Below are 55,343 nucleotides of genomic sequence, written 5' to 3' on the forward strand. Positions count from 1 at the left end.
GATGCAGAACGCACCGAACAACAACCGCACTGTCTGGTCCACCACCGACTACCTCGCGTGGACGCCCCACGAGATGAACCTGGGCCTGGTCGCACCAACCGTCGTGCAGCTCGGCGACAAGTTCTACATGGCCGGCAACAACACGCCGGTCTATCAAGCGAACTCGCCCACCGGGCCGTGGACCAGCATGGGAAGTTTCCTGCGCCCGAGCGGCCAGACCCTGAGCGTTGGCGACGTGCAGTTCTTCCCGGACACGGACGGCCGGCTGTACCTGACGTACAACATCGGCTCGCCGATCATGGGCGCCGAACTCGACCCGAACAATCCCCGGCAGCTCATCAGCGACCCGGTGGTGCTCTGGACCTTCGACCCGCGCCAGGAGTGGCAGCACATCGGTGACAACAAGGCGACCTACACGCATGGGTACGTGGAGGGTTCGCAGCTGTTCAAGGTGCGGGACACGTACTACCTCTCGGTCGCATCCGGTGGCACGGAGTTCACCACGTACGCGACCGGCGTGATGACGTCGAAGAAACCGCTGTCCGGGTTCAAGGTCACCCAGCAGAACCCGATCGGCTACGGAAACAACCATCCGAGTGCGGTATATCCGAACGCCGGGCACGGCAGTTTCGTACTCGACAAGGCCGGTAACCTGGTGTTCTTCTACACCTATGTCATCGCGTACGAGGAGTTCTTCGAGCGGCGACTGGGGATGGACATCTGCAACGTGATCTCGGCCGGTCCGAAACGGGGAGCAATCGATTGCGAATTGTCCAACACGCCGCAACTGGCCCCGGGGAAGAAGATCTCGGGCAGGGACGACACCGGACTCTATAATGTGGCCACCAACAGCCAGGCGTACTGGGCAAGCAGCTATGCGTCCGGGCGCAACCCGTACTACGGAGGGGACCGCTCCCTGTCCACTTGGTGGGAGCCGGCTGACGGCGATACCGCGCCCACGTACATCAGGGGCTTCGGGACCGTTTTCCACATTTCCGCCGCGCAGATCCAGTGGAAGGAACTCGGACGCACGTTCACCAAGGACAACGCGGTGCAGTACACGCTGGAGTACAAGGACATCCCCACCAACACGTGGCGGCCCCTGGTCGACAGGAGTACGAACTCCACCGCGTACACGGCTGACTACGTCACCTTCGACCGGGTGCTGACGAACGCAGTCAGGCTGAAGGTCCTGGGTACGACCGAGACCGTCAAGGTCGGAGTCCACGAACTGAACGTCTTCGGGGAGAACTACAACCTGGCCGTCGAGAAGGGCATGCTCACTCGATAGTCCGGTCGCTGGGCGGTGCAGTAGGAGGGGGCGAGATCAACAGATCTCGCCCCCTCCTACTGGTGCCGCCTCTCGGTACGCCTAGGGGTGCCGATGCGGCTTCCGCACCGTCAACTTCTGGTAATCGGCGGTGTGGGGCTGGTAGATCGGGTTGCCGGAGTAGGCAACGTGGACCCGGTACTCCCCAGGCTGCAGGTCGGCGGTCGGCAGTTCGACGACGGCCTTACCGTCCGCCAGTGGCACGACGTGCACGGTGCCGCCGAAGGTGACGGTGACCTCGCCTGTCGGGGTCGGAGCGTGGTGCTTGCGCCCGCCCGCCGGCCCGACAGTCACGTTCAATCTGAACGTGTCCCCGCGGACAACCGACGCTGGCGCGGCTTTCGCCTGGACCTTGACGGCGGCCGGGCCGGAGGGCACCCCGAACGATGCCGTACCCGCCGACGCCTTCAGGTAGTCGAAGCCGAGGTACTCGGCCTTGACCGTCCGGGCACCCGCCGGCAGATCGGTCGGCAGTGTGACCGTGGCTGCACCGTCGCTCAGGTGGGCGAGCTTCGACCACGAGCCGATGCTGAGCCGCACCTGACCGCCGGTCTCGAACCCGTCAGCCGCTGTGACTGTCACGGTGGCCGTGGTCGTCCGGGCACCGCTCGCGTACGGCTTGACCGCCACCTCGGTGGTGGTCGTGACGTCGCTGTTCGGGATTCCGCGGATATCGTTCCACTCGCGAACGGTCAGCGGGATCACGGTGCCGTGACGCGGGCGGACGACACCCGCGTTGGTCATCGTGATCGCCTTGGCGTTCCAGGTCGGGGCCTCGACGTTCTCGTGACACGCGGCCTGGTACCCCCCACCGTTCGTGTACCGGTCGCCCCAGAGGTAGAACTGGCCGGGGCAGGAGGTGTCACCGGGGTTCGCCTTGAAGATGACCGGTCCCTCGTACCCCTGGTTGGCGACCCAGGTCGTGCGCCCCAGAGCCGGCGCGACCAGTGTCCAGTTGTCGATGTTGCTGTCCAGGAAGTCGGTGTGCTTCTCCGAGAAGATGTCCGAGCCCTGGTTGCCAGCCTCGTTCTTGGTCACCCGGTAGTAGTGGTCACCGACCTTGATCGCGGTCGTGTCGATCCGCGACAGCGGGGCCGGATCCTGCCAGACCCGGGGAGCGGAAAACGTCTGGAAGTCTCGCGTCGTGGCATACCACATCTGCGCGTTCCCCTGACCGGTGCGGTTCACGGGGTCGCTCCACAGCGACTGCGCCCAGAACACGACGTAGGCGCCGATCTCCTCGACCCACAGCGACTCTGGTGCGAAGGCGTTGCCCGCGTTGTCGGGCGCGACCTTCACGTGCCGCTGAGGGGTCCAGTTCACCAGATCGTGCGACTCGAACACCTCGATGTGCTGGGTGTCGTTGATGGCGTATCCACCCTGGTCGTACCAGTTCAGGTCGGTGGCGATCATGTAGAACGTGTCGCCGTCGGGTGAGCGGACGATGTGCGGGTCACGAAGCCCCTGGTCGCCCAGTTGGGAGATGAGTGACGGCCGGCCGCCGGTCAGACCGGTCCAGTCCAGGGCGGTGTTTCCATTGGATGTGGCGAACATGATCTGCTCGCCGTCGGCAATTCCCTCGCCCTTGAAATACCCCATGAAGTACCGCTCGTACTCCTCGGAACGCGGCATGGCGGCGATGGTCACCGGGAACGACTTCTTCTGCGAGGCCGTACCCTTGCTGATGGTCGCCGTCAGGGTGGCGGCAACATCCTCATGGCCGAAGGCAGGGCGACTGACCGCACCCGTCGGGGTGACAAGGCCGGTGGTCGACTTCCAGGTGATAGTCGATCCGAACTCGCCCTTGGCAGCGAGGTCGAGGTTTCCGCGTACCTCGTCGGTGGCGTCCAGGGCCAGGTCGAAGGCGTCACGGTCGACCGCCTGCGCGTCGTCGAACTCGGCCTTCACCACGACGGGGATCTCCCGTGTGGTGACCTCCTGGGCGCCCTTGCGGACAGTCGCCGTGAGCGTGGCTGTCGCGTCGGGCTGTCCCTGCGCGGGTCGGGTGATCCTGCCGGTCGCCGCGACCTTGCGGGCGCTGGCGACAGCGGGCGGGGTGTAGACCTCGACGACCGAGGGGTCCGAACTCGTCCAGGTGATGGCCGAGCCCGACACGGAGCCCACCTTGGGCAGAACGATGTCGTGTACGACCGCGCTGGTCAGGCCGAGGTCGATGGCCGCGGCGTCGGCGCGAACGCCATCGGAGACAGTCTTCTCCGCCAGGACGAGTGTCTCGTCGAGCCCCACTGCCCGGTCGTACACGCGGAAGTCCCGGATCGTTCCGCGGAACGAGTAGTGGCCCGACGTCTGCGAGCGACCGAGGAAGTTGCAGTTGGTTCCCGCGGCGTTCACCGACGGCGCCGTGGTCAGGTCGGTCGACGTCGCGTGGAGCACGCCGTCGAGGTAGAGCCTGCCGGTCCAGCTCGTTCCGTTCGAGTTCAGTGACTGGGTGTAGGTGACATGAGTCCACGCTCCCTCGAGCATGCGGACCCGGTTCTGTTGGAGGTTCGTCGGACCCACCGCGACGCGGAACCGCTGCGTGTTCGACGCAAAGATGGAGCCCTCGGCGCCGGTGTCGACGTCGCACGAGCCGGACTTGCGGCCAAAACCCCACATCTGGTGCTCGCCGACGTTCGCCGGGTCGACCCACACGTCATAGTCGACGGTGAGGTTGGACATGCCGGCGGTAATGTCCTTCGGTAGCGCCACGTATGCGCCGTCGAGGGCGCTCTCGTAGGAGTCGGGGTTGAACCTGACTCCTTCGCCGGTCAGGGCCGCCTTCTCGGGATTCACGAGCGTGGCGTTCGCCGCCGCGCCGGCGCTACCCGAGTTGACCAACGTCGTCCCACTGGTCTCGTCGAGGGCGAAGTGGTGCACAAGACCCTCGTCCAGCTGCTTCTCGGCAGCGTGCGAGGGCGTCGCCGCGAACGAGACCGAGAGAAGCGCACCCAGTGCCAGGACCGCGACACCTCTGCCCTTGCGACTCAGTCCGAGACGTGGCCTTCGTTGTCGCAGTCTCAACTGATCCTCCTTGATCGGGGTGGCGTTCTCTCTGAGGTGGACAGGACCTGTTGACGCTAACTACGGGGTGCTGGCAGGTCAACGCAGTGCGTTGCGGCCTGAGGCCACGGAGCACTCTGGTTGATGTGCCCACCGGTCGGCCTGTCGGGGCTCAGATGGTGATGCGGTACCAGGTCGAGCTCTCGTCGAGTCTTCTCACCGGAAGCCGCAGTGTCTGCGGCGCTTCGGCGGGCCGTACCCGCCCCAGCGTCGTTGCTCGGGGCGCGGAGGACTATTCGTACGGGTCCTTGGGGGCGGTCACCTGTCGCCAGGATTCGACGTCGATATAGGGGATCTCTTCGTCGTTGATGGAGTCGCGGGTGACGCGGTCGGTGTAGCGGCCGGTGACCTGGATCCAGGTGTCGTTGGCCAGACCGGTGGGCGCGTTGCCAGCCATGCCGAGTTTGACGGGTCGGCCATCGGCGGCGCAGCAGGACAGGATCATGCGGGCGAGGATCGGTTGCCCGTCGGGCCCCGGGGTGGTGAAGCCGGTGAGCTGGACCCGCCGGGTGCCGATCGACTGGCCCTTGTCGAACAGGGCTCGGGAGGCGTAGTCGAACACGGTGGTCGTTGCCGGATCGCCGGCGGGCAGGGGAGGGTAGTCGTAGTCGTAGTCCTGCTCAGCCGTGAGTGCGGTGCCTGCCTGGCCGGCGGCGTACGAGCCGAGCGCGGGTGGGGTTACGAGCAGCAGACCAAGCGCGGGTAGGAGAAGCAGCCAGGCGACTCGTGGTTCGTGGTGCGCGTGTTCGTCGGGGTTGTTCCGATCCTCGTGCGCGTCGGTGTGGGGAAGCAGTTCGTACCAGAGGGTCATCACCGCGACGGCGATCAGCAGCAGGCTGGCGGCAATGAGGAACGGTCGCAGCCCTTCCTTGACGTAGCGCAGGTAGAGGTCCGTGACGCTGGCCCGCAGGACCGCGGCTCCGAAGAAGGTCATGACACATGCCTGGGCTATCCGGTTCACAGCAGCACCATCCCGGTGATGACGGCGACCGCGACGGCGACCGTGAAGGTGGCCGGCGCGAATCGAGCGGCGAAGCGACGGCCGAAGATGCCGGCCTGCATGGAGATCAGTTTCAAATCGACCATCGGGCCGACCACCAGGAAGGCCAGCCGGGCGGTGAGGGAGAACTGCGACAGCGAGGCGGCGACGAACGCGTCCGCCTCGGAGCAGATCGACAGCAGCACCGCGAGCACGGCCAGGGCGAGCACGGACAGCACCGGCTGCTCGGCGAGGGTCTGCAGCCACCGCTCGGGGACGACAACGTTGATGGTGGCCGCGGCCATCGCGCCGATGACGAGGAAACCGCCGGCGTGGACCACATCGTGCCGTACCGCGGACCAGAACGCTTCCCCGCGTCGGAGCCCGTCCAGGTCGGGGCGACGGGGGAGTCGGATCCAGTCGGCGCGGCCCAGTCGCAGCCAGAGCCAGCCCATGATCATGGCGACGATGAGGCTGGCGACCGCGCGGGCGAGGACCATCTCCGGGTTGTTGGGAAAGGCCACGGCCGTGGCGACGAGGACGATCGGGTTGATCGCCGGCGCGGCGAGCAGGAATGCCAGTGCCGCCGCTGGTGTGACGCCGCGGCGGATCAGGGAGCCCGCGATCGGCACGGCCCCGCACTCGCAGCCGGGCAGGATCACCCCGGCGGCGCTGGCGACCGGCACGGCGAGGACGGGATGCTTGGGCAGGGCCCGGGCCCAGAACGAGCGGGGTACGAAGACCGCGATCACGGCGGAGAGCAGCACCCCGAAGACGAGGAATGGCACGGCCTGCACCATCACCGAGACGAACACCGTCGTCCAGGTCGCCAGCGACGGCGCGGACAGCAGTCTCGCCAGGGGGGCGCGCAGGAAGATGAGCAGCACCAGCACGGCGGCGAGGATCTCGACCGAACCGATCCGGCCGGCCAAGGGAAACCGGGGCCGGTGACCCTGGTCGTGCCGAGCAGCATCGAGGCCGGGCGGCGTGCCATGTGCGTCCACGGGCGCGTCGGGGGCGGTGCTGGTGATCGGCTCGGATGCGGCCACGCCGCCCCCTTCTCTGCTCTGGGCTGTGGACACGACGTCAGCGCCGGGTCGCGGTGCGCGGGAGCCCAGCCCAGCAGATCGGGGATGGGCTCCCACGCGGTGCGGATGGATCAGTTGACGGTGCCGATGGAGACGGCGCCGCGTCCGACGACCGCGCCATCGTTGGTGACGACGGCCAGTTCGCCGTACAGCTCACGCCCGGCGCTCGGGGCGGATTGCGCGGTCACCGTCCCGGTGAGGGTGGCGGTGGCGCCGTTGGGCAGGGCGAGCGGGGTCGGCGGAGTGTCCAGCGTGCCCAGCGACGACGCCGAGAACGAGTCCCGGTAGTCGTAGGCGGTGCTGGTGTTCGGTCCGTCGACCGCGTACCCGTCGACGACGACCCGGTAGGTGCCCGCCGGCGGGTTGGCGATGCTGACCGCTTCCTCGGAGTCACCGTCGGCGGACTGGCCGACCTGCGCGTCGCCGCGGAACACCGTCAGGTCCAGATCCGCACCCAGGTTGGCGGTGTTGCCGATCCGGGCCGTGAAGCTGGTGGCGCCGGCCGGAACGTCCACCAGGTACTCCTGCTGATCGCCCTCGGCGATGGTCGGCCGCTCGGCGTGCACGCTGGACAGCGGGCCACCCTGACCGGTCACTGCGACCGGGCCGAAGGTGTTGGTCAGCGTCCAGGTCGCCGGGGTTGGCTGGCCGGCGGTGAGCGCCGGCAGTTCGATCACGGCCGGCTCGACCTGTACGCCCTGCACCCGGGCCTGCAACTGGAACGGGTTGTTCGACGCCGGGGAGGTCCGCCGTGCCTCCACCTCGATCTCCCAGACCCCGGCGATCGGGTTCTGGTAGTCGCGCTCCTGCGGCTTGCAGGCGGCGGCGTCGGAGAAGTTGGTGTAGCAGGCGGTGCTCACCGTGCTGTCCACCGGCACGCCGTACGGGTTGATGGCGATGAACCGGGTCTGCGACCCGGTGGCGATGCCGGACAGGTTCACCTGCAACGCCCCAGCGCCAGCCGGCACGCTGACGAAGTACGAGGTGAAACTGTTGCGCGCCACCGAGCCCTCAGCGGAGAACGAGTAGCCGGGCCTGGTGACGTCGTTGGCGGCCACCACGACGGCGGAGACCTCGAAGTCGAGCACCGAGGTCTTCGGGTCGTCCACGGTCAGGATCGTGCCGTGTGCGCCGAGGGACTTCGGCTTGGCGGTGACCGGGATCGTGACGGTCTTGTTCAACGGCAGCGCGACCGTCTTGGGTGCGGTGAAGGTGCCGTCGTTGCCGCGCAGGGCCAGCTTGTGGCTGATGGTGCCGGCCGGGCCGCTGGTCCGGGTGACCCTGACCGGGTAGGTGCGGCTCTGGCCGGCCTTCTGCCCGCCCTCGGCGGCGGTGCAGCGGTTGTAGACGCCGGCGCCGCGGTTCGGGTTCGGGACGAACCGGCTCAGGTCGCGGTCGTAGCGGGTGAGGTTCTCCGACAGTTCGGTGCAGACCGGGGCGTCGGAGACGTACGAGCGGGTCTCGACGGGCTTGGCGAGCAGCTTCCACGCGCCGGGAACGTTGAACATGCCGTAGCCCTGCGCGTACGTCGCCACACCCGCGATGGGCTCGGCGGAGGTGTAGATGGCCCGGCGCAGCGCGGCCGGGGTGACACCCTTGTCGGTGGCCTTGGCGGCAGAGAGCAGCAGGGCGGCTGCGCCGGCGGCCTGCGGCGAGGCCATCGACGTGCCGTTGAGCATCTGGTAGCCCGGCGGCAGCGGGTAACCGGCCTCGGCAACCGGGCCGCCCGGCTGCCAGGTCGGCGCGGTGGAGATCGCCGATCCGGGGGCGGTGATGTTCGGCTTGAAGCCACCGTCCTCGCGCGGGCCGCGGGAGGAGAAGTTGAACAGCGCGTTCTTCTTGGCACGCCGAGCGGCGCGCGGAGCTGAAGCGGCTGGTCACCCATCCGGACACCGACCCGGAGGTACGCGCCGAGGCGGTGCGCCGGCTCAGCCGGCTGCCCCGGGACTCCAGCCTGGTGCGGCTGCGCTCGCGCGACCAGATCGACGGCCGCCCACGCGGGGTGCTGACCCGCTTCGGGTTGTCCCGGGTGCGCTTCCGCGAGCTGGCTCTTCGCGGCGAGCTGCCCGGGGTGCGCAAGGCGTCCTGGTGATGTCAGCACATGTACCACCGCGCGCAGGTCGTCCGACGTGGCCCGGCCGACCTGCTACACGCCGCTGGTGACATCGAAGTGGTGGGCGAGTCAGGGTCGGTCAGGGAAGCCACGGCGCGCATACCTGCACTGCGGCCGGATGTGGCGGTCCTCGACGTGTTTCTCGCCGAGAAGACGGTCAAGAACTACGTGTCGAGCCTGCTGGCGAAACTGGGGCTGGAACGGCGTACCCAGGCCGCCGTACTGGCCACCCGGTTGCTCGGCCAGTGCTCCTGAACCTCAGTCACCCAACGGATCGCTCCAGCGCGGACGCATGCCGCGCGGTTCGGCTGGCTCCACAGCGCCTTCACCACTCAGCCTCAGGGCGCGCTCCCGCAGGTTCACCAGGCCACCAATGGCCGCGTCGGGCCCATGCCCACCCCGATGTCGTCGACGGTGCGCAACCTGACAGCGGTCTCCACGGCGTTGTTGATCTCGGTCCGCAGGGTCGCGGCCATCGGGGTCCGTAGCTCGACGATGGCACGCCGGACGTCCCCGATCGTGGAACCGAGTTCGTCGACTGCGGCGTTGATCCGACAGCCGACCTCCGGGTAGGGCGATCAGCGGCGGGCCGCTCCGCACTGCTGGTGCTCCGGGCACGACCATGCCCGACCGGTACACCGGCCGGGCATCTGCGATCGCTTCGGTCAGATCAGCCAGCGGTTCTTCTGCACGAAGGGCAGCTTGGCCCACTGCCGGCCCAGGCCCCAGGTGTGCCCGGCGTAGGTCAGGGCGAGCACGACGGCACCGATCGCGTAGACGACGTGGTAGTCGGTGACCGGGTTGGTCGAGCCGCTCGGCTTGCCCGCGCTGGTGTGCTGGGCGAGCGGCCATTCGGCCGCCCACATCATGGCCATCATGAGGCCGGCTGCCGCCGCGGCCAGGCGCATACCGATGCCGAGGATGAGCGCGAGGCCGATACCGAGCAGGCCGAGCATGAACGCCCAGTTGGCCCAGGCGTCGCCGGCGATGCTGTGGAAAAAGCCCTGCAACGGTCCCACCTCGACATTGGCCAGGAAACCCTTGGTCGGTGATCCGCCGTTGAGCCACGACTTCGCCGCAGGCGTCGCGTAGCCGAAGCCGAAGGTCTTGTCCAAGAACGCCCACAGAAAGACGAACCCGGTGGCGATTCGCAGCACGGCGAGGGCCCGGGCGGCGGTCTTGGTGAGCATGGCCCCGGGCGCCTCGACGTGTTCGAGGTGCGCCTCGCGGATCCGGTCGATGGTGGTCATCGTTCCTCCTCAATCGTTCTTCCGCCCCTGACTCTGCTCCGGTCGACGCTTCGCCGCCCGGGCCGAACCACCCGACCCGCACGGGACCAAAGTCCTGATCGCTCGGCCGATGGGGCCGGCAGGCCGGTCTCGTCGAGCGGATCGTCCACGAGCACACGGTTCATCAAGGCCTCGCTCGGAGCGCTGGGGTCATCGAACGTGAGGCCACGATTCGTAGGCCACTGCCCGGCGGAGCCACAGCGGGCCGGCGAACTGGCGGCTGGCCCGGCCGACGAGACGGCGTCTGCTGCGCTCCGCCCTCAGGCGAGCGCCCGGATGGGGCAACCGTCCTCAGCCGCCGGTCGGGACCCGCCAGGTCAATGTTGTCCCGGTACCTTCGCGTGCGGCGCCGATCTCGAAGCTGCCGCCCAGATCCTGGGCGCGTTCACCCATGTTGACGACACCGCCGCGGGCGAGGGTCGGGTCGAATCCTTTGCCGTCGTCCTCGACGCACATGACGACTTCGCCGTCGGCGGCCCGCAGCGAAACCCGGGCACTGGTGGCTTCGGCGTGCCGGGCGATGTTCGACAGGGCCTCGCGAAGCACGGCGATCAGTTCGGGCTTGATGTCGTCGGGGATGGCGCTGTCCACTGGTCCGGAGGTGTCCAGGACGGGCCGGAACCCGAGGGTCTCGGCCGCCTGCGCCACCGTCTCGTTCAATTCGGCGCGTAGGGACGGGCCGGTCGGGGTCCGTAGTTCGAAGATCGATCGGCGGATGTCGCGGATGGTGGCGTCGAGGTCGTCGACGGCGGCGTTGATGCGCTTGGCTACCTCCGGTCTCCCGGCCTGGTGCACAGCGCCCTGCAGTTGCATGCCGGTGGCGAACAGCCGCTGAATGACCACGTCGTGCAGGTCCCGGGCGATGCGTTCCCGGTCTTCGAGTAACACGAGCTGCTGGCGTTCCTCCTGAGCCCGGGCCCGTTCGAGGGCCAGGGCCGCCTGCCCGGCGAAGGTCGACAGCTGCGCGGCGTCCTCGTCGCCGGATGATTGCCCGGGTGGTTGAGTCACGATGAGCACGCCGTGCAGGGTGTCCGGGCCGGCGAGCGGGACGGCCATCGCCGGACCGTCCGGCACCGGCCACGGCCACTCGATGGCGGCGCGAAGGTTTTCGACGGCGCGGAACTTCTCCTTCCCGAAGGCCGCGGCGGCGGCCGGCTCCACGGGAACGAGCTTGCCGGCAAGTTCGCCGTACGACGGATCGGTGCCGTCGGCCACCTCGATCGAGTATCTGGCGTTCACCTCGTCGTACAGCATGACCAGGACGAGCTCGGAGCCGGACACCTCACGGGCACGCCGGGCGATCAGCCGCAGCGCCTCGGTGCGCTGGACGGTGCCGAGGAGCACGCTGGTGATCTCAGCGGTGGCGGCGAGCCAGCGTTCGCGGCGCTGGGCCAGTTCGTAGAGCCGCGCGTTGTCGATGGCCACTCCGGCCGCGGCGGCCAGTGCGACGACGATCTCCTCGTCGTCCTGGCCGAATTCGTCGGCACCCTGCTTCTCGGCGAGGTAGAGGTTGCCGAAGATCTGGTCGCGGGTGCGAACCGGCACGCCGAGGAAGCTGTGCATCGGGGGGTGGTGCGGCGGGAAGCCGTACGAGTCGGGGTGCTCGGTGATGTAGGGCAGCCGCACCGGGCGTGGGTCGGTGATCAGCAGACCGAGGATTCCGCGGCCGTGCGGCAGGTCGCCGATCCTGGCGTGCACGGCCGGGTCGATGCCGTGGGTGATGAAGTCGCTCAGGTCGGTGCGATCGGCGCCGAGTACGCCGAGCGCGCCGTAACGGGCGCCGGCGAGCGCGCACGCCGCCCCCACGATGCGTTGCAGGGTGCTGCGCAGGTCCAGATCCGTGCCGATGCCCACGACGGCGTCGAGCAGCGATCGCAGGCGCTCCCGGCTCGCCATCACCTCGCCGACCCGGTCGAGCATCTCCTGCAGGAGTTCGTCGAGCCGGACACGGGAGAGCGGGCTGAGCCCGAGCGACGGCCGTTCGATCCGGTCGTCCGCCGATGGATGGTCCACCATGACGGTCAGACTAACGCGGACCACGGATTACGGACCGACGCCGGCCTGCCATTGGCGGAAGGCCGCCGGTGGCGGCCCCGCAGATATCGAGAGCCGTCCGCCGCTCCGCTCAGTTCACGTGGTCGGGGTCATGGACGACGTCGGCGACGTCCCGCCGCGGGGTGGGTCGTCCGGGCGTGCCGTAGCCGATGCGGATTGCCAGCTGCGGATATCCGGTCCGGCCGAGGGAGCGCCGCAGCTGGTCACGGGCAGCCGGTACCTCGATCGGTTGCGAGATCATCGAGGTGACCAGGCCGGCGTCGGTTGCGGTCAGCAGAACCTTCTGCAGGGCCTGGCCGGCGTTGATCTGGTCCACCGGCCGGTCGCCGGCCACGCCGAGGACGCCGACCAGCGGTTCGGGATCGTGCGCACGGGCGGGTGTGCGGCGTCGGTTGCCGAAAGCCCGCTGTGGCAGCAGGTTCCGCGGTTCGGGCAGGGGCGCGCCGGCGCCCACCGGAACGCCGTCGGGCGCGTCGTCGGCGTGGATCCAGCTGATCAGCTCGGCTTGGTAGCGGGCGTCGCGGCGCAGCACCCGGTCGGCGCTGCCGGCGATCTCCGCGAAGCCAGCCAGGGCGGTCATGCCGACCAGCAGGTCGAGCCACGCGGATTCGCTGCGCGCCGCGTCGATGAGGCGGATGCGAACGTCAGCCGGCACCGGTTCGGGCCAGAACGGCCCCCGGTTGCTGTGCCGGCGGTCGATGGCGGCGTGCAGGTCCTGCTCGACGTAGGTCGGTGCCCTTTCCGGGCCGGGGACGAGCCGGGCGATCACGGCGGGTTCGGCGGAGCGGGGGCGCGGGTACACCTCGGCGGGCCGGCTGCGCAGAGCGAGGGCGAGGCGGGCGTTGTAGGTGGCGGCGCCGCATGCCAGGCGGATCGCCCAACCGGACCGGTCTGCGACGGCGAGCTGCCGGGCCGGGTCGGCGACGACCTCGATGGCGCCCTCACGCAGTCGGAACAGCCACGGCTGGCTGTTGTGCATCGACGGCGCGCGGATGCCGGCCTCCGCTGCCGCTTGCAGGTCCGCGTCGCGGTAGCCGTTCACGGCGGGTCTCCTTAGCGCTGGTCGAGGGGAACGACGACAACCGGACACGTCGCTTCGGTTGCCACGGTCAGGGGTACGTCGTCGGTGCGGGCCCGGTCGGTACTCCCAAGCGCCGGAAGTACCGCCGGGACGTCCGGCCAGCCGATCGCGACGGGACGGCATGCGTGTCGCAGCACCCGGCGTGCGTCCGGCCGCCTGCGTCGGCGTCGATGCCGACCGCGGTCGAGCCGCCCATGGTGGTCGCCTACTTCCCGCGGGTGATGACGTCGCGGGGATCGCGGCGCGGTGCGGCGGGCACGGGTGCGCGGTCGGGCTGGTAACCGAGCCGGACCGCCAGGTACGGCTCTCCGATGTGGGAGACCAGGCGTCGCAGCAGATGGCGGGGCCACTCAGGCTCGACAGCGTCGCTCAGCGGAGCGGTGGCCAGGCCGTCGGCGGTGGCCAGCAGGAGCAGCGCGGACAGCGCCTCACCGCCGCGGAGCAGGTTGACGCGCTCCTCGCCGTTGCCGAACAGGACGACGTAGGCCGCACCCTGGTCGTGCACCGCGCCGGCGGTGAGTTTCGCCGTGGCGTCGGGGAAGAAGTCGCGCACGGGTACGCGCCGCAACTCCGGCTTGACCGCGGTGGTCGGCGGCACGCCGTCCCCAGCGTGTTCCGGCCGGTGCGTCCAGCGGTGCAGGTCGGCGCGATAGGCCGGGTCGTCCAGCTCGACGGCGCCGGCGATCTCGGCCGAAACGGCGAGCATGGCCACCTGGTCCGGCCGCAGCGCGTGCAGATAGGTGCCTTCCGCCTCGACGAAGCGGCGCAGCTTGGTCAACTCGACGTCGGCCACCGGTCGGTCGCCGAAGGCCCGCCGGTCGGTGCGGCGGTGGGGGATGGCTGCGGCCATGCGCACCGTCTCCGGATCGGGTGGCACCGGCCGACCGAGGGTGATCCGGGCCAGCAGGTCGGGCCGCGCCGGGTCGGGCAGGCGTTCGACCGTCACGGACCAACCGGCCGCGGCCAGGTAGGTGCGGGCATGGTGCAGGGCGGCGCCGCAGCTGAGCAGCAACAGCCGGTCGTCGGGGTCGATGCTGTCGACGCGGCGGTCCTCCTCGGCGAACAACAGCATTGCCTCGCCGCTGATCCGCCAGCTCCAGGGCTGGGTGTTGAAGATCGACGGCGCGTGCTGTGCGGCGCGGGCGGCCTGTTCGAGCGGTGTCATGGGGAAACCTCCGTATCTGTCACCACCACCTTGCCGTTTGCCCGCCCCGGCCGTTCAGGGCCGAAGGTCCCGTTCCACCGGCCGGCCGGTACCCGCGAGAGCTGGTCCACCGGTGCGTGCACGTGCGCTGTGTCGCGCATTGGTTCCGCCGGGCTCGGCCATGCCGGTGGGCGGCACCCGCGCCAGGCTTCGTGGGATGTGGTGGCCATTGCCCCTCCTTCGTCTCCTCCCGGCCCCGCCGAGTGACGACCCGCGGTTAAGGGCCGGAGGTCCGGACGGGTCCCGACCCGTCCGGACCTCCGACCTCAGCCGCGTGCGGCCCAGTCGCCGAGGGCCCAGTCGCGGACCTCGGGCATGTCCTCCAGGTGCTCCACCACGTACGTCTCGTGGCGGTCGAGCTGACTCTGGCACCAGGCTTTGAGGTCGGTGGCGCCGCGGGGGAGGCGCTTGGCGTTGTTGATGGCGTCCATCACGAGGTGGTACCGCGACGCCTTGTTGCGCACCGTCATGTCGAACGGGGTGGTGGTAGTGCCCTGCTCGATGAAGCCGCGGACGCGGAACCGGTCCGCGTCGGGGCGGCCGTGCACGAGTTGGTGGATCGCGCCGGGGTAGCCGTGGAAGGAGAACACCACGTCGACGGTGTCGGTGAACAGCTCGGTGAACAGGGTCTCGCTCATGCCGTGTGGGTGGTCCTTGGGTCGGGCCAGGGTCATCAGATCGACCACGTTGACGACGCGGACCTTGAGGCCGGGCAGCTTGTCGCGCAGGATCTGTGCCGCCGCGACGGTCTCCATGGTGACCACGTCGCCGGCGCAGGCGAGGACGATGTCGGGGTCGCTGGTGCCGTCGTCGGTGCCGGCCCAGTCCCAGACGCCCGCACCGCGGGCGCAGTGTTCGATCGCCTCGTCCATGGAGAGGTACTGCAACTGCGGCTGCTTGTCGATCACGATCAGGTTGATGTACGACCGCGACCGGAAACAGTGGTCGGCCACCGACAGCAGGGTGTTGGCGTCCGGCGGCAGGTAGACCCGGGCGACGTCGCCGCGCTGGGTGAGCACCACCTGGATCAGGCCCGGCCCCTGGTGGGAGAAGCCGTTGTGGTCGTTGCGCCACGCCGTCGAGGTGAGCAGCACGTTGAGGCTGGGCACCCTCTCGCGCCACGGCAGGTTCTTGGCCTCCTGCAACCACTTGCCGTGCTGCACGGTCTGCGAGGCACTGACCATGGCGAACGCCTCGTACGTGGCGAACAGGCCGTGCCGACCGGTCAGGTTGTAGCCCTCCAGCCAACCGTGGCAGTTGTGCTCGCTGAGCACCTCCATGACCCGGCCGTGGCGGCTGGTGGCCACATCCTGCGGCGTCACCCGCTCCATGAAGGCGCGGTCAGAGACCTCGAAGACGGAACCGAGCCGGTTGCTGTTGGTCTCGTCGGGGCAGAACAACCGGAACCGGTCGGCGTTGCGGAGGTAGATGTCGCGCATCATCTCGCCCAGCCTGCGCGTCGACTCGGTCCGCTGGTGCGCGGGCCGGGGCACGTCGACCGCGTAGGCACGGAAGTCTGGCAGGTCCAGATCCCGGGTCAGCACGCCGCCGTTGGCATGCGGGCTGGCGCTCATCCGCAGGTCACCGTCGGGAGCCAGGTCCCGGACCAACGCCACGGGCGCGCCGGCGGCATCGAACAGCTCCTCCGGACGGTACGACCTGAGCCAGCGCTCCAGCAGCGCGAGGTGCTCCGGGTTGTCCTTGACGCCGGACAGCGGCACCTGGTGTGACCGCCAGGTCCCGGTGACGGTGATCCCGTCGACGGAATCCGGACCGGTCCAGCCTTTCGGTGACCGCAGGATGATCAGCGGCCAGGTCGGGCGGGTGCCGTCCCAGGAGCCGTCACGGGCGGCGGTCTGGATGTCGCGGATCCTCGTCCAGGCGGTGGCGAGGGCGGCGGCGAAGCGGTGGTGCATGCCGGGCAGGTCGGAGCCCTCGACCTCGATGACGTCGTAGCCGTGGCCACGCAGCAGGTTGCGTACCTCCTCGGGATTCTTTCGCCCCAGCACGGTGGGACCGGAGATCTTGGCATCGTTGAGGTGCAGGATCGGCAGGACCGCGCCGTCGCGCTCGGGGTTGAGGAAGGACACCCCCTTCCAGGAGCCCTCCAGGGGCCCGGTCTCGGCCTCACCATCGCCCACCACCGCGACGGCCAGCAGGTCCGGGTTGTCCATGACCGCGCCGAACGCGTGGACCAGGACGTAGCCCAGCTCGCCGCCCTCGTGGATGGAGCCGGGGGTGGTCACCGACACGTGCGACGGGATACCGCCCGGACTGGAGAACTGCCGGAACAGGCGCAGCATCCCGGCCACGTCCTGGCTGACGTCCGGGTAGATCTCGCTGTAGGTGCCTTCCAGATACCCGGCGGCCACCAGCGCCGGGCCGCCGTGCCCCGGACCGGCCAGGTAGATCGCCTGTTGACCGGTGTGCCGGATCAGCCGGGACACGTGCGCGTAGATCAGCGACAGGCCGGGGCTGGTTCCCCAGTGACCGAGCAGACGCGGCTTGATGTGCTCAGCCGACAGGGAATCGCGCAGCAACGGATTGCCCTGAAGGTAGATCTGACCGATGGTCAGGTAGTTGGCGGCGCGCCACCACGCGTCCAAACGGGCGAGTTCGGTGTCGTCGAGCTCGGCGAGCGTACGGGACTCGGATACGACCGCGGTCACGGTGGCTCCTTTCACAGATCTCGGCTGGTCAGGAGTCACGCTAGGCCCAGCCGGGGTCGGCGACCCAGGGCCGGAAGCCGTCCGCCCAAGGACCTTTGGCCCCCCGCTCCGCGCCCTCAGGGCGCTGCCGCTCCGATCGGCCACGGCCAGCTCCCCGACCGCGTCGGCGGCTGTGGTCCGGTTACACCCGCGCTTCCCGGCCGGTGACCCGGAAAGGCATGGCTGGCTCCTGTGCAGCGAAGGGGCGAGCGTCGCCACCGCCACGCACCGGGCGAGCACGTTCACGACGCCCATTCCGCGCGCTGCTTGATGCCCAGCAGCATCCGGCGCTCCATGACCAGACTCCCGGCTCCATGGGTTCAGACCTGCGGAATCTCGCGGACCACCGCCACCGTGCACGGCGACCGGTGCAGCAGGTGCTGGCTGACCGAGCCCAGCAACATCCCGCGCAGAGCGCCGCGCCCGCGGCTGCCGACCACGACCAGTTGCGCTCCGGCGGCCGCCTCGGTGAGCGCGTCGGCGGGGTGCTCGGCCAGGTACGTCGCGGTTGCCTGCACGTCCGGGTACTTCTGGTGCCATTCGGTCAGTAGCTCGCGGACGGCGTCGCTCTGCTGCTCGATGATCCGCTCCGCCACGCTCGGGCGTTCCCCGACCAGGCCGGCCGTGGGCCGACAGGCACCGGCCGGTGCCAGCACGTGGCCTCGCTCTCCGCCTGGGGTCTGTTTCACAAGGGCGGCCAGTCCTTGTGAAACAGGCCCTGAACGGAAGGGGGTGCCGCCGCTGGTGTCGAGCCGCACGGCAGGGTAGGAAGGACGCATGATCCGTGTCTTCCTGCTCGACGACCACGAGGTCGTCCGTCGCGGCCTGGTTGACCTGTTGCAGGCGGCCGGCGACATCCAGGTGGTCGGCGAGTCCGGTCTGGCGCAGGAGGCGACCCGGCGGATACCGGCGCTGCGGCCCGACGTCGCGGTGCTCGACGCCCGGCTGCCGGACGGCAACGGCATCGACGTGTGTCGCGACGTGCGGGCTGTTGATTCGACGATCAAAGGGCTGATCCTGACGTCGTACGAGGACGACGAGGCGTTGTTCGCGGCGATCATGGCCGGCGCCGCAGGATACGTGCTCAAGCAGATCAAGGGCACCGACCTGGTCGACGCGGTACGACGGGTGGCGGCCGGGCAGTCACTGCTCGACCCCGCGGTCACCCAGCGCGTCCTGGAGCGCATTCGCAACGGCGTCGAGCAGCCTCGTGAACTCGCCAGCCTGACCGACCAGGAACGCCGGATCCTGCAGTTCGTGGCCGAGGGCCTGACCAACCGGGAAATCGCTGGCCGAATGTTCCTCGCCGAGAAGACCGTCAAGAACTACGTGTCCAGTCTGCTCGCCAAACTCGGCCTGGAACGCCGTACCCAGGCTGCGGTGCTGGCCACCAAGCTGCTCGGCGAGCGCCCGCACAGGGCCGGTGGACCTATCTAGTTGCGCTGCCCACGGAGGTTGGTCGAGGTTGTGTGACGACACGATCTGATGTCGTAGGTAGGTGAAGGCGTCCTGCATGAGGTGGGCACGCAACAAACGCAGCGACGACGCCACCGCCGTCTACGCCTCCTGAATGCAGCCAATTGTGGTCGTAGGGCCGCCGGCTGCCGGCGATGTCGGATCTCAGGACGAGAGGTGCAGGGGGATGGATGAGCACGCCGGTAGCCAATTGTCTTGGGACAATGAGTTGCGGATAGTGTGGGGACAATCTGACCGAGAGTCAAGGATTGTCGTGGGGCAATCGACGTAGGGGTGACACGTGCCAGTGCACTCGCGTTACCTGGACATCGCGTCCAAGATCCGAGAGCGGATCGAAGCCGGGGAGTGGGAGCCAGGCTCGCGGCTTCCGACCCTCAACGAACTAGCCACCGAGTACGACGCCAACCGCGATACCATCGGCCGCGCCATCGCCCTACTTGAGGCCGAGGGCTATCTCTGGGCCGTTCAGGGACGCGGTATCGCCGTTCGATACGGCACCATGCGTCCACGCCGGCCGCGTGGCGACTTGGTCAAGCGCAACGAGCAAGCAACCGGGTACTCGTTTCCCTCAGCAAGCAGCCAGGAGGTTTGGGTTCGCCACGGCAAGGCCGTCAACGCTGTGGCTCGCCTGGACGACCCGCGCATCGCCAAGCTTCTCGGTGTCGAGCCTGGCACCGAAGTGCTCCGCCGATTCCGGGTTACCGGACCAGCCTCGGAAGCTCCATTTCAGATCAACATCTCCTGGATTCATCCCCGCGTTGCCAACATCGTTGCTGACCTGGACGCGAACCCCGCGGCGGGTGAGTGGCTGTACCACATCGAGAGAGCGGGCCACTGGCCGATCAATTGGATGGAACTTCACCGCGCCCGGATGCCCAGCAAGGACGAAGCTGCCCTGCTGGAGATTCCAACCAACCTCCCCGTACTGGAAATCGTACGAGTTGGCACCTCCGGGGCTGACAAGAAGCCGGTCGAGGTGACCGAGTACGTGGTCGCGAGCGACCGGGTTGAGACAGTCCACGTCTTGCACCGGGACGGAAGCGCCCGCGAGCCCTGGCCCGACGGCGAGCAAGGGGGTGGGAGTGACTCATGACCATGACCGTCAAAGTCGCCAGCCGAACTCACCAAGGCTATGTCCGGAAGAGGAACGAAGACTCCTACCGTCAAGGGGAATGGCTCTATGCCGTTGCAGACGGTCTCGGCGGCCACGTCGCCGGGGACATCGCCAGCAGTACAGCGATCGATGCCATCAAGCCGTACGACCGCCCCATGCAGGCAGAGGAACTGGCCAGTTCCTTGGGGCGGGCAATCAACGAAGCAAGCGAGGCTTTACGCCGGAAGGTCCGTGAAGATCGGAAGCTCGCGGGCATGGGAACCACGCTGGTCGCTTTGCTGCGTTCCGGCGGCAACGCAGTCGTGGCGAATGTGGGGGATTCCCGCGCCTACGTGATCCGACGGCGAGGCTCCAGCGTCAACACGCTGCTTCAGATAAGCGAGGATCACACCTATGAGCACCTTGTCGCCAACGCCGAGATAGTGCCGAACCTTCGCGAGAAGCTGTCCAGGTTTCTCGACGGACGGAACGACGGCCGCTCTCCCGACCTGACCCCTATCCAGCTTCATCCCGGCGATCGGATCCTGTTGTGCTCGGACGGACTGAGTTCGTATGTGCCTCATGAGCAGGTGCGAGCAACCCTCGACTCGGATCGCAGTCCGGGAGAAATCGCCGACGAGCTTGTCGCCCTAGCGCTCAACCAGGGCGGGCAGGACAACGTCACCGTAATCGTCATTGACGTGACCTAGCGACAGGGCACTCCCCCCGTGCAGGACGGATGGCACACCGGCTGCCGTGTCGGGTCGCAGGACCTGCGTGACAGATCACTCTCGGGACGTGGGTGACACGTCCGACTAGACGATCTTCAGGTCAGGGTAACCGCTCGGGGGTCGAGCGGCTGGCTCGTAGCGCCCCAGGATCGGCGGTGCTGGCTGATCAGGCAGGTTTTCCGCGCGGGTTCCATATCACCCAGACCCAGTGGCGACGGGCTCGGTCGTGGCCGCCGAGGTGGTGTGTGCGTGGCCGTGCCGCCGGTCAACAGGTGGACCCATTCGCTGGGTCTGGTCCCCAAAGCGGGTGAATGTCATCGCCGGAGTAGGAACGACAACGTGGTCAGGGCGAGCGCCATGGTCGCGGCGAAGGCTGCGGCTGCGGTGATCACCGCACGGGCCACGCCGTCGCCTGCGAGATGCGCCAGGACGCCGCCGCCGACTGCGACGAGAATGCTGATCAGCAACGCGAACGCCAGGCAGACCGCGCGCAGGTGGATGGCCTTCATGATCCGTCCTTTCGGAACTGTCGTCGGGTACGGATCAAGGACAGGTGTCCAACCGTCCACGCGACAGCGCGCTGGGCACCCTGGACGGATTGGCCGTCGACTACCCTCAGTTGGGGGGTGGTGGCGTGGGGGACAGCTGGCCGGATCCGACCGGCGCACGAACCTGGGAGCGATACGGCCGCCACCTGCGGGAGCTGTACAACCATGCGGGTCGACCGTCCTACCGCAACGTTGAGCGGCGCAGTAAGCGGGCCGGTCACCCGATCTCGAAAGGCAGCGCGCAGAGCCTCGCGACGATGACCGTTCGACGCGAGCGGCGAACGGTTCTCGGCTTCCTGTACGGCTGTGGGCTCCCCGCAAACCGGCACGCCGCCTGGCTGGCCGCCTGGGACGCGGTGAACAGTCCGGAGAGCCCGGCGCTGCCGATCGCCCCCGGGGACCCAGTCAAGGCGGTGGAGGCCGCGGTCCGGCAGGCTCTGGTGGACGCGGCGGTGAGCTTCGGCGCCTCCCCGGCCCTGGTCGCCAGCTACCCGATAACACTGGGCGACGTTGTCGGTTATGCCCTGATCGCCCAGGCCGAGCTGAACAACACCGAGGTGGACGCCCTCCTGACGTTCCTGGGTTCGGCCGACTTCCGCCATCTCGTGCCGCAGATCGCGGTGCTGTGGTCGCCCACGTCGTACGTCGAAGGCATGTCGGCCGCCCTCCGGGATCAGCTGATCCACGGGATGCGGCACGCGACTGGCATTCGGGTGGTCCGCCTTGAACGGGTCGCCGACGGTCTGCTCACCGCCCTGGGTGACCCCGCTGTGCGCGGGATCTTCGATTCGGTGCCCCGCTCGGTCGTCGTGCCGGACCTCGCCCGGGTGACGGCGACCGCCAACGCTCGGCTGCTCGCATCCGCCACCGATCTGGGGGCCTTCCGGGATGTGGCGAGCCGGCTCCGGTCGCTCGTCGCCCTCATGCATGCGGAGATCCGCCTCCCACACACCGGCCAGAACCGGTCGGTGCCGTGGGCTTCCCTCTACGTGCCTCCGGCCCTCACGGTGGAGGCCAAGGTGAAGGACCCGGGGGACCAGGACTTCTGGCTGCCCGCACGGCACACCGTGATCCTTGGCGACCCTGGGGCAGGCAAGTCGAGCCTGGCCACCAAGCTGGCGTACGACGTCGCGACCAGCACCGACGACGGACGTCGCGACCTCGTGCCGTTCATGGTCGTGCTGCGGGACCTCTCTGCGGCCCTCAACGAGGGCGAGCGCTCACTCGTCGAGCATCTAGTCTCGGTGTGCCGTGTGCCCTACCACGTCACCACTGGCGCCGCGGCCGTCGAATATCTGCTGCTCAACGGCCGCGCGCTGATCATCCTCGACGGCCTCGACGAGCTGGCCGACGTGGGTCTGCGGGCCCGCGTCGTCCGGCAGATCGAGGGGTTCGTCGCGGCGTTCCCGGCGACTCCGGTGGTGGTGACCTCGCGACGGATCGGCTACTTCGATGCGCCGCTGTCGCCCTCGGTCTTCACGACGTACCTCATCGAGGGTTTCACTGCTGAGCAGGTCAGGTCCTACGCGAGTCGGTGGTTCGCGCTCGATGACGGCAGCCCGCCGCACGACCGCGAAACCCTCGCGACGACGTTCCTCAACGAGAGTGCGTCGATCGACGACCTGCGGAGCAACCCGCTGCTCCTGTCGCTCCTGTGTGCCATGTACGCCGCAGAGCACTTCATTCCCACCAACCGCGCCCAAGTGTACGAACGGTGTGCGCTCCTGATCTTCGAGCGGTGGGACCGGATGCGGCAGGTGGTTCGCCCGCAGAAGTTCGAGGGCGAGGTCAGGACGGCGGTGCAGCGGCTCGCGTGGCGTCTGCTCAGCGGCGGAGGCCCGACAGAGATGCCCCGGCCGCAGATTCTGCGCCTCCTCGTGCACCATCTCCTCGCGAAGGGCTACGACGAGGACGAGGCCGCACCGATGGCCGAGGAGTTCCTCGACTTCTGCGCGGGCCGCGCCTGGGTGCTCGAAGAACTGGGGATGGCCGGGCCAGAACCGGTCTATGGCTTCGCGCACCGCACCTTCCTCGAGTTTTTTGCCGCCGAGTTTCTGGTACGCAACCACTCCACTCCGGAGCAGGTGTGGGCGCAGCTGACAGATCGAGTGGGCGAGGCCAGCTGGGAGATGGTCGGGCAGGTTGCCGTCCAGCTGCTCGAACGCAACCTCGACCGTGGCGCTGACCGGCTGGTCAGCGCGGCACTGGAGATGGTGCGCGATCCTGGGGTCGCGACAGCCGACGCCATCCTGAGGTTCGTCACGCGGGTCTTCAACCATGCCGAGTTGTCACCGCCGGTCGTCACCCGGGCCGTGAACATCGCGCTCGACCGGGTGCTGACGCTCGGGCTGACCGACCGCATCGTCGACTGTTCGGCCGCCAAGAAGGCCGCGACGGTGAATGTCGTCGACACACCGTTGCAGACCATGATGGTCCGCTCGCTGGACACCAACCTTCGCTCGGTGCGACGCGCCCTCGTCGACCGACTGGCGGCCGAGACTGCAGCGGACCTCGACTCGGCGCTGCTCCTGACCGAGCACCTCGACCACGAGCTGTATTCGCACAGCGAGGTGGGTTCCGAGGTGGTTCGCCGTAGCGCTGAGGCGTTCGAACGATGGAATGAGCGGCAGCCCTGGCGCATCCTCAGCGAGCGGGGCAGCGATCCGGCCGTACTTGCCGATGTTCTCGAACGGTTCGGACCTGAACCGCTCTACCTGCAACAGCTCGTCCTCGGAGTCGGGCATCCACCGGCGTGGACCGCTCCGTTCTGCGTGGCGGGGCCGACTCTGCCCGGTGTCGAGCGGCTTGGCGCGCTGTTGATCGACCGCACCCGCCCATGGCTGCCCTGGCCGGCCGCGCCCCCAGCGGGACAGTTGCTGTTCAATCCGACGGGCGCCTTGTGGCAGCCGGACGGTTCAGCTCTCGCCACGGTTGCTCTTCTCGCGTTGCCCTATCTGGAATCTGATGCGCGAATCTTCCGATCCGCACCGCACGGTCGTGAACTTCTTTTGGCACTGGCCGACACGCGCGCGACGACGATCGTCGCCGCGCAGGCCCGGGCGCAGAGGGAGTCCGCGACGGTGGCCGGCGTTTCCCCCAACGACCTGTCCGATGCAATTGATTTTGAGGTCCGGGCGAACAGGGCCGCCAGCGAGGCCGCTGATCAGTGTCAAGCGTCTCTCGACGATGCGGGCGTGCGAGCGGCCGCGCGCCTCTTTCTGGAGAGCTGGGCACGCAACGAAATCCGGGTGACCGGGTAGCCCGCAGAGGCGGTGCCGCTGGCGACAACGCCGCCATGGAATTTTTTTTCGGTCTGCCGCAGACCAACGTCCTCGACCGCCGAACGCAAACGACCCGGCAACAGCTCAGGACCGCGATCGTGACCTGGCTCGAACGGACCTACCGCCGCCGCCGACGATCCCTGTCCCGGTTGACCCCTATGGAGTACGAGACCATCACGACCCCGCCGGCCAGTCAGGTCGCCTGACTGAACCTGTCGCCTGTCGGTGCGGCCGACCATTCGACAAAACCTGGCTGAGCTCGCGGCGGCAACAGACCCACAGGCCGGCAAGGGTGAGGCGATGGCCCGCTATGCGATCCTCCTGCGCGGTATCAACCTCGGCAGGGCAAGGCGGGTGGCCATGGCCGATTTTCGCACGGTGCTCACGCAGAGCGGGTACGAGAACGTCGCCACGCTGCTCCGGTGGGCGTCCGCACCGGTCCGTTCCGGCGCGGACGCCCACCGGGGCGGGCTCAGGCGTACGACGCACGCAGTCGCAGTTGCTCGTCCCGCTCCGCCAGGTCCCGGCCGCGCACGTACGCGTGTGCCAGCGAGACCAGGGTGAGGTGATGGTGCCAGCCGCGGAAGGACCGCCCCTCGAAGTGGCACAGCCCGAGTTCCTGGCGCAGATCGCTCAGCTCGGCCCGCGTGCGCCGTGGTGTGCGGGCCAGGTCGATCAACTGGGGCAGCCTGACCGAGGTCAGGTTGGTCAGCCAGATCCCGTTCGGCCGCTGCTGCCCGGGCAGCCACTCGGCGAGCAGGTGCCGGGGCCGGTGTCTGCCGTGCCCGCCGCGGTGCAGTGGTTGCACGACGAACCGGGATGCGGTGCAGTCGTCGTTGCGCCAGCTCAGGGAGGTGCTGCCGTTGCGGTTGACCAGTGTGGCCAACTCGCTGGCGGTGATCGTGTCGGTCCGGCAGGCCGTCGTGCCCAGGGACATCGGGGTGCCCGAGGCGATCCGGACCAGGTAACGGTGGCCGCGTTCCTCCAGGGCGCGCAGTAGGGGCTCGACCGAGGTGTCGTGGCGGGAGTCGACCACGATCGGCATCGGGGGTAGTTCCCACTCGAAGGTCATCTCGTCCAGCGCGTCGATCAGGTACTGCCATCGCGTCCGGTACCGCTCGTTGTCCGGGACGTGGGCCCGGTTGCGACGGGCGGCGTCGCCGTCCCAGCTCGGCGGCAGCATGAGGCGCCAGTTGACCGGGCTGGTCAGCTCGTCACTGCTGAGGAAGATGCCCAGGCCCAGTTGGCAGTTGAGCACCCGGCCCGCGGAGGGGGCGTACTGTCTGGCCACCCCGACGGAGTTGGTGCCGTTCTTGGGGATGACCACCTCGTCGACCACCCATGCGTCCGGCTTCGACAGTGACAGCACGTGGTTGGCGAGGCTGCGCCGGACCGGGGCCCACTCCCAGGGGCTCTGGTTGACGAACTGTTGGATGCCCTGGTCGGCGCGCCCGCCGACGATGTAGTCGGACATGCGCCGGATCGACTTGCGGCCAGGCACGGAAACCAGACCCCGGATGTAGATCTCACCCCATCGGCGTTGGTCCGACCGCGGGAGGTGCATGAGCATCTCCTGGCAGAACTCAGACAGAAGATCGTCGCTGGCACTGCCGCGATATTGATTACGGCCAATGCTTATCATCAAATACCCCCGTCGGAGTCACGGCTTCAGCGGTATCGCCATGCTTTCAGGGCGTCCACGGATTTGGATATCGGGATCGCACGCAGTGTGTGCGGGATCTGCTCGCCTCTCGGAATCTGACGCTTTTCGGTGCGGATGGGCGGGATATTGGCGAGGTAAATCGCTGTTTGTTCCATCCATACCGCGCCGCGCGGTGGTGCGCCATTCAGAAGCGGAAACCGTCGATACTTGGCAAGGTTCCGGCCGACAGCGCCGTCAGTCGGAGAATCGGGGTCGGATACCCGCGCCCGGCGGTCGTCAGGGCGTCGGGCGGTGGCGTTCCATTCGGTGCACGCAGGCTGGCTGGGTCGGACGCGGGCCGCGTCGGGGGTGCGATCACGCCGCACCGCTCACGGCGCCGGGCGCCTCGTCACGGTCGTCGGCGTCCCCGGGGCGCGGCCGGTGGCAGACGGTCGGACCCGAACTCCGCGCGGAGATCGGGTCCGGGGTGCCACTGTTCAGTTGTCCGCGACCGGACCATGGGTCGCGCCAGCGACCATCCGGCGGCAGGGCCCTGCTCCGCGCGGGGACGGGGCGTGGCCGACACGGTCGAGCGCAGTGGTGACACCGGTCCTGCCCTCGACATCGTCTGCGCCGCTCGGATGGACCGGATGGGCGTCCGGGTCGGTCGCCGGGGAGGTGTCGCCGGTCCGCCGGCGCCGCCGCTCCCGGCCGGCCGGGGTCTGGACCGCCGCCCGGCACCCGCCGTCGGTGGTGCGTCCCCGTACCGGCGCCTGTGTCCCGGCCCGCATCGGCGGCACCGCCGTCCGGGCGGTGGCGTCGCCGGTCCGCCGCCGTCCGCACCGTGCCGACCTGGGCGCGCCGGCAGGCCCTGACCCGTCCGGCTGGCTTCGATCTTGAGGATCACGTACGCCTCCCTGGGTGGTGTTACGCACGCCTGGCTGCCTGCTCAAAGAAGTATCGATTCCTTCAAATGAGCGATACAGAATGCAGTGGTGTCGGCACTTTGAGTACCAGCATCCAGTCCGGTGTGCTGGCGGGGTACCCCGTGACGTTCGATCCGGTCGGCCGAGACTCGCCGACGGTGATCGACCGCCATCGTTACCCTCTGTGTCCGTAATGCGGGCCGGGACTGCCTCGGCGATCAATACCTGGACATCGCACAAAATGGTGGGACTCTGTTAGCTGTTCTTTGGCAGACGATTCCAGATGAGAAATCATTGGTTGAGCGACAGTGCGTCGCGTCTGGTGCGTGCCCTGTGCTGGATCGACAGCGTCCGTCGACGTCGTGCAAAAGTGGAGGTATGAAATGTTCTGGCCGTTCATCGGGAGAACGGAACAGTTGGACCACATCGACGACGTGCTGCGCCGGGACCGTCCAGGGCCCCTGATCGTCACCGGCGAGTCCGGTATCGGTCGTACGGCACTGCTCCTACGGGCCCTCGATCTGATGGACCACCGACGCGACCACGTGATCGTGGTCGACGTGGGTGCCCCCCGGCCCTCACTGGCCACCATGCTGACCGAACGTCAGATGGCGGAGACGACTGTCGTGCCCGCCTCGATCGCGGCGGTCGCGCAGGCCACCGCGGCGGACAGTGGGGAACTCGGTGCCCGGCGACCCGTCTTCGTCGTCGACGACGCTCACCTGGCCCACCACGCCGTGATCGAGGCCCTGCGCGACCTGCACCGCGGCACGGGAGCGGTCATGCTGCTCAGCCGACCGAGCGATCCACCCCCGCCGACCCCTGACCCGCTCGACTGCCTCCGCTACGAGCCGGGTGTGCGGTCGCTGGTCCTGCCCCCGCTGTCGGAGGGCCACACCCGCGCCCTGCTCACCGGGGTGCTCGGCGATGAGGTGGCCGCCGCCACCGCCGAGGCCCTGCACGCGGCCACCGCCGGCAACCCCGGCCTGCTGCACGATCTGCTGATCGGCAACGGGCTGGCCGAGACCATGGTGCGGACCCGAGGGCTCTGGCAGTTGCCCCCGGAACTCGGGAGGCGGCTCGACCTGACCGTTCGGGGCCGGGAGCGGTTGCTGTCCGCGATGCGGGCAACCTGGGCGGCACTGTCCTTCGAGCGGCTCAGTGAGCTGTGCAAACTCGCGCTGCGGGTCGGGGCGACCGAGGAGACCGCAGCCGTGTGGGCCTTCGTGCTGTTGCTGCGGGGCCAGGCGGCCGAGGGGCTCCGGCTGCTCGACGGACTCGACCTGCCCCCGGTCGAGGAGGCCCGATCGGTGCGGCTGGTCATGTCCCGGGCGCTGCTGCTCGCCCTCGGCCTGGGCCAGGTCGACCAGGCCGCCGAGCGGCTGGCCGAAGCCGCCCGGCTCAATCCCGGCCGGGCGGCGCTGCTACTCGCCGTACGGGCGTGGGTGTTGGCCGCCCTGGGCCACATCGGCGCCCCGGTCGCCGCGCTGAACGTTCTCGGACCGGACGAGGACCCGGAGGCGGCGGTCTTTGTCCGGAGCGCCCAGGCACTGGCCGAGTTCGCCGCCGACCGGCCGAGGCAGGCGATCACCCACCTGCGCCGGGCGATCATCGGCGCCGACGCGTTGCGCGCCGAGCTGCCCTGGTTCGCGCCCTATCTGACCGGCGCGCTGATCGACGCCCTGCTGCTGGCCGGTCGGATCAGCGAGGCCACCGTCGCCGCCGCCGACTTCCACGCGGCCCAGGAGGGATGTGGCTGGGACGTGGCGGTGTCCCTGTCGGCGCTGATCAACTCGGTGGTCGGTGTACCGGAGCCGGCCCATCGAGACCGCTGAGCGTCTCCGGCGCCGTCCGTCCCGATCTGCCATCCACATTGGACGATGGACGGCGCCGGACCGCGTCGTGCCACGCCGGCCGGGGGTGCGGTCACCCGCCGATCGGCGGGCGCGGCGTGGGGAAGTCCGACGGCACCCACGTACTAGGTTGGGTGCTGCCGAGGGGCCTTTGTCGGCGTGGTTCGGGGGAACCGTACGGGGGGATACCGTCTTGACTGTCAGTCGCAACAAGTTTGACCTCGCCGAGTTCCTGCGAAGCCGGCGGGAGCGCATCATGCCGGCACACGTCGGTCTTCCGGTCGGTCCTCGGCGACGCACCCCGGGGCTTCGTCGGGAGGAGATCGCCGTCCTCGCCGGGCTGAGCCCGACCTGGTACACGTATCTCGAACAGGGCCGCGACATCCGCCCCTCACCCGAGGTGCTCGACAGCCTCGCCCGGGTGCTGCAACTCAGCGAGGACGAACGCCGCTATCTCTACCTGCTGGCCAACGGCCAGGCACCCCCGGCGAGTCCCGACCTGTCCGAGGCGGCCGACGAGGGCCTCGTACGGCAGATCGTCGCGCTGATCGGCGAGACCGACTACCCGGTCTACGCCGGCAACATCTACGCCGGGGTGACCGCGTGGAACGCCGCGGCGGCCCGGTGGTACACCGACTTCGGCCGACTGCCACCGGGCCGGCGCAACATGCTGTGGTGGATGCTCACCGACCCGCAGGCCCGCGAACGGATCGTCAACTGGGCCGAGGACACCCGGGACGTGATCGCCCGGTTCCGGATCGCCTCCGCCGCCCGCCCCTGGGACCAGCACTTCAACGAGCTCATCGAGGCCATGCGGAAGGCCAGCCCCGAGTTCCGCACCTGGTGGTCCGACCACGACGTGCGGGACCCGCACACCCGACTGCGCCACCTGCGGCTGCCCGGTGGACAGACCCTGACCGTCCAGCTCGTCGTGCTGCGGATGACCGACGCCTTCAACTCGGTCGTACTCCACGTGCCCACCGGTGCGGAGGGCGACCGGCTGCGCCGCGTCGCCGAGGGTGATGTGCTGCGCGGGCAGGGAACCGCCGTCAACGGTGGCTGAGCCCGGCCACGCCGGGGCCCGGCCCGTGGAGCGGCCGGGCCCCGGCGGTCAGAGTCGCCGACGCAGCGCCAGCATGGTGATGTCGTCCGCCTGATCCGCCGTCCCCACGTACCGGTCCAGCCGACCCTCCACCGCCACCAGTAGCGACTCGGCGGAGTCGACCGGCTGGTCGAGCACCTCGAGCAGGCGTGGCATGCCGAACATGCCGCCGGTGTGGGAACGGGCCTCGACCACACCGTCGGTGTAGACGAACAGGGTGTCACCCGGCTCCATCCGGACGTTGCCCAACGAGTACACGCTGTTGGCCAGCATCCCGATCGCGGGCCCGGTCGGCGGCAGCAGTGTGTAACCGCCGTTGGCCCGCAGCAGCACGGGCGGGTTGTGCCCGCCGTTGACGAACAGCAGCGCCCCGGAGACCGGGTCGAGGACCCCGAAGAACAGCGTCACGAAGTAGCCCTGGCCGAGGTGGTTGCGGGCCAGGTACCGGTTGGTGGCGTTGACCGACTCCAGCAGCGGTCCGGCACCGACGGACAGGATCGGCGCCAGCGACGTGCCGGCGATCGACCCGCCGGCGAGGGCGATGGGTGGGGTCCCACCCATCAGGTTCCACGACCCGGCATGCTCGGCGGTGTGTCGCAGCAGGGTGCGGATCAGTGCCATGAACAGTGCCGCGCTCAACCCCTTGTCGCAGACGTCGGCCACCAGGAACCCCAACCGCAGCCCGTTGACCAACTCGAAGCAGTCGTAGAAGTCGCCGGCCACCTGCCGCGCCGGCCGGTAGCGTACGCCCACCTCCCAGCCGTCCGGGGTGGGCAGGCAGTCCGGCAGGAATCCTGCCTGGACCTCCCGGGCGTTGTTCAGGTCCTGCTCGTACGCCCGAAGGCTCGCCTCGGTGGCCATCTCCTCGACGGTGTCGAGCAGATCCCCGCGTTCCGAGGCGGTGGACAGCCGACTGCGCAGCAACCCGGGCAGGAACGGCTCGGTGATGTAGTCGAATCCGCCCCGCGCGCACGCTTCCAGGGCCCACAGGTCGCCCTGCGGAAAGACCAGCACCGTCGGGCGCTGCGGCAGACCGGCCAGCCGTTGACTCAGCAGCGCGACCCGCTGCAGGCCCAGCGACGCCGACACCAGCACCACCGTCGCGCCGTCGGCCAGTCCCGGGTGGTACTCCAGCTCCGCTGGGTCGAACCGGCGTGCCTCCAGCCCGGTCTCCACCAGTGCGGTGGTCAGCTCGGGCACCCGGAGGGCCGAGTCAGCGACGATGATCGCGGTCGGCCTGTTCATGGTGTCCCCCGTCCGTCGGGCCCTGGTCGGTTCCGCCGACGGCCTGGCGTACCCCCAGGATGCTGTGGTTGCAACCGTCGACGTACTCGTAGCCGAACTCGTCGAGGCTGCGGATCGCCAGCAGCAGCCCGCACCCGCCGGGCGGGCGCAGCATCGGGTCGGCGTGGACCTGCGCGGTCAGGTCCCGGCCGCGCGGGTCGAACGGCGGCGCGGAGTCGCTGATCCGCACCCACACCAGGCCGTCGTGCCGGCCACCGTGGAGGCTGATCCGACCGGGCTGCCAGCGGTAGCCGTGCTCGACGATGTTTGTGGTGATCTCGTCGGAGGCCAACCGCAGCCGGTACGCATCCCGCACGGCCAGGCCCAGCCCGGCGGCGAGCCGGGCGACGAAGTCGGCGACCTCCCGGGAGGGCGCCCTCCCGGTGTGCAGGCGCAGACTCCACCCCGTCACGGGCCGACCTCGGGCCGCAGTTCGATGCTGCGGTCGAATCCGGTCAGCCGGATCGTCTCGGCCACCACGTCGTTGGCACCGACCAGCACGATCCGTACCCCGCGGCCGAGCCGCTGGTGGGCGTAGACCAGGCAGCGCAGGCCCGCCGACGACAGGTAGGTCAGTCCGGTGACGTCCAGCGTGAGCTGGCGCAGCGGCGACCGGGTCGCGTCGGTGACCAACCGGTGCAGGTCAGGGGCCGACTCCGCGTCGGCCTCACCGACCAGCACCAGGGTCGCGACGTCGGCCTCGACGATCATTCGGGTGTCCAGACTCATGATGCACCTCGGTTCTGGGATGGATCGGCCAGCGCGGTCAGCACCACGACCGAGCGGGCGCCGATCGTTATTCGGGACTGTTCGGCCAGGGGCGGTTCGAGCCCCGGCGGGTACGCGTCGTGCGGCGCGGGCGCCGAGGTGTCGGCGAACCGGCCCCAGACCAGGCCGGGTGGCAGCTCGGGCAGGTGGACCGTGCAGGACTCCCAGTGCGCGTTCGCCGCCAGGAACACCACGTCCTCACCGCCGTCGTCGGGCTCGTCGGCCCGCAGCATCGCCGCCACCAGCAGCCGGTCGGTCGACCAGTCCGGGGTCCACGCCCGCTCGCCGTGCCAGCTGACGTCGGGCAGGGCCGAGCCGGGGCTGGTGCCGGTGACGTGCGTGACGCGGCGCAGCGCCGGGTGCGCCCGGCGGAACGCGATCGCCCGTCGGGTGAACTCCACCAGGTCGGCGTTGCGCTCCTGCAGCCCCCAATCCAGCCAGGAGAGCTCGTTGTCCTGACAGTAGGCGTTGTTGTTGCCCTGCTGGGTCCGGCCCATCTCGTCGCCGGCCACCAGCATCGGCACGCCGTGGCTGGTCAACAGCAGCAGCATCGCGTTGCGGACCTGCCGGGCGCGCAGCCTGAGCACCTCGGGGTTGTCGGTCGGGCCCTCGTGACCGCAGTTCCACGAGTAGTTGTCGTCGGCGCCGTCCCGGTTGTCCTCGCCGTTGGCCGCGTTGTGTTTGACGTTGTAGGCGAACAGGTCGTGCAGGGTGAACCCGTCGTGCGAGCAGACGAAGTTGACCGAGGCCAGCGGGCCGCGCCCGCGGTACAGGTCGGGCGACCCGACCAGTCGGGTGGCCAGCTCACCACTCGTACCGGCCTCACCGCGCAGGAACCGGCGAACCAGGTCGCGGAACCGCCCGTTCCACTCCGACCAACGGCCGTAGTCCGGGAAACTGCCCACCTGGTAGAGCCCGCCGGCGTCCCACGCCTCGGCGACGAGCTTGGTGTCGCGCAACACCGGATCGGCGGCGATCGCCTCCAGCAGCGGCGGGTTGGCCAGCGGGGTACCGTCCGGACCACGGGTGAGGATCGAGGCCAGGTCGAAGCGGAAACCGTCGATGTGGAACTCCGTCACCCAGTAGCGCAGGCAGTCCAGCAGAAAGGCGCGGGCCACCGGGTCGTTGGCGTTGATCGTGTTGCCGGTGCCGCTCAGGTTCAGGTATTCCCCGTTGCCGGTCAACATGTAGTAGGCGCGGTCGTCCAGCCCGCGCAACGAGATGGTCGGGCCCAGTTCGTTGCCCTCCGCGGTGTGGTTGAGCACCACGTCGAGCATCACCTCGATGCCGGCGCGGTGCAGCTGCCGTACCAGGTACTTGAACTCGGTGATCTGCCCGCCGACCCGCGCGGAGGCGGCGTACGAGGCCTTCGGGGCGAAGAAGCCGAGGGTGTGGTACCCCCAGTAGTTGCGCAGCCGCCGCCCGGTCGACGGGTCGACGCGGTCCAGGTCGGTCTCGTCGAACTCGAACACCGGCAGCAGCTCGACGCAGTTGACCCCCAGCGAGGTCAGGTACGGGATCTTCTCCACCAGCCCGGCGAACGTGCCGGGCCGCCGTACCCCGGAGGAGGGGTGCCGGGTGAAGCCCCGCACGTGTGCCTCGTAGATCACCAGGTCCCGCATGGGCAGGCGGAGCTGCTGGTCGCCGGCCCAGTCGAAGTCGTCGTCGACCACCCGGGCCCGGTAGCGGTAGCCGTCCAGCGGGTGCGGCGTGCTGCCCCACCGCTCCAGGCCGCCGAACGCCCGGGCGTACGGGTCGGTCAGGACCCGCCGGGGGGCGAACCGGTACCCGGCCTCGGGTCGGTACGGCCCGTCGGCGCGGTAGCCGTACTCGACGGTGGTCGGGTCCAGACCCAGTACCGTCATCGAGTACACACCGCCGGTCCGGAACTCCTCCGGGAACGGCAGCTCGGCGAAGGGTTCCGCGTCGCCGCGCCGGAACAGCACAAGCGTCATGGCCGTGGCCGCGTTGGAGTGGATGGAGAAGGTGATCCCGTCCGGGCCGGGGGTGGCGCCGAAGGGCAGCGGGTCGCCGGCGCGGACCGTGAAGCCGCTGATCCGGCGGGTGCCCCCGGCGCGCACGGCGGGCGGCAGGCTGGTGGCGGTCATCGGCTCAGCGCCTCCACGCCCGTGTCCACCGTGTCGGCCACCAGGAACGCCTCGATGAAGCCGGTGGCCGACAGCACCGCGTGCACGTCGTCGGGGATGCTGGCCAGCCCCAGCCGGAGCCCCTTCTGCCGGGCCTGCCGGTAGACCAGCAGCAGCACCCGCAGGCCCGCGCTGGACAGGTAGGACATCCGGCTGAGGTCCAGCAGCAGTTGGCCCTCGTCCGGGATCAGCTGACCGAGATCGTTGTGCACCTGCGAGGCCGTGGCACTGTCCAGGTCTCCGATGAGCGCGATGACCGTGACGTTCTCACGCATCGATTTTTCGACTCGCATATCCGTCCTTATGAGACTCGCGTCGGTCGGTGGTGGATGCGCCTGCCGACCGCCGGATACCGTGTTCAGACGACCGGTGACAGCCGCACCCGTACCGTCAGGTCGGACCTGCTGTCGGGCAGGGCGACCGACATCCGGTCGGGATCGAAGGCCCGGTAGGGGCTGCCGTCGATCTCGACCTGGTCGAGCCGGACCCGACCGGTCGGCAGCGCGTCCGGCGCCACCCGCAGGACCCGGTCGGCGAAGCCGTTCGGCTTCGGCTTGAACCACAGGTCCAACGGCTCGCGCCGGATCAGCAACCGCTGGTACACCGTCGACAGCAGGCACAACTCGGAGGCGTGGTACATGCTCATCGAGTGGCTGCCCTTGAGCCGTTCGGTGCCCAGCAGGTACGGCAGGCCGTTGGCCAGCACGTTGAAGTAGACCCCGCCCTCGTCGTGGTCGAGGAAGAACGCGTTGTAGAAAGCCGCCGCCTCCCGGCCGTGCCGCAGGAACTCCTCGTCACCGGTGTTGCCGGCCAGGATCAGGTACGCCAGGATCGCCTGCTCCTGCTGCCACCACGCCTTACGGTCGTGCCAGGTGAGTCGGTGGGCCGTGGCACCAGGGGCGAGAGTGCGGTCCATCACGTCGTACCAGCCGCCGCGCTGGGTGTCGCTGGCCAGCGCGGGCATCCGGTGGCCGATCTCCTCGGCCAGCCTCCGGTAGGCGTTGCGCGGCCGGATGGCGTTCATCCGCATCATGTTCCAGGCGATCTTGAGGTTGTGCCCGACCACCGCCCGGTCCTGCTGCCAGCCCCAGGACCGGTCCGGGGTCCAGTCGCCGTGGAACCGCTCCTGCACGAACGGGCTGCCGCTCTCCGGGAAGTACTCCAGGATCAGGTCGAAGCACTCCTGGAGCATGTCGGCGTACCGCTGCTCACCGGTCGCCAGCCACAGGTTGATCAGGTACGCCGGGGCGTGGTCGCCGATGGAGTTCCAGTTCTTGCGGGCCCGGTTGGGCCCCAGGCTCTCCTCGTGCGGGCTGAGCCGGATCGGGTCGACGTGCGACCACCAGCCGCCGTTGCGGTCGTCGTGGAAGAACCTGTCGAACAGCCGCATGGTGCCGTCGATGTCGGCGGCGATCGCCGGGTCGCCGGTGATCCGGTACGTCTGCGTCGGCCCGACCAGCGCGTAGATCTGCTCGTACGCCGGGATGGCCGCGTAGTCGTCGCCGAACTCGGAGGTGAACAGCTTCGACTCTACCCCGTCGCGCACGTCCACGCCGTGGTACCAGTACACGACGTCGTTGTCCCGGTCGACGAAGCGCATGTGCTCGCGCATGTACTCGGTACCCCGCTCGGCGACCCGCAGGTAGGTCTCGTCCCCGGTCAGCAGGTACGTCGAGGCCATGCCGTACACCAGGCGGGACAGGGTGTCGGTCTCCTGCACGTGGTTGGCGCTCTTGTCGCCGCCCAGTCGCACGACCGTCCGGTAGTCGGTGAAGTCGGGCATCTCCGTGTCGCCGAACTGGGCCCGCCGGTAGAACCGGGCCAGTTCGGTGAGCTGCTCGGTCCACCAGCCCGGCTCCTCGAAGGCGTGCTCGCCGACCCGCCGCCCGGGCAGCACCACCCGGTGCGCCTCGAACGCGTAGCCGTCCGCGCCGGGGGTGAAGACCCCGTAGGCGAACAGGTGCCGGCCCGGGGTGAGCAGTTCGGGCAGTTCGCCGGTCACGTCCTGCGGCGGCTGTCCGAGGTTGTTGACCACGGTGGCGTACACGGTGGGGGAGTAGGTGGCCCGTAGCGCGCGGCCGTCGCTGGTGCGCAGGTCGACCTGGCGCCGCTGTGGGTCGTGCCCGGTCACGTATCCGGCGACCAGGTCGGAGAAGGTGAAGTCGGGGCGGTAGTCAGTTGCCATGGCGCACCCTCCGCGCGTTCGGCACCGCCGAGCGCCACCAGCGGGTGTCCCGCGTGGCGACCCGGGCGGCGATCAGGTCGATCATCGTGCGGGCGAACAGGTGGCAGTGGTCGGCGCTGCGGGCGGTCACCAGGTCGCCGTTGACCACCACGTCCTGGTCGGTGTAGACGGCGCCCATGTTCCGCACATCGGCGATCAGGTTGTTGTGGCAGGTCAGCGGCCGGCCGGCAACGGTGTGGGGGATGGGGGCGACAAGCCACATGCCGTGGCACACGATTCCCTTGAGCACCGAGGGCTCGGCGAAGGCCCGCTCCAGCAGCCGGGTGGCCGGGGCCAGGTCGCCCGGCCGCTCGGCGTAGCGCAGCCGGTCGGAGACCATCCCACCGGGCACGATCAGCGCGTCGTAGCCGCGCAGCCGCTCGTCGTCGACCGCCTCCAGGTCACCGTCCACGGTGAACGGCAACCGGTACTCGTGGCCGCTGAAGGTGATGCTCGACTGGCCCCACAGCCGGGTGAGGAACTCCACCCGGGCGCCCTCCTCGGCGAACCGGCGCTGGTAGTAGTCGATCTCCGGCTCGACGTAGTCGGTCTCCATCAGGATTGCGACGGTCCGGCCGGCCAGTCGGCCGCCGTCGCGCAGGATCATCTCGTTCACTGTGCGGACTCCAGGGTGAGGATGTGCCGCGGCCGCCGCCGGGCCGTCGGGGAATGCGGGGCGGCGGGCCCCGCCCGGTGCGCCGGGCGGCCCGGTGCGCCGGACCGGTCCCGTGGGGGACCGGCCCGCCGCGACGCCGGGCCGCCCGGGCGCCACCCGTGCCGGCGCGCCGACGCGGGTCAGGTGGTGGCCGTTACCCGGTGACCAGGTCGACCAGGAACGGACCCGGGTGCGCCAGCATGCGGCGCACCGCCGGGACCACCTCCTCGGGCCTGCTCACGCGGACCGCCTCCACGCCGAGACTGCGGGCCAGGCCAGCGAAGTCGATGTCCGGCCGGGACAGGTCGAAGCCGTCGGGGTGGGGGTGCGGGTCGATGCCGCGTTCCCGCCAGTACTGCTCGATGTTGAGGTCGAGCAGCTCGTACCGGTGGTTGTTGCAGATCACGAACTTGGCGCCGACGTCGTGCCGGGCGGCGGTCCACAGCGCCTGGATGGTGTACATGCTCCCGCCGTCACCGGTGAAGCCGACCACCTCGGCCGACGGCCTGGCCATCTTGGCGCCGACCGCCCCCGGGATGCCGACGCCCAGCGACCCGCCGCGGGTGAGGAAGTAGTTGCCGGCCACCCGGGGCGGCAGGTGCTTGACCAGGCCCGGCGAGGCGGTCAGGGCCTCGTCGAACAGCACCAGGTCCGGCCCGGTGTGCGCGGCCAGTTCGGCGGCGAACAGCTCGATCATCGGGCTGTCGGCTGTCGGCTCCGGCCGGACCCACGGCGCCGGCGTGGCCGGCTCCGGCCGGTCGGCGCCGAGCCGCTGCGCCAGCGCGGCCAGGGTCGGCTTCGGGTCGGCGACCAGGGCCAGGTTGACCGGGAAGTTCTTGGCCATCTCCCAGTCGTCCAGGTCGACGTGGACGATTGTGGCGCCCTCGGCGAACGGGCTGGCCAGTGCCGGGAACACCTCGGGGAACACGTACGTGCCCACGATCAGCACGGCGTCGGCGTCGCCGACCACCCCCGCGCTGACCTCACCGAACATGTGCCCGAGCTGGCCACGGTAGAGCGGGTGGGTGCTGTCCATGTTCAGTTCGGAGTTGTCGACGCCCCACACCGGGGCGTCGAGCAACTCGGCCACCCGGGTCAGCTCGGCCTGGGCCCCGGAGACCGCCACCCCGTCGCCCATCAGGATCAGCGGCCGCCGGGCCTCGCGCAGGACCTGCGCCGCCCGGTCCAGCTCCGCCGGCACCGGCAGCACCGAGCGGGTGGGGATGGTGCTGGGTACGACCGGCTCCTCCGTTGACGCGTCGAGCACGTCCATCGGCAGGGCGACGAAGACCGGGCCGCGCGGTGGAGTCATGGCGATCTTCACCGCGCGGCGCAGCACCCGCAGTACGGAGTCCGGGTGCACCACCCGGGTCGCGTACTTCGTCACCGGCCGGGCCATCTGCACGAGGTCCACGGCCATCTGCGAATCCATCGCGTCGTACCGCACGCCGGCCTCGCCGGCGATCACCACGAGCGGCGAGTGGCCCCGCTTGGCCTGGTACAGCATGCCGATGCCGTTACCCAGCCCCACCCCGGTGTGCAGTTGCACCAACGCCGGACCAGCACTCGCCCGGGCGTACCCGTCGGCGATGCCCACCGCGACGGCCTCCTGCAGCGCCAGCACGTACTCGAATGCCGGCAACTGCTCCACGACGTCGAGGAACCCCTGCTCCACCGTGCCGGGATTGCCAAACATCCTGGTGATCCCGTCGGCGGCGAACTGCTCGAAGATGGCGATCTTTCCTGGTCTTGCGGTCATTGGTGCTCCTTCACCCGTGTGTCAGGTCGTCCGGTTACCAGCCGTACCGGCGCAGGCCGTTCTCCAGCACCTCGACCAGCTTCTCGCCGCCCAGGAACGAGTCCGGGGTGGACCGGGCGGTGACGAAGGGGTAGTCGACGATGACCGAGGTCTCCTTGCCGACGTTGCCGTGGAAACGACCGTCGGGGCCGGTGGCGTCGCGCAGGATGTACTCCAGCGGGTACGGCGGCGGGCCCATGTTGAAGTCGACGCCGACGAAACCGGTGCCGTCCTTGTAGTCGTACTCCTTGCAGTGACCCGTGACGTGCTTGCCCCAGATGATGCTCTCCCGGTCCTCCCAGTCCCGGGCGAACGCCAGCGGGGCCACGCCGTAGCACAGACCCAGGATCGGCTTGTCGGCCCGGTGGAAGGCCAGGATCAGCTCGTGCACCCGGCCGTTGTTGACCAGGTCCACGATCGGGCCGCTGCCGCCGACGATGGTCAGCGCGTCGTACTGCTGGATGTCGCTGTCCAGCGTGGCCAGTTCCCGGTTGTAGACCTCCAGCAGCCGCAGGTGGTTCGACTCGCTGTCGTACGGCCGCTCCGGGATCCAGTCGGCCAGGCTGATCGGGTTGTTCAGCCGGTCGGACTCGTCGAGCTCACGGGCGGCCACGGCCACCTCGGGGGTGGTGACGGTCCGGCCCAGCGGCGGGTCGACGTAGCCGGGGTCCAGGCTCGGCGGCAGGGCCACCGGGCGCTTTCCATTGGGGGTGGCGAAGACGCTCGTGTAACCCGCCTGGTCGAAGTTGACCAGCGGACCGAGCAGTTCCTCGCCCCAGTACCCGTACTCCGAAAGAACGATGAGAATCTTCTTGGACACTTTCTCTCCTTCATTCCGTCACGTGCGGAACAATGCTGCCGGGCTTGTCTCGCAATTACGCGCCTGAGTTGGTCCCCCTTCTTGTTCGGTAATTCAAGTCAACCAATCCGGTACGCCGGCGACAAGGTAAGTGAATGGTGCCGTCGTCACTTTGCGATGTCGCCGGTGTGACCGGTCGACATTTCGGCAGGTCCACTGTCGACGTCCGGATGGGCGGCGGCGAACCGGCGTACGGCCCGCAGCGGGATGCCCACCCACCCGGGCCGGTTACGCGTCTCGTAGGCCACCTCGTAGGCCGCCTTGTCCAGCTCGTAGGCGTCCAGGCCGGCGCGGTCGCCCAGCGGTGCCCCGCCGGCGGCGGTGTAGCCGGCGCAGAACGCGTCCCGGGCCGCGGTCACCCACTGCCGGGCCACCCGTTGGCGCCCGGGGTCCTCCGGCGCGCCGCCGGTCAGCAGGGCGTGCCCGGCGGCGTACTCCAGCGACCGGAGCATCCCGGCGACGTCCTGCAACGGCGAACGCCGGGTCACCCGGTCCCCGATCGGCGCGGCCGGCTCGCCCTCGAAATCGATGAGCAGCCAACCGTCTGCGGTCCGCAGCACCTGACCGAGGTGCAGGTCGCCGTGCACCCGCTGGGCCCGCTCGGTCGGGCCGGCCGGTAACCGGTCCAGCACCCGACGCAGTCCGGGTAGGTGCGGCAGCAGCACCGGCGCCTCCCGGGCGGCGGCGGTCAGCCGGTCGTGCATCCGCGAACGGGCCGCGGCGAGTGCCGGACCTGTCACCTCGGCGGTGCCGAACGCTTCGGCCAGTTGTGTGTGCACCGCCGCGACCGCCGAGCCGAGTTCGAACAGCTCCGGCAGCAGGTCCACCGGTTCCGGCTCGCCGTCCAGCAACGCCCGCACACCGGTGGTGACCAGGTCCCAGCCCTCCCGCGCCCGTGGGACGAAGGAGTGCAGCACCCCGAGGGTGACCGGATGCCCGTGCAGTTCGCCCTCGACCGCGCCGACCAGCCGGGCCAGGTGTGCCCCGCCGGCCAGCCGGCGGTGCACCTCCAGGTCCGGGTTGATCCCGGGGGACAGCCGCCGGAACAGCTTGAGGATGAACCGGTCGCCGAAGACCACCGACGTGTTGGACTGCTCGGCGGAGCCGCGCCTGACCCGCAGCCCGGCCCGCCGGGCCAGGCGCAGGTCGTCCGGCCGTTCCGGGACGAACCGCAGCTCACCCAGCCGGGCCCCGTCGGCGAACAGCCGCAGCAGCGCCGACATCAGCTCCGGGTCGGCGGTGCCGTCGTAGACGAGCGTCCCGCCGGCGTGCAGCACCAGTTCGCCGCCGAGCCAGGTCGGGGAGTCGTCCGGGCGCAGGCCCAGCAGCAGCTGGAAGTGCTCGACGGTGTCGCCCAGGTGGGCGGCGACGACCACCAGAAGCCCTCGCGGCCCGCCGTGCCGGCCCTGGTCGGTCAGCTCGACCACCCACACGACCTCGACCAGCTCCGGGCGCCGCCCACCGCTGCCGAACCATCGCCGGGTGGGCAACCAGTCGGCCAGTGCCGGCCCCAGCCGGGCCGCGACCGGCTCACCGAACGCGTACGTCCACGGCACGGTGGCGGTCACGACGCCTCCCGTACCGGCAGCACCCCGAACCAGAAGAACCCGTGACCGGGCATGGTGAGGGTGTAGGTGGGCCGTTCGACGACGCCGAACCGGGTCCCGCCGGTCAGCTCGACCAGTTCGCGGCCGCCGTGGTCGGACAGGTCCAGCTCGACCGGCTGCGGGCGCCGGGACAGGTTGTACGCGCACAGCACGACGCTCTCGACCGGTCTCCCGTCGTCGTCGTCGCCGACGTGCCGGCGCAGGAAGGCCAGCACGCTCGGGTTGGAGGAGCCCAGTTCGGCGTACTCGCCAAGGCCGAAGGCGGGATGCTGGCGGCGGACCTGGATCATCCGCCGGGTCCAGTTCAGCAGGCTGGCCGGGTTGTTCGTCTCCACCTCGACGTTGACCGCCTGGTATCCGTAGATCGGGTCCATGATGACCGGCAGGTAGATCCGGCCGGGGTCGCAATTGGAGAAGCCGGCGTTGCGGTCCGGGGTCCACTGCATCGGGGTGCGTACCCCGTCCCGGTCACCGAGCCAGATGTTGTCGCCCATGCCGATCTCGTCGCCGTAGTACAGCACCGGCGAGCCGGGCAGGCCGAGCAGCATCGCGGTGAACAGTTCCTGCTGGTTGCGGTCGTTGTCCAGCAGCGGGGCCAGCCGGCGCCGGATGCCGATGTTGGCCCGCATCCGGGCGTCCTTGGCGTACTCGGCGTACATGTAGTCGCGTTCCTCGTCGGTGACCATCTCCAGGGTCAGTTCGTCGTGGTTGCGCAGGAAGATGCCCCACTGGGCACCGGAGGGGATCGGCGGGGTCTGGGCCAGGATCTCCGAGATGGGGTACCGGCTCTCCCGGCGCACCGCCATGAACAGCCGCGGCATCAACGGGAAGTGGAACGCCATGTGGCACTCGTCCCCGCCGACGGCCGGGTCGCCGAAGTACTCGACCACGTCGGCCGGCCACTGGTTGGCCTCGGCCAGCAGCACCCGGTCGCTGTACTCCTCGTCGACCACCCGCCGGCATCGCTTGAGGAAGTCGTGGGTGCGCGGCAGGTTCTCGCCGTTGGTGCCCTCCTCCTCGAACAGGTACGGCACCGCGTCCAACCGGAACCCGTCGATGCCCAGATCCAGCCAGAACCGCAGCACGTCGATCATGGCCTCGGCGACCTGCGGGTTCTCGTAGTTCAGGTCGGGCTGGTGGGAGAAGAACCGGTGCCAGTAGAACTGACCGCGCACCGGGTCGTAGGTCCAGTTCGACACCTCGGTGTCGACGAAGATGATCCGGGCGTCGGGGTAGCCGGTGTCGGTGTCGGACCAGACGTAGAAGTCGCCGTACGGCCCGTCCGGGTTGAGCCGCGACTCCTGGAACCACGGGTGGGTGTCGGAGGTGTGGTTCAGCACCAGGTCGGTGATCACCCGGATGCCGCGCTGGTGCGCCTGGTCCAGCAGGTGGACGAAGTCCTCCACCCGGCCGAACTCGGGCAGCACCGTGCGGAAGTCGCGGATGTCGTAGCCGCCGTCGCGCAGCGGCGAGTCGTAGAACGGGGGCAGCCAGAGGCAGTCCACCCCCAACCAGGCCAGGTAGTCCAGCTTGCTGGCCAGGCCGCGCAGGTCGCCGGTGCCGTTGTCGTCGGAGTCCTTGAACGCCCGGACCAGCACCTCGTAGAAGACCGCCCGTTTGTACCACTGCGGATGGGGCCGGGGTGGCCGGGCCGAGCCGTACTCCTGGGCGTCGACCTCCACCACCCGGCCGCCGACCGTTCCGGCGCTCATGACCGCACCACCGTGGCGATGTGGGCGACGGCCCGCTGCGGCTCCAACCTGACGTAGGTGTGCTCGCGCCACTGGAAGATCTCTCCGCCGACCTCGTCCAGCACGGTGAACCGGGCGTCCGGGGCCAGGCCCAGGGCCGGCAGGTCCCACCGGACGGCGCCCTCCCGCGGCCGGTGCGGGTCCAGGTTGATGACGACCAGCACCATGTCCGTCCCCTCCGGGTCGGTCTTGGAGTACGCGATCAGCGCGTCGTCGTCGGTGTGGTGGAACCGCAGGGTCCGCAGGGTGCGCAGCGCGGGGTGGGCGCGGCGGATCTCGTTGAGCCGGGTCAGCCACGGTTGCAGCGACCGGTCCTGGGCCAGCGCGGCGGCGTGGTCGCGGGGGCGTAACTGGTATTTCTCCGAGTTCAGGTACTCCTCACTGCCCTCGCCCACCGCCTCGTCTTCGAACAGCTCGTAGCCGGAGTAGACCCCCCAGGTCGGCGACATCGTCGCGGCCAGCGCCGCGCGCAGGGCGAACATTGCCCGCCCGCCGTGTTGCAGGCTGGCGTGCAGGATGTCGGGGGTGTTGACGAACAGGTTGGGGCGGGCCTCGTCCGCGTGTGCCACCAGTTCGTTTCCGAAGTCGATCAGCTCCTGCTTGGCGGTACGCCAGGTGAAGTAGGTGTACGACTGACTGAAGCCGAGCCTGGCCAGGCCGTACAGCCGGGCCGGTCGGGTGAATGCCTCGGCGAGGAACAGCACGTCGGGCCACTGCCGCTTGACCCGCCAGATCAGCCAGTGCCAGAAGTCCGGTGGTTTGGTGTGCGGGTTGTCCACCCGGAAGATCCGCACCCCGTGCTCGACCCAGAGCAGCACCACCCGGAGGATCTCGGCGTACAGGCCCGCCGGGTCGTTGTCGAAGTTGAGCGGGTAGATGTCCTGGTAGCGCTTGGGCGGGTTCTCGGCGTAGGCGATGGTGCCGTCCGGTCGGGTGGTGAACCACTCCGGGTGCGCGGTCACCCACGGATGGTCGGGCGCGCACTGCAGCGCCAGGTCCAGGGCGACCTCCATGCCGAGGTCGCGCGCCTGGGTCACGAACGCGTCGAAGTCCGCCATGGCGCCCAGCGCCGGGTGCACGGTGTCGTGGCCGCCGGCGGCCGATCCGATCGCCCAGGGGGAACCGGGGTCGTCGGCCGCGGCGGAGGTCGTGTTGTTCGGGCCCTTGCGGTGCTGCTCACCGATCGGGTGGATCGGCGGCAGGTAGACCACGTCGAAGCCCATTCCGGCGATCCTGTCCAGCTCCCGGGCGGCGGTGACGAGCGTGCCGTGCACCGGCTCGCCGGTGTCGTCCCAGCCCCCCGTCGAGCGGGGGAAGAACTCGTACCAGGCGCCGGACAGGGCACGGGGCCGGTCCACCCAGACCTGCCGGGTCGGTCCCCGGCTGATGAACTGGCGGACCGGGATGCGGGACAGGGCGGCCCGGACCTCGGCGCTCTCGGCGGGACGCAGCCGCTCCCGTACCGGCAGGCTGGTGTCCCGCAGCGCGGCGGCGGCGGCCGACAGCAGCCCCCGGCCGTGACCCGCGCCGGGTCTACGGGCCACCCGGTCCAGCAGTCGTGCGCCCACTTCGAGGTCGTTGTCCAGTGAGCCGGCGCCCTGGCCGTCGGCCAGTTTGGCGGCCACGGTGTCCCGCCAGCTCTCCCACGGGTCACCCCAGCCGTCGACCCGGAACGTCCACAGCCCGGCGACGTCCGGTGTGATGGTCGCCAACCAGGAGTCGGTGCCGGGTGGCCCCGGCGTCATCCGGGTGCTCCGCGGGCCGTGGTCCCGCGGGCCGCGCCAGACCACGGTCGCGGCCACCCTCTCGTGCCCTTCACGCCACACCGTGGCGCGCACGGGTATCTGCTCGCCGACGACGGCCTTGACGGGGTGGGTCCCCTCGGCGACGATCGGTGAGACGTCCTCAACGGCGATTCTTTTCATTGTCGCGATCACTCCTCCCGCCGTGGCCGGTACGCCACGGGCAGGCAGACGGGCCCGTGCGCCCCCCCCCGCGGGCGGGGGGGGGGGGCGGGGGGGGGCGGGGGGGGCCGGGCGGGGGGGGCGGGGGGGGCCGCCCGGCGGGCCGGGACGCCCGGGGCCCCTCGCCCGTGCCCCGGGGGGTTCCTTTTCTGGGCGGCCTGCCCCCCCCCCGCGGGGGGGGGGCGGCGGGGGGGCGGGGGGGGGGGGCCGGCGGGCCCGGGGGGGGGGGGGGGGGGGGCACGGGTGGTGCCGGTGACGGCAGGTCGGGGTTCCCGGGCGGTCCGGCCCGGAGGCCGGTCACGCCGTGGACACGTCGCCTGTCACCGGAGTCGGCCAGGTCAGCGGCTCTCCGGTCCGATCACCCAGTGCTCACGGGTGAGCATCTGGTGGACGTAACGGGGCTCGACGAAGCTCCGCAGCTCGTTCTCGGCCTGTTGGAACTCCGCGGAGGCCAGGGCACGGTGGACCGACTCGACGTCGTCGAACCACAGCTGGTACGCCGCGTCGAGCACCGCCTCGCCGATGCCGTACGCGCCGTCGCGGGTGTGGCCCTGCAGGTAGCCCCGCAGGCCGGGGACCTGACGGACGAGCTCGGCGTGTTCGCCGAGGCTGCGCCGGCGGAAGTCCGCCAGCCGCACGCCCTCGCGCCGCTTGACCAACCGGATGAGCTTGACCCCGGGACCGGTGCCGGTGTGCGCGGGTGGCTCGACCAGGACGTGTGCGTCGGTGTCGAGTACCACGGTGCGCCAGAACGCCGCCCAGCGGGGTTCGTCGAGGCGGGCCCCCTGCAGGAACTCCTCGGTTTGCAGCGAGGCCAACTGCTCCTCCTCGTTGGCCAGCCAGATCTCGGCGACACCACTCCACAGCGGATCGTCATCCCGCTCGTCGAGCGGGATCCGGGTGTCGATCATGTAGCGGCGGATCTGCGGGATCTTGCTCGCGTACTCGACGGCGTGCACGTCGAGCCAGTACCGCTGGAATTCCTCCTCCGACATACCCGGCTTCGGGTAGGCGAAGATCATCTGATGGATCACGTCTCTTCCTCTCCTCGTGCGGGCGGCGTCGGGGCGCGGGTCAGACCTTGTACCGCTGCTGCACGTCGGCGGCGAAGCCCAGGTAGTCCCGCAGCGGCCAGACGACCTCGAACTCCAGGTACTCGCGCATCGGGAGCCGGCCCAGAGCGGTCCGGTCCAACTCCTCGGCATTGGGCGAGTCGATGATGGCGATGACGCGCTTCTGGGCGGCGACCTTCCAGATGCCCACGGCGAAACCGGAGTCCACCGTCTCCTGGGCGTGTGCGGTCTCCTCGGCCTCGATTTCCCACAGTTCGTCCAGGGTCACCCGGCCCTCGTGGTTCCATTTCATCTGCACATAGAACAGCATCTACCTCTCCCGTCTAAAGGTGTGGGCGGTCATACGAAGGCGGCGGTGTCCACCGGGTTGTCGCGGCACGCGTACCGGGACGGAATTGTTCGGGGAACTCCGTCAGCGGTACGGCGGCGGATAATTACGCCCGCCTTCGCTCGATGAAACAATTATCGGCACTCGGTACGAGCGGCGGCAATGCCGACCGCACGGAGTGACGGACGCCGATCGTGTCGACCGCTGTCCCGGTTCACTCGGGGTGGACGGCCGATTCCGGGCGTATCCACAGCGTCGTCAGTGCCGGCAGCCGGAGCACGGCCGAGGCCGGCATCCCGTGCCAGGGCAGCGGCTCGGCCCGTACGACCCCGAGGTTGCCCGCGCCACCGCCGCCGTAGACGGTGGAATCGGTGTTGATCACCTCAAGCCACCGGCCGGCGTCCGGCAGGCCCACCCGGTGCGCGTCGCGGTCCCGGTCCGACAGGTTCGTCAGGCAGGCCACGACGCTGCCGTCACCGGCCTGGCGCAGGAAGGCGTACGTGGCACCGTCCGCGTCGTCGGCGTCGATCCACCGGAAGCCCTCCGCCCGGTCGTCCAGCGACCACAGGGCCGGCTCCCGCCGGTACCGTCGGTTCAGGTCCCGCACCAGACGACGGATCCCGTCGTCGGCCTGCTCCCAGGCCAGGCCGTGCTGCTCGCTCCACTCGGAGGGCTGGCCGAACTCGCAACCCATGAAGAGCAGCTGCTTGCCCGGATGGGCCCACATGTAGGCCAGCAGTGCCCGCAGGTTGGCCCGCTGTGCGTCCGGGCCGCCGGCCATCTTCGTCAACAGCGAACCCTTGCCGTGCACCACCTCGTCGTGGCTGATCGGCAGGACGAAGTGCTCGCTGAGGGCGTACGACGAGGCGAACGTCAGGGCGTGGTGGCGAGTGGGGCGGCGACTCGGATCCTCACCCAGATATCCCAGGGTGTCGTGCATCCAACCCATGTCCCACTTGAAACCGAACCCCAGGCCGTCTTGGTCGGTGGGTCGGGTGACACCGGGCCAGGCGGTCGACTCCTCGGCGATCATCATGATCCCCGGGTGCAGGCGGTACGCCGTGGCATTGACCTCCTGCAGCAACGAGACCGCCTCCAGGTTCTCCCGCCCGCCCCGGGCGTTCGGCAACCACTGTCCGGGTGCGCGGGAGTAGTCGAGGTACAGCATGCTGGCCACGGCGTCGACCCGGAGCCCGTCGACGTGGAACTCCTCCAACCAGTAGAGGGCGTTGGCGACCAGGAAGTTGCGTACCTCCGGCCGGCCGAAGTCGAAGATCGCAGTCCCCCAGTCGGGGTGCTCACCCCGACGCGGATCCGGGTGCTCGTAGGTGGGTGTGCCGTCGAAGTGCCGCAGCGCCCAGTCGTCGGTGGGGAAGTGCGCGGGAACCCAGTCCAGGATCACCCCGATCCCGGCCCGGTGCAGCCGGTCCACCAGGTGGCGGAACTCGTCGGGGGTGCCGAGCCGGGGATCCGGAGCGTAGTAGCCGGTCACCTGGTAACCCCACGATCCGCCGTAGGGGTGCGCGGCGACCGGCAGGAACTCCACGTGGGTGAAGTCCAGGTCGTCGAGGTAGGCGACGAGCTGGTCGGCCAGCTCCAAGTAGGACAGTCCGGGCCGCCACGAGGCCAGATGCACCTCGTAGACGCTCACCGGACGGTGCAGCGGTGTCGTCTCGGCCCGCTGGCGCAGCCACGCCCGGTCGCCCCACCGGTACGACGACGCGGCGACGACGCTGACCCGCGACGGGGGCGGCTCGGCGCACCTGCCCAGCGGGTCGGCCTTGGCCCGCCACCGGCCGTCGGGGCCGCGTACCTGGTACATGTAGCGGGCACCGTCGCCGATGTCGGGGACCACGATCTCCCACACCCCCGAGCCCCCGAGCGGGCGCATCGGCAGTCCGTCGCCGACCCCCCAGCCGACGAAGTCGCCGACCAACCGGACCGCCCGTGCCCGCGGCGCCCACACCGCGAAGCTGACACCCGCCGGCCGGACCCGCGCGCCGAGGACCGTCCACAGCCGCTCGTGTCGGCCCTCGCCGATGAGGTGCAGGTCGAGCTCGCCGAGGCTGGGCGGATGACGGTACGGGTCGTCGGCCGGCTCGCCGTCGACGCCGAGCCGGTAGTCGGTGACGGATCCCTCCACCGTGGCCTCGAACAGCCCGATGGGGTGGATGCGGGTCATCGGGTGGGTCGAGGTGGGCAGCACCAGGTCCACCCGGTCGGCCCCGCGCCGTATGGTGCGCACCACCGTCGTGTCGCCGTGCCGATGGGCGCCGAGTACCGCGTGCGGATCGACGATTTCGCCGGACAGGATCGCCTCGAGCCGTGCGTCGATGAAGGACATTTTTTTCCCCCGGACAGCGTCGTCGTGTCGAAAATGGGTCGTCGCATTGTTGTATTTCCGTGCTCCGGAGACCGGCAAGGTGGAGTCGACGTAGTGGCGTGGGCTTCCCACCTGTGCGGATCGGCGCCGATTACGTACGCCTGGTACTCCGGATACCACCACCAGCGGCCGCTGTCGGCGGCCCGCGCGGGTGACCATAATCGAAGATGGTGCACCAATGAGGACATCGCGGAGGTGCGTCCTAATTCGTGACTCGGTAACTCCTGGCAGGAGAGAGCGAATGTCTGACGTGACCGCGGCCGCAGCGGGTGCGGGATTGCTCATCCTGGTCTGGCTGAGCGTGGTCCGGACGGTCTTCGTCCCGCAGCGTGGCTCCTCCCGTGCGGCCCGGTGGACCGTGCAGGTGTTGTTCGCCGTGAGCGTGAGTGTCGCCCACCGACTACCGCTACCGCTGCGCCGTCTGCTGCTCGACGTCTACGCCCCGGCCAGCCTGTTCGTCGTGGTGATCGCCTGGGTGCTGGGCGTGGAGGTGGGCTTCGTGCTCCTGGCGCGGGCGGCCGGCCTGGTCGTGAACCTCGACGACCTGACCCGGTTCCTCACGCTCCGCCTCGACGGCGCCGCTGTCGTGTGGCAGCTGGGCGCGCTCGGGTCGGTGGCGTTGGTGGCCGGCGCCTTCCTGGCCCATCTCGTCCGTTTCTTGATCGCCTACGACCGACGTGAGCGGATGCTGAGCGGGCTCCTCGTCGACCCGTCCCTGCTGGCCGACCCGGACCACCTCCTGACGGACCTGAGGCTCGCCCAGCGGCACCGGGTCGACGACTACTTCGCCGACTGGGACCGGTGGCTGGCCGAGACCTGTCACGCCCACCTGAGCTGTCCGGCGCTGGCCCACTCCCGGTCGGCCGGTTCGTTGTCCTGGCTACAGGCCGCGGTGATCGTGCTGGACTCAGCGGCGCTGCTGGAGGCGGTGGCACCCACCGTGGCGCCCTCCGGGGGGCGTGCCCTGCTGCGCAACGGGTCGGCCTGGCTGCAACAGATGGCCGAGCAGATGGGTGTGGTCATCCATACCGCGCCGGTCAGCCTGCAGGGCCGGGAGGAACGGGCGTTCGACGAGACCGTGGGCGTGGCGATCAGCGTGGGCCTGACGGAGGAACGGGACCGCCACCAGACGTGGACGAGGTTCCAGCAACTGCGGGGCCGGTACGCCCCGTACGCCGCCGCCATCGACTTCCAGTTGGGCCGGTGGACCTGACCGGCGGTGCCCACCCGCGGCCGGTACGGAGACGGTGCTCCGCCGTCGCCGGCCCGGAGGAATCCGGGCCGGCGACGCCTCGCCTGCGCACCGTGGCCGGGCGGGGGTTGCCCCGCCCGGCCACGGTCGTCAGGCGTGATCGCGGACCAGAGCGGTGATCTCGTGGTCCGCACCGAACACCTCGATCGCCACGTCGAGGGGGGTCTTCCCGTCGTGGCCGACGCGGTCCAACGCGGCCCCGGCCTGGATCAGCACCCGGGCGCAGTCCGCGTAGCCGTGCCAGAGCGCGTCGTGCAGCGGGGTGTAACCGTTGGTCGCCCCCTGGTAGTTCAGGTCGACGCCGGGAGCGGCGACGAGGACGGCGGTGATGTCGGCGTGGCCGTTGTACACCGCCTTGTGCAGCGGCACCGCGCCGAAGGTCGGCTCGGTGGCGTTGACGTCGGCACCGGCGGCCAGCAACGCGCGGACGATGGCGGTGTGCCCGTCGCGTGCCGCGACCAGCAGCGGCGTGTGCGCGTCGTTGAAACCGTTGAGGACCGGGAACCGGGCGTCGGCCGGTGCACCCTCGTCGAGCAGGGTCCGCACCTCCTCCAGGTCGCCCCTCGTCACCGCCGCCATCAACCGCTGCTGCTGAACCTGCCGCTCGTCGTTCTCGGCACGCCTGCGCAGCATCTGCTCGGCGGCCAGCAGCTTCTCCTTGCCGAGGCTGTTGACGTTCAGCTCGTACTCGAAGTGCTCCTTCATGGAGAAGCCGTAGTGGGTGGAGAGGTTGACCCCCGCGTTCCTGTCCAGCAGGAACTCCACGACGTCCGGCCACTTGTACCACAGAGCGTCCATCAGCGGCGTGTGCCCGGTCGTGGCGGCGACGGCGTCGACGAAGGCCCCCGCTTCCACCAGGACGCGGACCGTGTCGAGGTCACCGTTCTGCACCGCCTTGTGCAGGGCGGTGCCGCCGGCGCGGCTGTCGGTGCTGAAGACGTCACCGCCGGCGTCGATCAGGGCCTTCACCAGGTCGGCGCGACCCTCACCGGCGGCGGTCTGCAGAGCCGTCAGACCGGTCGACGGGTCCCGGTGGTCGGGGTCCGCGCCGTCCCTGAGCAGCTTCGTGACCTGGTCGGCGGCCCCGTCGCGGATCGCGGCGAGGAGCCGCTGCCCGATGTCGGAACGGAACAGCTCGACCTCGGGTACGGAGTCGAAGAAGGCCTTCCAGTGCGCGATCCGGCCGTCTTCGTCGACCGTCAGCATCATCGAGAACTCGAAGTCCACGGTCATGCCGGTCCCGCGGTGCCGCAGCTTCTGGTAATTGACCACGAAGGCGCGGTTGCCCTCGGCCAGCAACTCCCGCTGCTCGAACTCGAGAATGTCGGTGAAGGCGGTCCGCAGCCGGAACGCCTCGACCACCTCGTCGTGCCCCCGCCACGTCCGCAGGTTGGGGATGACGGTGTTGAACTCGTTGCCGGGAAGTTCGAAGACGATCGACGGTGACAGGGCGTCGAGCACTCCCTGCAGGTTGCCCGCCTGTACGTCCTCGAAGAGTTTGCGGACGATCTCTCTGGTGCGTGTGGTGTCCATCTCTACCTTCCGTGGATCCGTCGTACTGTCTGTGGGACCACCGGGCACCGCCCGGATGGTGCGGGGGCGGCGGCGACCCGCTGCTAGTCGCGTGGCAGCGGCAGCGGCGAATGGACGTCGTCGGCGACGCCCCGCCGGTCGCCGGTGCGCCGGTCGTCGATGTCGAACCAGCGGCGGCCGTACATGTCGTTGACGGTGACGTCCTGGCGCAGCAGATCGTGCGGGTAGCCCAACGGGGTGTGGCTGGCCTCGTCGAGCCGGTTCAGCTGCTCGTCGCTCAGCGTGACCTCGGCGCTGCCGAGGTTGTCCCGGATCTGCTCCTCCTTGGTCGCGCCGAGAAGCGGTATCACCGTCCCCGGTCGAGTGCGCAGCCAGGCGAGCGCCACCTGGGCCGAGGACCAGCCGCCCTCCCCGGCCACCTCCGCGACGATGCGGATGAGGTCGTCGACGCCCGCCATGCTGTTGTGCTCCCGGGGCGCCACGGTCAGCCGGCCGGTGCCCCCGCGCAGGTACTTGCCGGTCAACCGCCCCTCCGCCAGGGCGCCCCAGCACAGCACGGGGATGTCGAACTGGCGGGCCATCGGCAGCAGGTCGCGCTCGGCGCCCCGCTCCAGCAGGTTGTAGCGGATCTGCAGACCGACGAACGGTGACCAGCCGCGCAGGTCGGCGAGCGTGTTGGCCTGGGCGACCTCCCAGGCGGGCCAGTTGGACGCACCGACGTAGAGGATCTTGCCGGCGCGCACCTGGTCGTCCAGCGCCCGCATGATCTCCGGCACCGGGGTCAGCGTGTCGTGCGCATGGACCCACAGCACGTCGATGTAGTCGGTCCGCATCCGGCGGAGGCTGGCATCGATCGAAGCGACCAGGTTCTTCCGGTGGCTGCCCGCCGAGTTGATGTTCGCCAGGTCGGTCTGCAACGTGTACTTGGTGCCCAGGACGAACCGGTCACGGCGCCCCTTCAGCAACTCGCCGAGGATCTGCTCGGAGGTGCCACCGGTGTAGTGGTCGGCGGTGTCGATGAAGTTCCCGCCGGCCTCCTCGTACCGGTCGAGGATGCGGGCGCTGGTCTCGATCGGGGCTCCCCAGCCCCAGTCCTCACCGAAGGTGACGGTGCCGAGGGCGAGTTCGGACACCCGTACGCCAGTCCTGCCCAGAACGGTGTAGCGCATGCCTCTCCTCATTTCGTGACGACAGGGCTGTACTGCTCGTACAGTTCGATGAGTTCACCGGCGGGGCCCTTGACGAAGGCCACGCGCACGAGCATCTCTGGTGATCCGTTGATGGTCACGGTCGTCGGTTCCCCGGACCACTGGTCGAAGGGGAACGCCGCGCCGCCGGCGCCGAGACAGTTGCGGTACGCCTCGTCCACGCTCGGCACGATGAGGGCGATGTGCTGCAGGGGCCCGCCGGAGGAGTCGACGTCGCGCCGGCCCCCCGGGAAGAGCTCGACGTAGGTGTGGCCGCCGAGTTCGATGTAGACGCCCCGACCGCAGTACACCACCTGTCCGGTGTCGGTGAAGGTCCTGGTCCACTCGTAGGTCCGGGAGAATCCCAGTCCCTCTCGATAGAAGCGCAGGGACTCGTCGACGTCCGGGCAGGAGATCGCCACGTGCATCAGGGTGGCGGAACCCGGTGGACGGCTGAACTGGGTGGTCATGGGCCGCTCCTTTCGTTCGTTGTGTCGGTGTGGTCGAGTGCCGTCACCTGGAGTTGAGCCAGGTCCGTAGGCGGGCTGGCAGGTCGGCCGCCGCGGCCGCCGAGGCGGTCAGGGCGACGTGCCCGTCCGGTCGGACGAGGACGGCGTGCGGCAGGTCGGCGCTGACCGCCACGCTGATCGCGGTCGGGCTGTCCGCGGCTGCCCTGGTGGCGGCGTCCAGGTCCGCGTCCGGGGGCAGCAGCATCGACCAGCCCAGTCCTTCGGCCATCCCCGGTCGCGGTGGCATCCGGTCACCCACCGCGGGCTTCGGCGTGCCGGCGCCGCCGCCGTAGCTGACGCTCAGCTGGGCCAGCCGGTTGGCCAGGTACGAGGAGAACTCCGGCAGCCGGCCGAGGGTGGCCAGCATGGTGTTGCGCAGGTGGATGCTGGCGGGATCACTCATGGTCGACACGTCGTGCAGTTGGGCGGTGAAGGCCAGCAGCCCCTCGGCCATCGGTCGCCGTTCCGCGTCGTAGGTGTCCAGCAGGCCCGGGCTCGCCGTGCCGTCCAGGACGGCGGCGAGCTTCCAGGCGAGGTTCAGCGCGTCCTGGATGCCGGTGTTGAGCCCCTGGGCGCCCACCGGGCTGTGCACGTGGGCCGCGTCGCCGACGAGGAACACCGGCCCCTCGGCGAAGGTGTCGGCCAGCCGGTGCCGGACCTGCCAGGTCGACACCATCTCCAGCGACCGCACCTTCGCCCCCGCCGCCGAGGGTCCCCGCAGGTCGAGCATCTCCTGTACGGCGGCGAGGTCGGGCGTCGGCGTGTCGTCGTCGACCAGCGCGACGATGCGGTAACGGTCACCGGGCAGGTGCGAGACGGCCAGCAGGCCCTCCGGCGAGAAGAAGAAACTGATCTCCCCCTCCGGGCCGGACCAGTCCATCACGAACTCGATGAGGGCGAAGTTGTGCGGTCGGTCGTGGCCCCGGAAGGGGATGCCGACGCGTTCCCGCACCGTGCTGTGGATCCCGTCGCAGCCCACGACGTAGCGGGCCTGAACGGCCTGTACCGCTCCGGTGTCGTCGTCGGACACCAGCACCGTCGAGCCCGGGTACTGGCGTCGCACGTCCAGCACCGTGTGTCCACGGTGCACTCCACCGCCCAGGTCGTTCAACCGCGCCTCGAGGACCTGCTCCGTGGTCTCCTGCGGGATGGCCAGCACGAACGGGAAGGGTGTGTCGAGCTCGTTGAACGGGGTGGTGAGCAGCACCTGCTCGCCGTCGCGGGCGGCGAAGGCGCGCCCCGGCCGGCCCCGCGCCACCATGTCCTCGGCCACCCCGACGGCGGCCAGCGACTCCAGTGTCCTGGCGTGCAGGGCCGCGGCGCGCGAGTACGGCGCGGGGGCCGATCGGCGTTCCACCACGACGTGGTCCACGCCCGCGGTCCGTAGGGCGCAGGCCAGCGCCAATCCCACCGGACCCCCTCCCACGATGAGGACGTCCGTTCTGCCCGGTAGCCTCGTGCCTCTGCCCACTGACATGGCTGCTCTCCTGCCGCTGATCGTCTGGCGCAGTGATGAATGCTGCGTTTTCGGACCGATATCGATCGTTCCGTCGCATCGCGACCGTGACATCGCTGGAACGATGTCCGGTGATGTATCGATGATCCGAGTGGAATGGCTCCGGTCGCAACGCCGACCGCACGGAGTAGACCTACCGATCGCGCCGGGGAAATCGTCGTGCTCGCTACTCCCGCAGACCTGACGGAGTCTTCGCGCGATGGCGGTCAACAATGGCGAGCTATTGACGCCGAACTATAGTCGAAAGTGCAGGATTGTCGTTTCCGACGGTTCGTTCCCGCGGCGTGGACGGTATTCACCGCCGCGTTCGACAAGGTCGGTCGAGCGGAGGAGTAGACGAGTGACCCAACACGAGGAGTTGTCGGCGGACGCCCGGAGGGCACGCAACGTCGCAACGTTGCGTGACTACTACCGGTTGCTGTCCCGGCTGGACATCGACGGCTGGATCGAGCTGTGGGCCGAGGACTGTCTGCAGCTCATGCCGTACGCCACTGGAGGGCTGCCGTCGAGCGTGGCCGGGCGGCCCGCAGTGTACGAGCTGTACAAGCAGATGGCGACGGGCTACTCGGTGCTGCGCTACGACGACGTGGAGTTGTACCCGTTGCAGGACCCGGACAAGGTCTTCGCCCGCTGGAAGCCGACCGCCCAGTTGGTGGACGGCACGTCGTACCGCAACGAGAACGCTGCCCTGTTCGAGTTCGACGCGACCGGACGGATCGTGCGCTTCGTGGAGTACTTCAACCCGGTGCCGCTGCTGGAGGGAACCCCCGGCGTCGGCTAGGGCCTGTTTCATAAGAACTGGCTGGCCCGCGGCGGGCCCGGACGACGACCGGCGGCGTTGCGGTTTCGTCCGGATACCACACCGGTATCCGGACGAAACCGCGCCTTGCCGGATCGCCGCCCGGACTCCGTCTCGGCTCGACCGCCCTTATGAAACAGGCCCTAG

Annotated in this window: 41 protein-coding genes and 3 pseudogenes (1 of these 44 only partly in view); 13 read left to right on the top strand and 31 right to left on the bottom strand. The window is 69.6% G+C overall.

Annotation, left to right across the window (positions count from 1 at the left end):
- Nucleotides 1–1,291, top strand: partial view of a family 43 glycosylhydrolase gene (locus tag ACGFIW_RS31755; protein WP_393323691.1) — the 3' portion only. Its footprint begins 386 nt before the window's first position; the window shows 1,291 of its 1,677 coding nt (coding positions 387–1,677); its start codon lies off the left edge, out of view; it ends in the stop codon at nt 1,289–1,291.
- Nucleotides 1,292–1,372: 81 nt separating this feature from the next.
- Here the strand turns inward: ACGFIW_RS31755 and ACGFIW_RS31760 are convergent, their stop codons facing one another.
- From ACGFIW_RS31760 to ACGFIW_RS31775, 4 genes and pseudogenes are all read right to left on the bottom strand, one after another.
- Nucleotides 1,373–4,207 carry an immunoglobulin-like domain-containing protein gene (locus tag ACGFIW_RS31760; RefSeq protein WP_393323694.1) on the bottom strand — a complete coding sequence of 945 codons (2,835 nt, stop codon included), beginning with the start codon at nt 4,205–4,207 and terminating at the stop codon, nt 1,373–1,375.
- Between the two features lie 415 nt (nt 4,208–4,622).
- Entirely contained in the window at nt 4,623–5,351 is a 729-nt protein-coding gene (locus ACGFIW_RS31765; RefSeq protein ID WP_393323697.1) for a TIGR03943 family putative permease subunit, read from the bottom strand.
- The gene (locus ACGFIW_RS31770) at nt 5,348–6,301 is read right to left on the bottom strand and encodes a permease (RefSeq protein ID WP_393323799.1); all 954 of its coding nucleotides are present in this window, start codon (nt 6,299–6,301) and stop codon (nt 5,348–5,350) included. Before ACGFIW_RS31770 ends, ACGFIW_RS31765 begins: the two co-directional genes overlap by 4 nt.
- A 227-nt stretch (nt 6,302–6,528) precedes the next feature.
- Nucleotides 6,529–8,295, bottom strand: a pseudogene (locus ACGFIW_RS31775) (S8 family serine peptidase); the annotation flags it as partial.
- 5 nt (nt 8,296–8,300) lie between these two features.
- Here ACGFIW_RS31775 and rpsN point away from each other — a divergent pair.
- Nucleotides 8,301–8,549 (top strand): annotated as a pseudogene (gene rpsN, locus ACGFIW_RS31780) (30S ribosomal protein S14); the annotation flags it as partial.
- A gap of 9 nt (nt 8,550–8,558) precedes the next feature.
- Nucleotides 8,559–8,825, top strand: coding sequence for a response regulator transcription factor (locus ACGFIW_RS31785; RefSeq protein WP_393323700.1), 267 nt, complete (start codon nt 8,559–8,561; stop codon nt 8,823–8,825).
- Between the two features lie 410 nt (nt 8,826–9,235).
- On the opposite strand, the gene ACGFIW_RS31790 is transcribed toward ACGFIW_RS31785, so the two are convergent.
- The 6 genes from ACGFIW_RS31790 to ACGFIW_RS31815 all read right to left on the bottom strand — a co-directional run bounded on the left by ACGFIW_RS31790 (nt 9,236) and on the right by ACGFIW_RS31815 (nt 17,563).
- Nucleotides 9,236–9,820: a DoxX family membrane protein gene (locus ACGFIW_RS31790; RefSeq protein ID WP_393323703.1), complete on the bottom strand. Its 585-nt coding sequence runs from the start codon at nt 9,818–9,820 to the stop codon at nt 9,236–9,238.
- 330 nt (nt 9,821–10,150) lie between these two features.
- A complete protein-coding gene (locus ACGFIW_RS31795) occupies nt 10,151–11,875 on the bottom strand; it encodes a GAF domain-containing protein (protein WP_393323705.1) in 1,725 nt (574 codons plus the stop codon).
- Nucleotides 11,876–11,984: 109 nt separating this feature from the next.
- Nucleotides 11,985–12,956, bottom strand: coding sequence for an Acg family FMN-binding oxidoreductase (locus tag ACGFIW_RS31800; RefSeq protein ID WP_393323708.1), 972 nt, complete (start codon nt 12,954–12,956; stop codon nt 11,985–11,987).
- Nucleotides 12,957–13,200: 244 nt separating this feature from the next.
- The gene (locus ACGFIW_RS31805) at nt 13,201–14,160 is read right to left on the bottom strand and encodes an Acg family FMN-binding oxidoreductase (protein WP_393323711.1); all 960 of its coding nucleotides are present in this window, start codon (nt 14,158–14,160) and stop codon (nt 13,201–13,203) included.
- A 305-nt stretch (nt 14,161–14,465) separates the two neighbouring features.
- Complete coding sequence (locus ACGFIW_RS31810; RefSeq protein ID WP_393323714.1) at nt 14,466–16,868, bottom strand: phosphoketolase; 2,403 nt, start codon at nt 16,866–16,868, stop codon at nt 14,466–14,468.
- Nucleotides 16,869–17,227: 359 nt separating this feature from the next.
- Complete coding sequence (locus ACGFIW_RS31815) at nt 17,228–17,563, bottom strand: universal stress protein (RefSeq protein ID WP_393323717.1); 336 nt, start codon at nt 17,561–17,563, stop codon at nt 17,228–17,230.
- Nucleotides 17,564–17,684: 121 nt separating this feature from the next.
- Between ACGFIW_RS31815 and ACGFIW_RS31820 the strand changes: the two genes are divergently transcribed.
- The 3 genes from ACGFIW_RS31820 to ACGFIW_RS31830 all read left to right on the top strand — a co-directional run bounded on the left by ACGFIW_RS31820 (nt 17,685) and on the right by ACGFIW_RS31830 (nt 20,186).
- Nucleotides 17,685–18,344: a response regulator gene (locus tag ACGFIW_RS31820; protein ID WP_393323719.1), complete on the top strand. Its 660-nt coding sequence runs from the start codon at nt 17,685–17,687 to the stop codon at nt 18,342–18,344.
- 325 nt (nt 18,345–18,669) lie between these two features.
- Nucleotides 18,670–19,476: a GntR family transcriptional regulator gene (locus tag ACGFIW_RS31825; RefSeq protein ID WP_393323801.1), complete on the top strand. Its 807-nt coding sequence runs from the start codon at nt 18,670–18,672 to the stop codon at nt 19,474–19,476.
- Complete coding sequence (locus ACGFIW_RS31830) at nt 19,473–20,186, top strand: PP2C family protein-serine/threonine phosphatase (protein WP_393323722.1); 714 nt, start codon at nt 19,473–19,475, stop codon at nt 20,184–20,186. Before ACGFIW_RS31825 ends, ACGFIW_RS31830 begins: the two co-directional genes overlap by 4 nt.
- 335 nt (nt 20,187–20,521) lie before the next feature.
- Here ACGFIW_RS31830 and ACGFIW_RS31835 read toward each other — a convergent pair whose 3' ends face one another.
- A complete protein-coding gene (locus ACGFIW_RS31835; protein WP_393323724.1) occupies nt 20,522–20,716 on the bottom strand; it encodes a hypothetical protein in 195 nt (64 codons plus the stop codon).
- Nucleotides 20,717–20,760: 44 nt separating this feature from the next.
- Between ACGFIW_RS31835 and ACGFIW_RS31840 the strand changes: the two genes are divergently transcribed.
- The 3 genes and pseudogenes from ACGFIW_RS31840 (at nt 20,761) to ACGFIW_RS31850 (ending at nt 24,600) form a co-directional block, all read left to right on the top strand.
- Complete coding sequence (locus ACGFIW_RS31840; RefSeq protein WP_393323727.1) at nt 20,761–24,015, top strand: NACHT domain-containing protein; 3,255 nt, start codon at nt 20,761–20,763, stop codon at nt 24,013–24,015.
- A 5-nt stretch (nt 24,016–24,020) separates the two neighbouring features.
- Nucleotides 24,021–24,242 (top strand): annotated as a pseudogene (locus tag ACGFIW_RS31845) (IS3 family transposase); the annotation flags it as partial.
- A 94-nt stretch (nt 24,243–24,336) separates the two neighbouring features.
- The gene (locus ACGFIW_RS31850) at nt 24,337–24,600 is read left to right on the top strand and encodes a DUF1697 domain-containing protein (RefSeq protein ID WP_393323730.1); all 264 of its coding nucleotides are present in this window, start codon (nt 24,337–24,339) and stop codon (nt 24,598–24,600) included.
- On the opposite strand, the gene ACGFIW_RS31855 is transcribed toward ACGFIW_RS31850, so the two are convergent.
- On the bottom strand, nt 24,509–25,600 hold the full coding sequence (locus ACGFIW_RS31855) for an IS701 family transposase (RefSeq protein ID WP_393323733.1): 1,092 nt from the start codon (nt 25,598–25,600) through the stop codon (nt 24,509–24,511). The genes ACGFIW_RS31850 and ACGFIW_RS31855 overlap by 92 nt on opposite strands.
- A 1,387-nt stretch (nt 25,601–26,987) precedes the next feature.
- On the opposite strand from ACGFIW_RS31855, the gene ACGFIW_RS31860 reads away from it, so the two are divergent.
- The gene (locus ACGFIW_RS31860) at nt 26,988–28,439 is read left to right on the top strand and encodes an AAA family ATPase (protein WP_393323736.1); all 1,452 of its coding nucleotides are present in this window, start codon (nt 26,988–26,990) and stop codon (nt 28,437–28,439) included.
- A 211-nt stretch (nt 28,440–28,650) separates the two neighbouring features.
- Nucleotides 28,651–29,520: a helix-turn-helix transcriptional regulator gene (locus ACGFIW_RS31865; protein WP_393323739.1), complete on the top strand. Its 870-nt coding sequence runs from the start codon at nt 28,651–28,653 to the stop codon at nt 29,518–29,520.
- Nucleotides 29,521–29,568: 48 nt separating this feature from the next.
- On the opposite strand, the gene ACGFIW_RS31870 is transcribed toward ACGFIW_RS31865, so the two are convergent.
- The 15 genes from ACGFIW_RS31870 to glgB form a co-directional block, all read right to left on the bottom strand.
- Nucleotides 29,569–30,804, bottom strand: a complete 1,236-nt coding sequence (locus ACGFIW_RS31870; RefSeq protein ID WP_393323742.1) for a PP2C family protein-serine/threonine phosphatase — start codon at nt 30,802–30,804, stop codon at nt 29,569–29,571.
- A complete protein-coding gene (locus ACGFIW_RS31875) occupies nt 30,773–31,255 on the bottom strand; it encodes an ATP-binding protein (protein ID WP_393323745.1) in 483 nt (160 codons plus the stop codon). Before ACGFIW_RS31875 ends, ACGFIW_RS31870 begins: the two co-directional genes overlap by 32 nt.
- A complete protein-coding gene (locus tag ACGFIW_RS31880; RefSeq protein ID WP_393323748.1) occupies nt 31,252–31,572 on the bottom strand; it encodes an STAS domain-containing protein in 321 nt (106 codons plus the stop codon). The genes ACGFIW_RS31875 and ACGFIW_RS31880 overlap by 4 nt, the downstream gene beginning before the upstream one ends.
- On the bottom strand, nt 31,569–33,719 hold the full coding sequence (gene glgX, locus ACGFIW_RS31885) for a glycogen debranching protein GlgX (RefSeq protein WP_393323750.1): 2,151 nt from the start codon (nt 33,717–33,719) through the stop codon (nt 31,569–31,571). The genes ACGFIW_RS31880 and glgX overlap by 4 nt, the downstream gene beginning before the upstream one ends.
- Nucleotides 33,716–34,051, bottom strand: coding sequence for an STAS domain-containing protein (locus ACGFIW_RS31890; RefSeq protein WP_393323753.1), 336 nt, complete (start codon nt 34,049–34,051; stop codon nt 33,716–33,718). Before ACGFIW_RS31890 ends, glgX begins: the two co-directional genes overlap by 4 nt.
- A gap of 65 nt (nt 34,052–34,116) precedes the next feature.
- On the bottom strand, nt 34,117–35,943 hold the full coding sequence (locus ACGFIW_RS31895) for an AGE family epimerase/isomerase (protein WP_393323756.1): 1,827 nt from the start codon (nt 35,941–35,943) through the stop codon (nt 34,117–34,119).
- Nucleotides 35,933–36,589 (bottom strand): DJ-1/PfpI family protein, encoded by a 657-nt coding sequence (locus tag ACGFIW_RS31900; RefSeq protein WP_393323804.1) that lies wholly within the window; start codon nt 36,587–36,589, stop codon nt 35,933–35,935. The genes ACGFIW_RS31895 and ACGFIW_RS31900 overlap by 11 nt, the downstream gene beginning before the upstream one ends.
- 202 nt (nt 36,590–36,791) lie before the next feature.
- On the bottom strand, nt 36,792–38,396 hold the full coding sequence (locus tag ACGFIW_RS31905) for a thiamine pyrophosphate-binding protein (RefSeq protein ID WP_393323759.1): 1,605 nt from the start codon (nt 38,394–38,396) through the stop codon (nt 36,792–36,794).
- Between the two features lie 34 nt (nt 38,397–38,430).
- Nucleotides 38,431–39,255 carry a type 1 glutamine amidotransferase domain-containing protein gene (locus tag ACGFIW_RS31910; protein WP_393323762.1) on the bottom strand — a complete coding sequence of 275 codons (825 nt, stop codon included), beginning with the start codon at nt 39,253–39,255 and terminating at the stop codon, nt 38,431–38,433.
- A 146-nt stretch (nt 39,256–39,401) separates the two neighbouring features.
- Nucleotides 39,402–40,862 carry an aminoglycoside phosphotransferase gene (locus ACGFIW_RS31915; protein WP_393323764.1) on the bottom strand — a complete coding sequence of 487 codons (1,461 nt, stop codon included), beginning with the start codon at nt 40,860–40,862 and terminating at the stop codon, nt 39,402–39,404.
- Nucleotides 40,859–42,613 (bottom strand): maltose alpha-D-glucosyltransferase, encoded by a 1,755-nt coding sequence (treS, locus tag ACGFIW_RS31920; RefSeq protein WP_393323767.1) that lies wholly within the window; start codon nt 42,611–42,613, stop codon nt 40,859–40,861. Before treS ends, ACGFIW_RS31915 begins: the two co-directional genes overlap by 4 nt.
- A complete protein-coding gene (locus ACGFIW_RS31925; protein WP_393323770.1) occupies nt 42,610–44,577 on the bottom strand; it encodes an alpha-1,4-glucan--maltose-1-phosphate maltosyltransferase in 1,968 nt (655 codons plus the stop codon). The genes treS and ACGFIW_RS31925 overlap by 4 nt, the downstream gene beginning before the upstream one ends.
- A gap of 377 nt (nt 44,578–44,954) precedes the next feature.
- Nucleotides 44,955–45,650, bottom strand: a complete 696-nt coding sequence (locus tag ACGFIW_RS31930; protein WP_393323773.1) for an EthD family reductase — start codon at nt 45,648–45,650, stop codon at nt 44,955–44,957.
- 40 nt (nt 45,651–45,690) lie between these two features.
- Complete coding sequence (locus tag ACGFIW_RS31935) at nt 45,691–45,999, bottom strand: muconolactone Delta-isomerase family protein (protein ID WP_357064763.1); 309 nt, start codon at nt 45,997–45,999, stop codon at nt 45,691–45,693.
- Between the two features lie 232 nt (nt 46,000–46,231).
- Complete coding sequence (gene glgB, locus ACGFIW_RS31940) at nt 46,232–48,361, bottom strand: 1,4-alpha-glucan branching protein GlgB (RefSeq protein WP_393323776.1); 2,130 nt, start codon at nt 48,359–48,361, stop codon at nt 46,232–46,234.
- Nucleotides 48,362–48,641: 280 nt separating this feature from the next.
- On the opposite strand from glgB, the gene ACGFIW_RS31945 reads away from it, so the two are divergent.
- On the top strand, nt 48,642–49,613 hold the full coding sequence (locus ACGFIW_RS31945) for a hypothetical protein (RefSeq protein WP_393323779.1): 972 nt from the start codon (nt 48,642–48,644) through the stop codon (nt 49,611–49,613).
- 129 nt (nt 49,614–49,742) lie between these two features.
- Here ACGFIW_RS31945 and ACGFIW_RS31950 read toward each other — a convergent pair whose 3' ends face one another.
- The 4 genes from ACGFIW_RS31950 to ACGFIW_RS31965 all read right to left on the bottom strand — a co-directional run bounded on the left by ACGFIW_RS31950 (nt 49,743) and on the right by ACGFIW_RS31965 (nt 54,451).
- A complete protein-coding gene (locus ACGFIW_RS31950) occupies nt 49,743–51,185 on the bottom strand; it encodes an ankyrin repeat domain-containing protein (protein WP_393323782.1) in 1,443 nt (480 codons plus the stop codon).
- An 83-nt stretch (nt 51,186–51,268) separates the two neighbouring features.
- On the bottom strand, nt 51,269–52,354 hold the full coding sequence (locus ACGFIW_RS31955; RefSeq protein ID WP_393323785.1) for an aldo/keto reductase: 1,086 nt from the start codon (nt 52,352–52,354) through the stop codon (nt 51,269–51,271).
- Nucleotides 52,355–52,362: 8 nt separating this feature from the next.
- The gene (locus ACGFIW_RS31960) at nt 52,363–52,842 is read right to left on the bottom strand and encodes a VOC family protein (RefSeq protein WP_393323787.1); all 480 of its coding nucleotides are present in this window, start codon (nt 52,840–52,842) and stop codon (nt 52,363–52,365) included.
- A gap of 43 nt (nt 52,843–52,885) precedes the next feature.
- Nucleotides 52,886–54,451: an FAD-dependent monooxygenase gene (locus tag ACGFIW_RS31965; RefSeq protein ID WP_393323790.1), complete on the bottom strand. Its 1,566-nt coding sequence runs from the start codon at nt 54,449–54,451 to the stop codon at nt 52,886–52,888.
- Nucleotides 54,452–54,737: 286 nt separating this feature from the next.
- Between ACGFIW_RS31965 and ACGFIW_RS31970 the strand changes: the two genes are divergently transcribed.
- Entirely contained in the window at nt 54,738–55,178 is a 441-nt protein-coding gene (locus ACGFIW_RS31970; RefSeq protein WP_393323793.1) for a nuclear transport factor 2 family protein, read from the top strand.
- The last annotated feature ends 165 nt before the right edge of the window (nt 55,179–55,343 follow it).

Source organism: Micromonospora sp. NPDC048935, from assembly GCF_043197875.1.
In the GTDB taxonomy this organism is placed as follows: Bacteria; Actinomycetota; Actinomycetes; order Mycobacteriales; family Micromonosporaceae; genus Micromonospora.

Coding starts and splice junctions, on each gene's coding strand:
- ACGFIW_RS31820 (WP_393323719.1), top strand. CDS start 17,685: ATGATCCGTGTCTTCCTGCTCGACGACCACGAGGTCGTCCGTCGCGGC.
- ACGFIW_RS31835 (WP_393323724.1), bottom strand. CDS start 20,716: ATGAAGGCCATCCACCTGCGCGCGGTCTGCCTGGCGTTCGCGTTGCTG.
- ACGFIW_RS31955 (WP_393323785.1), bottom strand. CDS start 52,354: ATGCGCTACACCGTTCTGGGCAGGACTGGCGTACGGGTGTCCGAACTC.
- ACGFIW_RS31960 (WP_393323787.1), bottom strand. CDS start 52,842: ATGACCACCCAGTTCAGCCGTCCACCGGGTTCCGCCACCCTGATGCAC.
- ACGFIW_RS31795 (WP_393323705.1), bottom strand. CDS start 11,875: ATGGTGGACCATCCATCGGCGGACGACCGGATCGAACGGCCGTCGCTC.
- ACGFIW_RS31945 (WP_393323779.1), top strand. CDS start 48,642: ATGTCTGACGTGACCGCGGCCGCAGCGGGTGCGGGATTGCTCATCCTG.
- ACGFIW_RS31805 (WP_393323711.1), bottom strand. CDS start 14,160: ATGACACCGCTCGAACAGGCCGCCCGCGCCGCACAGCACGCGCCGTCG.
- ACGFIW_RS31950 (WP_393323782.1), bottom strand. CDS start 51,185: ATGGACACCACACGCACCAGAGAGATCGTCCGCAAACTCTTCGAGGAC.
- ACGFIW_RS31790 (WP_393323703.1), bottom strand. CDS start 9,820: ATGACCACCATCGACCGGATCCGCGAGGCGCACCTCGAACACGTCGAG.
- ACGFIW_RS31850 (WP_393323730.1), top strand. CDS start 24,337: ATGGCCCGCTATGCGATCCTCCTGCGCGGTATCAACCTCGGCAGGGCA.
- ACGFIW_RS31965 (WP_393323790.1), bottom strand. CDS start 54,451: ATGTCACGGTCGCGATGCGACGGAACGATCGATATCGGTCCGAAAACG.
- ACGFIW_RS31860 (WP_393323736.1), top strand. CDS start 26,988: ATGTTCTGGCCGTTCATCGGGAGAACGGAACAGTTGGACCACATCGAC.
- ACGFIW_RS31830 (WP_393323722.1), top strand. CDS start 19,473: ATGACCATGACCGTCAAAGTCGCCAGCCGAACTCACCAAGGCTATGTC.
- glgB (WP_393323776.1), bottom strand. CDS start 48,361: ATGTCCTTCATCGACGCACGGCTCGAGGCGATCCTGTCCGGCGAAATC.
- ACGFIW_RS31935 (WP_357064763.1), bottom strand. CDS start 45,999: ATGCTGTTCTATGTGCAGATGAAATGGAACCACGAGGGCCGGGTGACC.
- ACGFIW_RS31855 (WP_393323733.1), bottom strand. CDS start 25,600: ATGCACCTCCCGCGGTCGGACCAACGCCGATGGGGTGAGATCTACATC.
- ACGFIW_RS31925 (WP_393323770.1), bottom strand. CDS start 44,577: ATGAAAAGAATCGCCGTTGAGGACGTCTCACCGATCGTCGCCGAGGGG.
- ACGFIW_RS31880 (WP_393323748.1), bottom strand. CDS start 31,572: ATGAGTCTGGACACCCGAATGATCGTCGAGGCCGACGTCGCGACCCTG.
- ACGFIW_RS31905 (WP_393323759.1), bottom strand. CDS start 38,396: ATGACCGCAAGACCAGGAAAGATCGCCATCTTCGAGCAGTTCGCCGCC.
- ACGFIW_RS31870 (WP_393323742.1), bottom strand. CDS start 30,804: ATGAACAGGCCGACCGCGATCATCGTCGCTGACTCGGCCCTCCGGGTG.
- ACGFIW_RS31785 (WP_393323700.1), top strand. CDS start 8,559: ATGTACCACCGCGCGCAGGTCGTCCGACGTGGCCCGGCCGACCTGCTA.
- ACGFIW_RS31895 (WP_393323756.1), bottom strand. CDS start 35,943: ATGGCAACTGACTACCGCCCCGACTTCACCTTCTCCGACCTGGTCGCC.
- glgX (WP_393323750.1), bottom strand. CDS start 33,719: ATGACCGCCACCAGCCTGCCGCCCGCCGTGCGCGCCGGGGGCACCCGC.
- treS (WP_393323767.1), bottom strand. CDS start 42,613: ATGAGCGCCGGAACGGTCGGCGGCCGGGTGGTGGAGGTCGACGCCCAG.
- ACGFIW_RS31900 (WP_393323804.1), bottom strand. CDS start 36,589: ATGATCCTGCGCGACGGCGGCCGACTGGCCGGCCGGACCGTCGCAATC.
- ACGFIW_RS31890 (WP_393323753.1), bottom strand. CDS start 34,051: ATGCGAGTCGAAAAATCGATGCGTGAGAACGTCACGGTCATCGCGCTC.